Below are 54,528 nucleotides of genomic sequence, written 5' to 3' on the forward strand. Positions count from 1 at the left end.
ACGTACAGGGGATGATGGTGCATGTTTAAGTTATGCCGATCCAAATGGCGCAAATGGTTTGCAAGAACAGTTTAAAGCAGCTGTGATTGAATTCTTAAAAGATCCAACGCATATGGTTTCACAGTACGGAATTGATTTGAATAAAATCGATACCGATCCCGTTGTTCAGAAATTTTTAAATGATAATCAGCCAGCGACGAATGCAACTGCTGCCAAAGTAATTAAAGCCCCTGTTTATATTATTCAAGGTGAAGAAGATAAAGCTGTATTACCTCCTGTGACTCAAGCTTTATTTGAAAATATGAAATTGCAAGCGGTGAAATACTTCCCACAGGCAAAATATGAGGATGGATATTTATTGGATATTGTGCCAAAAGCAAGTCATACACAGGCGATTATCTGTAGAAATGCGCAAGCGGTCGAATTTATTCAAGCTAAAATGTCCGCAGGTACAGGTATTGATTTAACCAATGAGCAAAAAGATGCGAGCCAAAGTCCACATTGTACGGGTATAGTTGCTTCAAGCTAAGTTTTTAAATAATAAAAAAGGAGCATGTCTCCTTTTTTTATTGAATATTGGATTGTTAATCATTCAATCCGTGAAAATGAGGGGGTATAGTTGGTTAGAGTAAAGAATGATATGAAGGCTTGAGCGAATTTTGTTTTTTGCTATATTGGGCGTCGAATTATTTATGTAAATGAAAGAATCGTTATGTCTGAAGTTAAGCCAAAGCCCAATACCAAAAAGATGATCATTTTGATGGCACTTGGGCTATTGATTCCTATATTTTTGGTCAGTATGGCTTTTCTTGCAGTCAATAGTGATGCCAAAAACCAAGAAAAATATAAGCAACAACAAGCTGAAATGATTGAGCGCATTAAAGCTAAAGAAGCCCAAGATGAGGCTTTGGCTGCTGAGGCTGACCAAGCAGTATCAGAAGTGCTGGCTGCTCAAGAGTCAAATGCTCAATAAAATTCTGTTTACATTATCGATGTGAATGCAATGCGCATTCACTCAATGTTTGATTTTGATTTACGTATTTTACAACTATTTATTTATATCATGCCTGAGCGTGTGAACTGTTGGAATACTGGTGTAGCGGATTACACGGTAGCCCGCTTCTTCAAGCATTGCATCACGTTCAGCATCTTCTTGCTCTTTGCCTATATGACTAGGGTCATCCAGTTCGATAATCACAAGCACATTATAAGTTTGGTCAAGTATGACAAAATCAGTGACTTTTCGATTAAATCTATTCCTAATTTTATAATTTTGATTGGTGATCAGTGCGCTAAAAGCCACTTGGGCTAAAATGTGGTAGTTCGGAAATGCTTCATTTAAACGATGAAACATCTTACTTTCAAAGGCAGTGATTACACGACGTGGGAAAAACTTTTGTTTGCTTCTAAACAGTCTCGGAAAGACTAAGCAGACAAGTGCAAAAGTTGCCAAGCAACCAATAATAAAAAATATGAACTGACTGAGATCTGGCACGGAATAAACTACATATATGAAAAAAGCCCACGTCATGATGCGTGGGCTTTTTAGAATTTGGCTCTCCAACCTGGGCTCGAACCAGGGACCTGCGGATTAACAGTCCGTCGCTCTACCGACTGAGCTATTGGAGAATCTGCACGCATTCTATGGGGCAAATGCAGTGAGGTCAAGTCGGAATTGCAAAAAATAAGAAAATTTAGGCTGAATGTATTAAATATAAACACCTTTAATATAAAGTGTTTTTAAAACTTAAGCTTTGATAATTGCTTCTAATGTGGAAGGAGAGGTCGGTGAATAGCTTAGGTCATAGAGCAAGTGATTCTTATCTTAAAAATAAAAGCCTAGAGCATAAAAAAAGCCCACGACATAATGCGTGGGCTTTTAGAATTTGGCTCTCCAACCTGGGCTCGAACCAGGGACCTGCGGATTAACAGTCCGTCGCTCTACCGACTGAGCTATTGGAGAATCTGAAACGGATTCTAAAGATGTATGGCAGGGTGGTCAAGCCTGATTTAAATAAAATACAGAAAAATCAAATTAAGTGTTTTAAAAATAGCCGAATCAGACAAGTTAGTACTTATACGGATACTTTTAGGAAAGCATAAACAAAAAAGTAGGTATGCTTTGCTTAAACAACAGGCAATAAAAAACCCACTTCGTAATGAGTGGGTTTTTTAGAATCTGGCTCTTCCACCTGGGCTCGAACCAGGGACCTGCGGATTAACAGTCCGTCGCTCTACCGACTGAGCTATGGAAGAATAGATGGCTCTCCAACCTGGGCTCGAACCAGGGACCTGCGGATTAACAGTCCGTCGCTCTACCGACTGAGCTATTGGAGAATCTGATGCGCATTTTAGGGATGAATTTTAAAGTGGTCAAGCAGATTTGATGAAATGACTATTTGAATGTTTTTTTATTGTTCAAGTCTAGAAATTTTTTCTTAAATAGTGGTTATTTTTGAAGTTTTTTATATCATCTAGGTTGCTGATTTGCTTTATCGTCAAATTTTGTAGATTTAAATTTTTAAGCGTAGTTATGCGTTTCTCTTGATCTAAAGGAATTATAATTTGGAATAATAAATATATTTCTAAAATTTGATGGTTTGCGAAGGTATCTAAATGAAATTTAGAAAAAGACATAACAGGTTTAATGGTGTTTTGGTATAGATTAAAAAGATTTTGATTGTGTTTGAATACAATCCTTAATAAATATTCATTACCGACAGGTAATAGTTTGTAGTGACTTTTTGTGTTGTTAATGGATATGCTTTCTATTTGATCATAGTTAAACTGAATTTTCATTATATAAAGTTGAATTATACAATGACTTTCGAAAAATCTAATTTGTGGCAGTCCATTTTTGATGATAAGTAAAATTAAGACGAATTCCATAATTGATAATCCAGTCAGTATTAGTGCTGAATTAAAACTATATTTAATAGATTCTTGAACATAAGAGTAACTCACATACTGGATTATAGTGATAAAGATAAACATCACTAATATTTTGGTATATTTTGCTTTTATGATTAGTAATGGCTCTTGATTCATTCTTTTGTGTAATATTGTTTGTTGTGGCAGTATGATATTTAAAGCATAAAAAATCACCCTAAAAGGGTGATTTTTTTGACTTTTGAATAAGTTTTAAAACTTATTTTTCAACGCCAGCAGCTTGACCTGCATATTTAGCGTTTGCATAGTCCCAGTTCACTAGGCTTTCTAAGAAAGTAGAGATGTATTTAGGACGAGCGTTACGGAAGTCGATGTAGTAAGCGTGTTCCCAAACGTCGATAGTCAACACAGCAACTTTACCGTGAGCAAGTGGAGTGTCAGCATTTGAAGTTTTAAGGATAGAAAGGTTGCCGTTTACTTCGTCAGCAACTAACCAAGCCCAACCTGAACCGAATTGAGTTGCAGCAGCATTTGCAAATTCTTCAGCGAATTTTTCGTAAGAACCGAAAGCTTCGTCGATTTTAGCTGCTAAAGCGCCAGTAGCTTTACCGCCACCGTTTTTAGCCATACAGTTCCAGTAGAATGTGTGGTTCCATACTTGGGCTGCATTGTTGAAGATACCAGCTTTAGAAGCATCGCCTTTAACAGCAGTGATGATTTCTTCTAAAGTTTTGCCAGCAAGGTCAGTACCTTCAATTGCTTTGTTTAGATTAACCACATAAGTATTGTGGTGTTTGTCGTGATGGTATTCTAAAGTTTCTTTGCTGATGTGCGGAGCAAGATCTTCGTAACCGTAAGGTAACGCTGGTAAAGTAATCGTTGTCATGTTTTCAATTCCTTGCATTTTGCTGGGTTTTGACATTAAGTGCCGTTATTGTAATAGATTCTTGCAGTAAAATGCGCATTGCTTATAAATAACAATACAGAATAAAGCCTGAAAATATACGTATAAGGACTGAGCCAAAGACCAAGACGATTTAAATTAAATCGGGTTGTTTAATTCGAAATAACTATACTCAATATTGAACTGTTCTGAAATAGCTTTTGCGAGTCGTTGTACACCATAACGCTCGGTTGCATGATGTCCACATGCATAATAATGCACGTTTAATTCTTCAGCCTCATAAAAAGTGCGTTCACTCACTTCACCTGAAATGTACGCATCACAATCTAATGCAGCCGCCTTGCCAATAAAGTCCTGTGCGCCGCCCGTACAAAAACCAATTTTTTGAATAGAGGGTTTATCTGCTGGCAGGTGAATGGCATCAAATCCTAATCTTTCAGAAACGAACTCTTTAAACGCCGCTGGAGTCATGGCTTGTTTTAAATAACCAACATTGCCAATAGGATTGCGCTCAGTAGGATCTAAGGCTTCAATATTCTCTAATTCGAGCAAATCTGCTATCGCTGCATTATTACCTAAAGTAGGGTGACTATCTAAAGGTAAGTGATAGCCAACTAATGAAATATCTTTTTTGATCAGGCTTTTGATGCGTTTGCCGCGCATACCAGTGATTGGGTAAGCTTCACCTTTCCAAAAATAACCATGATGTACCAATAGCAAATCAGCTTTCGCTGCTATCGCGGCTTCAATCGCTGTTTGTGACGCGGTAACTGCACATAAAATTTTATGCACTTCTGCTGAGCCTTCAATTTGCAAGCCGTTGGGAGCATAGTCCTTAAATTCATGTGCTTTGAGTGTGCTGTCACACCATTGAATAATTTCACTTAACTGAGCCATATACTGTCCAAAATCTCAAAAAGATGCATCAAAATTTACGATTGTTTAAATTGTAACTAAAGAATCACAAATCTCTGTGTTTATTTTTAAGTTTGTTGAAAATATTACATTACAATACGATATAAATTATTTAGCCATCAATGAATTATAAAATTTAGAGGATATAGACGTGCGTCGGACCTTTACATGGTTACCTTGGGTATTATTAATACTTGTGATCATCGGTTTCTTTACATGGCAACAGGTTCAAAAACCTAAAGCACCCATTGCCCCAGATGGGGTTAAAATGCCTGCAGAAAAGGTTGAGCCTCTCATTGATACGTCGCGTACAGGCGGTGTAGTTTCGTATAGTGCTGCGGTAAAAGTTGCTGCTCCAGCGGTTGTCAATATTTTCACTACGCAAAAAGTGAAACAATTGGATCATCCTTTATTAAATGATCCTGTTTACCGTGAGTTTTTTGGTAATCAACTTCCAGATCAAACCAATCAAAACGAAAATAGTTTAGGTTCAGGTGTGATTGTTCGTCCAGATGGCTATATTTTGACGAATAACCACGTGATCGCACAGGCCGATCAGATCGTTGTGGCTTTACATGATGGTCGTCGTGCTGAAGCGAAAGTTGTGGGCACAGACCCAGATACAGACTTAGCTGTGATTAAGATTGAAATGAGTCAATTACCGGTTTTACCGTTTAAGCTAAGTGGCAATGAAGTCGGTGATGTCGTCCTAGCGATTGGTAACCCTTTTGGCGTGGGTCAGACGGTTACGCAAGGGATTATCTCAGCTACAGGTCGTTCAGATTTGGGAATCAACACTTACGAAGACTTTATTCAAACAGATGCGGCGATCAACCCCGGCAACTCTGGTGGTGCTTTAATTGATGTTGCAGGGAACTTAATTGGTGTAAATACCGCGATCTTCTCGCAGTCAGGTGGCTCTTTGGGGATTGGTTTTGCCATTCCTGCAAAAGTGTGCCAACAAGTGCTGAACGCTATTTTAAAAGATGGGCGAGTGGTACGTGGTTGGTTAGGTATTAGTTTACTTCCAATTAAACAAGAAAATATTTTAGATCCACGGGTGAATGGCGTGATTGTCGCAGATGTCATTCGCAATGGACCTGCAGCACAAGCAGGTTTAAAACGTGGTGATAAAATCATGAAAGTGAATAATGAGCTAATTACCTTGACTTCGCATTTAATCAACTACGTTGCACAACAAGCGCCATTGAGCACTATGCAAATTGACATTGAGCGAGACGGAAAGGTGATGACATTACCTGTACAAGTGGGAGAGCGTAAACCGCAAACTCAAAACAGTGACTCGCAATATATTCCATTACCCCGCTAGCATAGAAAATCCCTCGTCATGAGGGATTTCTTTTGAGTACCTTTTTTTGTATATCGCTTTGAAGAGCATCGTTTGCGCCAAACAATGCGCTTTGTAATTGAAATATCAATTACAAAAATGCATTGCACGCTTTGCTGAATTTGGCTTAATTTATAAGCAATAATAATCAGATAAGCGTATAAGAATATGAGCTTTTTACCCGCTGAACATGCCAAAGTTTTATCCAGTCAAGCCAATTTAGATATCGCCTTATATAAGACACGTTTGGCTTTGCTGATTGAGGAAAATGCCAAACAGGGGAATACCGCCGTATTTACGGTTTTACCCAAGCATTTAGCTTTAGAAGAGATTCGAAGTTTATCTGCTGAGCTTACAGAATTGGGATATCAAGTTCGATTTGAAGTGAATGAATTCTTCTATAATTTTAATGTCTACTGGATTTGATTCGGGATTCACTGCATTTAAGGTCGTAAGTTAAAAACAAGATGAAACCCTTTAGAAAACCACGCTAAGCGTAGTTTTCTAAAACTGTTTTATAACGCAGTATCTTATTCAGATTTTTGATAGTCGTTAATGACTTCAAGCGCCGCACGAAAGGCTTCTTGAGTCGCTGGTGCACCACAATATGGCAAACTATGAAGTAATACTTCCTGAATTTCTTCTACAGTCGCCCCGTTATTTAAAGCACCTCGGACATGACCTTTGAGTTCTGTCGGACTTTTTTGTGCTGTTAAAAATGCAATAGTAATCAGTGAGCGATATTTACGGGGTAAAACGCCTTCACGCTGCCAAGTTGAACCCCATGCATGCTCATTAATCCAATCTTGCAACACATTAATATAAATGCTAAATATGTTTTAATTATCAATATCTTATCTGTTTTATTATAAATTACAGTACTTTAATTAAATAAGCCGCTTGCCGATTAATAACGATTAATACAGATTAACAAGTATTAAAGCTTATCGAATTACGCCATAATTTACGCCATCTGAGAAAAACATAAAATGGCGTAAAAATGGGAACAATCACACAGCGCAAAAGCGTCAGCGGTGCTATCCGTTATCGTGCTGAAATACGCATTAAACGCACTGGTTTACCTGAATACAAGGAAAGCAAAACCTTTGGCACCATGCGCACTGCATCAAACTGGCTCAACAAGCGTGAGCAAGAAATAGCAGATAATCCTGATATTTTGCTTGGTATCAATAATAAGTCAATGACGATTGCTGCTGCTATTGTAAAATATAAAGAAGAAGTGGGCGATGAATTTGGTCGCACTAAAAACAGGTCGCTTGATCTAATTGCAAAACTACCTATTGCCAAGGTGTATTTAGAGCAAATTAATGCCACCCATGTTTCCGAGCATGTGGCTCTGCGGAAGAAAGGCTATAGCAAGTTAGGCCTTGACCCAGTCTTGCCATCAACCATCTTAAATGAACTCCAAAACATTAAATCCATCTTGACTCATGCTTCTGTGATGTGGCGCATCAATGTCAATTTGAATGAATTTAACAATGCCTGCCTACAACTCAGAAAGACCCGACAGATCAAGAAGTCAGATAGGCGAGATAGATTGCTATCCAATGCTGAATTAAAAAACCTATTGCTGCATTATCTCGATAAATGGAATCGTGGGCGGACTGCTTACCCAATGCACTTAATTGTTCTATTCGCTATTTTTTCATGCAGGCGACAAGCAGAGATAACCCGAATACGGTTAAGCGATTATGATAAAAAACATCAATCATGGATGGTTCGAGATTTAAAAAACCCTAACGGCTCAAAAGGGAATCACAAACACTTCAACGTGCTTTCAGACTGTCAAAAAATCATTGAGCTTCTAATGCAGGATGATACAAGATCAAGAATGCTAAAGATGGGTGGTGATAGTGACTTACTTATACCATTGTCTGCTGTTGCTATAGCATCCGAGTTTAACCAATCCTGCCACATTTTAGGTATGAGTGACTTTAGGTTTCACGATTTAAGGCATGAGGGAGCAACACGACTTGCTGAGAATGGATTAACTATTCCGCAAATACAGCAAGTCACATTGCATGACACGTGGAGCAGCCTTGAGCGATATGTGTCAGTAAAAAAGAGGGTGAACATTTTACAGCTAGATGACCTGCTACAGATCATTGGTGAAATGTAGCAAAGTCTTTTGATGCGCTTCGATGCTCTTTATCTAGCGCATCTGCCAAATCCCGCAAGTTTACGAAATATGGCGCTGTACGGCTTTTCTGATCCAGCTTAAACACTGGAAAGGGAAACTTGTTTTCGGTCGCCATCTGATGCACAGTCGCTTTTTTTAGGGACGGGTAGTATTCATCCGCAATATCGAGCAACTTCACCACAACAGAGCGATGCTTTAAAAACAAGTAGTCATAAGTTGAAAACTGTAATGCTCCCATCACTTCACCTCCAATCTTTTACCCGCTTTGATTTCTTCATCGTTGGCGTGCTGAATATCACTATACGGTTCAAATTCACTAAAGCACCTTGCACCTACTTCATCACAGCACTCGTGTAAAACAATTGATCCATCTAAAACCGCTTTGACATAAAACAATCTTTCGTGCGGTAAGTTGCGATAAACAACCTTATCCCCAACCTCAAAAATATTGTGCTGGCGGCGGTATTCAAGCATGTGTTCGCGCAATCCCTGAGCATTCATAATAAAATTAATGTTGGGTTGGCTTAAAATATCCTTGCACTTTTCATAACCACCAAAATCGCTGATCACTCTTTCATAGAATTTCACGACACTTCTCCCAAAGACTTTACCACGCCACTCGGCAACCCAAACACATCTTTAAAAGCCTTATCAAATTCACCGCTTGCAATAAACCGATCAATATCAGAACTTGGATGGTCGTGCTCCTTTATATAGCTGCTCAGCGCCTGATATAGAGCGTTTGAATTCACTTTAGTTACACCGACATGAATCTTGTCACCGATGTTCTTGACTGGAAATCCAATATTAAGATTTGAAGCGTCAATGATTTCCATAAATGGCACGAATTCGTCCTGATTAAAAATCAGATCAAATGGCATTTCTTTGTGTAGCTCGTCGCAAACATAGTTAGCCAGTTGAAGTTTTGTTAATTGAATTTCAGTCATTGGCTGGCTCCTGTGCTTTTGGTGATTGAGGCTGCATAGCCCAGTGAGTAATGAGTTCTTGCCTCAATGCATCGCCTTCGATGGGGTCGGCAAATCCAAATCGAGACACCCATTTAGCTGTAATTTGCTCGCCTTTGATAAAGATTTGATAATTCCCATCCATTTGAGGCGACTGTTTTGTGTAGTCAAACCACTCCGGCACCGCTTGGGCTTTGGCTGCTTTCCATGCTTCCCAAGCAAAGTTCATTGTTTCAGGGGCATCTGATGGGCAAAAACCCTCATTGGGCCAATATGAATTTGTTTCTTCGTTGTAATAAACATATTCACTTTTGATTGCCAATTCAGCTAAAGGCAATCTTTCAAACGCTTCTCTTTCTTTCTGAATATCCATCACACCACCTTTCCAATATTCTGACTTTGCACATAAAGCTTTGCTAAAAGCGCAACGGTTTCCTTTGTTTCAGGTCGCTGCAATTCTTTAAATTTACGGTTCATTGCAAGCAATTCCGCACGGCTTACCAACATTAAGTTATCCAAGCGACAATCGGTTTTAATGCCGTTTTTAAAGATTAATGCGTGACCATTAGGAATAGGACCATTAGCCTTCTCCCATAGGTACTTATGCTTGAGCTTCATTTGACGCTCACCCTCAAACTTGCGCTCGATGTAGCCATCTTTCGTGATGTACTCATAACCAACTGGTGCTGAAGTGTGGGGAATATTGCCTTTTTTCCACATGGTTTCAGGACTTGGTTTATAGCCTTTCATGCCTTTATTCCAAGTAACATGACCCTTTTCCAGGCGACCAGTACGGCCAGTTTTAGCACCAATCCTGAGGCAGTGAGCCTTAATCTGATCCACATTGACACTCACACTAAACTCAGCATTAAAAAGCTCGGTTAATTCCTTGCGAGGCAGGATTGTGTGCTTAATCAAAAAGGTATCCATTTCAGGTGTGTATTTAACTTTCATTTAAACCTCGACATTCATATCGCCAAGCGCAATGCGTGGTGCTTGCTGATCCTGATTTAAGCCTTTGTGTTGAGCGACCAACTTAACCGCATCCAACTGAGTAGCGTGTGCCTTGATAATCTCAGCACTAATGCCCTGAATTGTCTGAGCGCGTTTAACCTCAGTTTCAAGCTCATCTTTATCAGCCTTAGCTAAACGATCCAACTGATCAAACAGATGCTTGTTTAAATCTTTCAATGTGCTCATCACGCCACCTTCGCCAAATTATTCATCATCACAGCCTTGCGATACTTGCCAGCCATGGCCCATTTCAAGTCATCAACAAAGCTTTTCCCATTATTGAAATACTGCTTTAGAAAAAGCTCATAACGCTGGGATAGGTATTCGTCCAATTCGTAAAACTCTTTAATTTCGTGACGCTCGAAAGGAATCACGCTGCGTTTCACACCATCGCTAAATTGCTTTTTCACAATCATGGCGTTTTTCTTGAGTTCAATTTTGTGACCGCCACGATCTAGCCATTCGATAAAGGCGGGTGAAATGCTGTTTGGTAGTTTCATGCAGCCACCTCACTTAATCGCAAGCTTTTTAGTGCGCACAAACTCCACACCTTCAATTTTTGCACCTTCTTTAAAAGCTAATTTCAGCGCATTCTTATTCACAGTGATGGTGGTTTTCATGGCCTTGAATTGAGAAGGAATAGCATCCTCATCCTTAACAACAACCGAGATAGGGTTTTCACGAATTTTTACAGATAATAAAGAGTCTTTAATTTCTAGCTTCCCAAAATTCTCCATCTGCCACATCAATAAGCCAGATAGATTTGCATAGGCGTTGCTAATATTTTTCCGCTTATTGGTTAGGCGCAGAATTTCCGAGTCAATCATCACCTCATCTTTAGACAATTGATTGAGGTACTTGGCAACATTAACTGCCTTGTTCTCCCAATCTTCTTCTTGAGCAACCATTTGCTCAAGAAGCTCTTGCACACGCTCATCATCAGCACTAATACCCTCATCCAATAGATCTTGGATTTTTTCAACAGTGTCACCAAGAGCAGAGCCGAAGTCATATAAAGTAGTCATTATGCTGTTCCTTGTTGCTGAGTGAGATTTGTTTTACGAGAGCTGCAAGCACTTATAATTTCTGCTTCACACTCAGCACCCTTGAATTGGGAATATATAATTCCAAGTTCAGCAATATCGTTTGTTAAATTGATTCGTGATAAAGCTTCAGAAAAAGCCTCTTGCAGAGCCTCTTCTTGGCTCTTACCATCATTTAGCCAAGCAACAAGCTTTTCACCAGTCTCACGTGTGATGATTTCGCCATCAGTATTGAATAGCTTGGTGCGGTCTTTTGTTGGTGTAACAAAGTGATTGTCATGAACAACATCAAGAGCAACAGTTAATTCATACTCGTAACCATCACGCTGTTCAGCCTTCATCCCTAATTTCACAATCTTTTTGCCTTCACCTTGTACGGTTTCGGTTTTTGCACGGGTGGTTGTGATGATGTGCATATCGGTCTGTAGGATTGCATCAATAAAACGACGGTGGCGTGGGGTGGTATCAGACCAGGCAGACCATGTATTGCCTTTAAATTTAGTACGAGCAGTCATGTCATTAATTTCCAAGCATCCACCGGTACCAATCCATTCATGTGAGGCGCTATCTATAATCAAAACCTCATACCCCATGTTGTAAGCTGCCAAAATAGCACCTGCAAAACGCTCAGGAGTGTAAGGGGGGCGCAAAGGCAAGGTATCAAACTTAAAATCGTTTGCGTACAAACTTGCTGACTCATTTTCCGTGTCAATCAAAGCAATTCTAGAAGATATTCCGCTTGCCATTAGGAGTGCCGAGTAAGTTTTGCCTGAACCGCTTGGGCCGTTTAAGTTGAGCTTTAGTTTTGCTTTTTTACGTTCAGCTTTTTGAAAAGAGAACGACTCGTTAGTTTGATTATTCATCCGTAAATCTCCTCTGCTATATCCTCAGCAACATAAGTAGCTTGCTGTTCAGATTCCTTCAAAAACTGCTCTTCACACCAATCCACAATCAACACATTCAACGCACGCAACTGCTCAGGAAGTAAGACAAATTCATTGCCTTCTTTAGTTGCCACAGCATCAGTTTTCATTACAGTTACCAGTGTGTTTTCAATTGCTTTAAAAGCAGGGATATCAATTTCATGGCAGTTTTGTGGATCTGAATCACCAACTGCAAAACCTTGTGTGCATTCAAGTAATGGCATACTGCATTCAATAGACCCATCACTGATAAAGTCGAAGCGATACTGAAGTGTGAATTCAACCTTGCCGTCTTGAATAACAATGTCTTCAGCTACTTCAAAATCAGGGAAGACAGGGGCAAGGATTAAAGTGTTAGCTTTGGTGTTCATTAATCACCTCGCAAAATCGCAGCGTTAATATTTTGAATATCTACCTGATCGATATATGCATTTACTTCGATGCCATCTTTAGTGACGCTCATTGGTTCCATATAGCGAATTGACTCACCATCAAGCCCATATTCAACAAATACTTCGTAATCACCGATAGTGATTAGCGCAGGGCATTGTTCAGCACAAAATTTAAGTTTTTGCTTAAGCTTTACGTCACCTGTAACGACAACTTGATTGTCATCAATCGGTGCGGTAGTGGAGGCAGGTGATATTGAAAATGCACCGATAATGAATGCTGCAAGTGCAAGAGCACCACCAGCAAACTTGATTTGTTTCTTGTTACTATCCATAATAGACCTCGTAGTTCACGCCCCGCATCCGCCAAGATTGTTCGGGGCTTTTTTTGTGTTTACCAATTCGTGATAACTGCAATAACTTCACCAAGACGAACTACTTTTAATTCACCATCACAGAAGATTAGGCTTGTGTGGTTTGTTCCTGTAGCTAGAGTTTTGAACTGAGTCATGGGTTATCTCGTTTTGTGTTTACGAGGTCAATAATAACATTGTTATTATTTTAATTCAATAACAATGTTAGTAATTTTTTATTTGTTTACATTTTCAGGCAAAAAAAAGACCGCCGAAGCGGTCATATATTTAATAATGTTATTAATTATATTTTGATTGTCTTTTTAGTGTTCTGCGATGCTCCACTACTGTGCCAATAATCTCAATCTTTGATCGGTCGGATCGAATTGTTGGGAAATCAGGGTTAAGTGGAACAAGGTCAAAAACCTCAACGCCATTTTCATTTACACCTCTGGAGCGGTATTTTTTAAATGTTATTCCGTCAGCACTCTCAGCCATTACATAGTCTGTTGGCTGTGGCGGCACTTGAGTGTCAATAATAATTAAATCACCTTCCTTGAAATCAGGGAGCATACTATCACCAACAACATAAGCACCAAAAGATGACGGACTAGTATCCACAGTAACAAAGGTGTAATCATCGGCTGGCAGTTGAATGGCTTCTCTCCACTTCCCAGCTTGAACATAAGTCAGGATTGGTATGCGTTTTAAACCATTAAACTCAACCGCCTGCACATTATTATCCATCCTATCTGTTACACCAGAAGATATAGATTCAATATTAGATGCAAGTTCCGGACTAATCTCAAAAGGCGTAACATCAAAAAAGTTTGACAGCTTAATTAAGGCATCAAAATTAAGTGGTGTTCTGGCATTTAGGTATGCACTAAAAGCACCTTGCGTTGCCCAGCCGCACGCCTCGGAAACATCATCTTGAGTTACTTTTTTACCATTAGCGCGCGCATTATCTTTATAGGATGCCCAAATAGACTTTAAGCGTTCAGCATCTTGCTGGCGAGCTGATGACAGTGGTTTTCTAGCCATTATGCACATCATTATATAAACCCAACTTGCTCTCAATCCTAATAACAACATTATTAAACTACAAATAGCAATGTTATTGCAAGATGATAATAACAATGTTAGTATTATTGCGTGTTTAGCTAATATTGTTATTTTATGGAAATCGAAACATTGCTTTTGAGTGATCTAGTTAAGCAAGAAGGTCAAAAAGTTGCAGCCGGCAAGATTGGTTGCCACCAAACCGCAATTAGTGCGGCAGTTAAAAAAGGTCGTGAGATTTATTTAGAAGTTCGAAATGGTGCTGTTGTTTCGGGTTTTGAAGTAAAGCCAGCTCTCGGTCTGCCATTCCACAAAAACAAGAAAGCCTGACGGTCGAGGTCAGGCTTTCTCTTATGTTCAAAAGGAGATACCCAATATGAACATGCCAATTTTACCACAGTTCGGAAATTCTGAACAGAAAACTATGGGCACTCGCGTAATTGCAGAACTTTGCGAAAAAGAACATCGAAATGTTAAGCGTGACTGCGACGTAATGTTCACATCCTTAAATTTAGATGCGCTCAAATTTGAGCATATCTATTTTGACTCAATGAACCGCCAACAAACCGAATATTTGTTAGATGAAGAATTAACAATGACTTTGGTCACTGGTTACAGCATTGTTTTGCGTAATCGAGTTATCAAGCGCTGGAAGGAATTAGAGCTACAAGTAAGCAAACCGTCGTACATGATTGACGACCCAATCGAACGCGCCAAAAAGTGGATTGAAGAAGAAAAGCAAAAACAGGCTGCTATTCAACAGTTAGAAATCCAAGCCCCTAAAGTTGCATTCGTGGACAAATACGTTGCAGGCAATGGCAATAAAACATTCCGCCAAGTTGCAAAGTTATTGCGGATCAAGGAATACAAGTTCCGTGAATTCCTAGAGTCAAACCGAATTATGTACAAGCTCAATGGTGAGTGGACTGCATACCAAAACCATGTGGATGCAAAGCGCTTTCATGTCAAAACAGGCGTAAGTGATTCAGGCCACGCATTTAATCACGCCTTGTTTACACCAAAAGGTATCGAGTGGATTGCAGGCGAATTAGCCAAGTTTAATTTGCGGGGTGCGGCATGAACCAACTAACCCGCCAATTCATCGATCAATACGACAAAGAACATCCAGACTTTGCTTCCCACTATTGCCCGGTTGTCGATCTGTATGACGCTGATCTGGATATGTTTCACATTGAAGAAGTGCAGGATGAATACGAAGAATTCAAACAAGGGGGAGATTGTGAGTAATTTTATCCCTAACAGCTTCCAGATTCCGAACGCTTTCGTTGATGAAGCAATGAAGAAGCTTAGTCCTACAGCAAACCTATTGTATATCGTGATTGTTCGTAAAACTCGCGGCTGGCAGAAGAACAAGGACGCTATCTCATTAACTCAATTTGAGGAAATCACAGGCTTGTCACGCAAGACTGTAATCAAGGCGATTAATGAACTGATTGAATTTAGTTTTGTGAAAGAGTATGCGCAAAAGAATGCTAAAGCAGCTAAATCTTATGCTCTAAATGATGGTGTATTTTCTACACTAGTAGAATCTCCACTAGTGGAAAATTTACACCATACTAGTGGAGAAATTCCACCAGTTACTAGTGGAAAATTTCCACACACAAAAACAAATATAAAAACAACTAATCAAAAACAAGGGGTGTACTCAGAAGACTTTGAAAAATTTTGGGAAGCATATCCACGTTGTAAGCGTAAATCAGACAAGTCAGGAACATTTAAAACTTTTGAAAAATACAAATCAGTTGTGACTACTGAAACATTGATCAAAATTCTAAATGCTCAAAAACAAGATCAGTCTTGGATTAAACAAGATGGTGAATTTATTCCAGCACCAACTGCATGGTTAAACCAAAAGAATTGGGAGAATGATTACTGGACAACTCAAGCACCAGTATTTAATCAGTCAGCACCAATCCCTCAAAACCTTAAAACAGTAAAAGGAGCTTGGTGATGTCTGATATCCACAATATCGCAATCGAACAATGTGTACTTGCTGCATTAATGACAGTTCAAAACTCTTATGAAACTGTTGCAGGTGATTTAACGCAAGACTGTTTCTTCTCAACAAAGCACCAAGAGATTTTTAAAGCCATTTCAGAATTGGCTGATACTGGAAAACCTTATGACGCTGTACTAGTTGAACAGAAACTAAATCAAAGTAAATCGTTGGTTGATGCAACCGACTACCTAATGACGCTCATGTCTGAATCACCATCAAGTTTTTATAACTTGGGTAGCTATGTATCTGAACTCAACAAACTGAAATCACACCGTAAGGTTGAGGAAATCGGCAAGAAGATTGCCATGATTGCTCATGATCTAAATCTTGATGATGTGTTTGCAGAAGCAGAGGGCTTATTTAGCGGATCAGACAATCAGGATCAGAACAACTTGGGCGCAAGTTTTGAAGATTCAATTGATAGCGCTTTGAAAAAGATGATCGAAAAAGCCGAAGCAATGGCAGCAGGCAAACCATCAGGTGTGAGATTTAATCTGCCTACTTTGGATAAGTTGATCGGTACGGTTCAAAAAGGGCATTTGTGTGTTGTTGGTGGTAGACCAGGTTCGGGTAAATCAACTTTGGCTCAGATGCTGGCTTTAGACACAGCACTTAAAAACAAAGGTGTGCTGTTTGTGTCGGCTGAGATGGATAAAGAAACTCTAGCCAATCGCATGATTAGCGCACTGAGCTTCATTCCTTATGACGAATTGCACAACGCTCGTATGTCGTCAGGTGTGATGAAGTCATTCACGGATGCGCAAGCTGCCTATGCAAAGCTGCCAATTTGGATCGAGCCGAAGCAAAAGCCAACATTAAGCGAAGTTCGTACCTATGTACGCAAAGCAGAGCGTCGCTACAAGAAGATCGGACTTGGGTGCATCGTTATTGACTACTTGCAGTTACTTCGCAATCCAAGCCAAAGAGACCGCATTCAAGAGGTGGCATCAATCAGCCGTGAACTCAAATCAATGGCGAAAGAGTTTGAATGTCCAGTGATTGCATTGGTTCAGTTAAACCGTGATGCAGACAAAGGTTCACGTCCTAAGAGTTCAGACATTAAAGAATCGGGTCAGATTGAACAGGATGCAGACCAGATCGTCTTGCTACACCCAAAACTTCAATCAGAGGACTTAATGCCTACTGGTGTGACTGAGGTGCTGGTGACTAAAAACCGTCATGGCAAGAAAGGAATTGTGCTGGTTCAAGATCAATTGGATGTGTGTCGCTTCACATCGGTACAGGTTGAAGAAGCAGGAGGTAGGGTGTGAACAGACTCGAATACTTATCACAGTTCAGCAATGCGGTGCTTAGTCCTGAATTGAATTGCGATCCAAATAACATGCTTCGGGCAAAGTCTGCGGGTAGAGCGATGTTTGAAACTTTGGCTGTGACGCAAGTAAGTCAAGAAGAAAAAGAATTTCGAAAAATGTGGTGTAAGGAGCAGCTTGGGTTGATTGGTGAATTTGGCGCGGTGTTAGGAGGTGGGGTGTGAGTTCTCAATTCAGTCAAAAAATTGATGCAAAAATTCAGAAATTACATGAAACAACAATGAGAGCAGAGCAATTTGATAAGCGATTAATGGTTTTAAGTTTTGCTGTGCACTCCTCAACTCGTTTCTCAATCTCAGATCTACAAGAAAATGGAATCGATGCGTCAAACTCCTCAATTAGAACCTATTTATTGGATCTCATGAGTGTTGGCTATGTGGAGCGCGTAACTGTGTGGACCTATAGCGCTACTGAAAAAGCAAAGCAGTTATTTGGGGTGAAGGGATGAAAAAGCGCAATAAGAAATATAACCCGAATAAGTTGGTCAATCTGTATCGAAATGAATTGGCTAAAACTTATGAGCTTTGGTCATCTTTTGATGATGTTGAATTGACCGAAGCATCAAGCAGATTAAAAGCCGCTGGTGTGTCAAAAAAACAGGCTATCGAGGGTATGTATGAGTATTTCGATGGTGATCTTGTTGTGCCAATTTTGTGGGATTTAATGGTGGACGACACTGCGTTTTTTGTGGGTATGGACTCGTATTACTACCACAAGGACGACCCAGCAGACCTTCAAACGTCAGCAGTGCAGTTTGATGTTCCTGCCATGACATACGATCAATTCAAGCTTGGTGGCAGTGATGCAAAAGTGACGGATGAGCATGGTTTTAAACGCAGATGGAAAGGCTTGGAGAAAGAAACCGATGATGTGCATAAGTCATTTTTAGACAAGGGTTACAAGCTGTTTAAGTGCATGTGCTACATGAAAGCAGATGTGAAATTTAAAGACTTTCAGTCTTACAACAAGTTTAAAGCAGAGCGTGTGAATCGCGGAATGCGCAGGAAATATCGTTTACAGGAGTTAGCAGCATGAACCTAACAATCGAACAAATGCGGGAAATTGTGGCGGGTGCGCCTGAATGGCCGGTGATTGGATACTGTCTTAGTTGGAAAAATTATATTCACGAACAGTGTGAACATGCTCCATTCAGTTATAGCAATTTAGACAACTCATGGTCAGAAGAATATGCAATTCAATTTGTTCTGTTAAAAGACCTCCGTGCAGCCATCGCCGACCACGACCGAACCGACCATGTATCAGACATTCGCAATCATATTGCGCCGACGACGAAGGTGATTGAGGGATGAGTAAAAACCACGTTACAGAGCGTGATATTCGCCTGCCGCAGTTTAAAGACGCAAAACTTGAAGATCTTGAATTTGATGCTTCAGGTGAAGTGGTGCGTAAAGATCGCTTCGAAAAGTCAATGCGAAAAATCTCAGGCATGCTTCATGGGGTGAATGGATTGTCTCCAAGAGATGGTTGGACGTGCGAGCAAGTTGTTGAAGCTGTCAAGATTGTTTTAGAGCGAGGCAACAGTGACCAGCATCTCACTCGCTGAATACCGTAAACAATATGCGCCCAAGACTAAACCCAAGTCAGTGCGCAGCAAATTTAACTCACAGCGCATTGAAAAGGACGGAATGAAGTTCGATAGCGTCAAGGAGTACAAGCGCTATATCGAGCTTACAGCGCGAATGCAGAGGGGTGAAATTTCAGAGTTACGGTGTCAGGTCAAATTTGTCTTGGCACCTAAGGTCAAGCTGGAAGGCGAGAAAAGGGCAAAACCTGAATTGAGGTATTACGCGGATTTTACATACATCGAAAACGGGAAATTCATTGTTGAGGATGTGAAGTCGGCAGTAACACGGAAATTGCAAAGCTATCGCAATAAGAAACACTTGATGAAAACAGTACACGATATCGATATTAAAGAAGTTTGAGGGAATGGGATGAAAACTGTAGGTGCAGAGTGGATTCAAATAGAAGACAACCCGCCAGATGAAAGAGTTATGTGTTTGTGCAAGGACGGGAAGATACGTTTTGGTATTCCAATTTGTGGTGATGGGTATTTCTATGTTGATAGTCGCAGTGGTGGAAATAAGGTCGAATTTTGGCAAGCAATACCGAACTTAACAAGTATTCAAAAAGCGTATTGGGATAAAGATTAAGGGGTTGGGCATGAATGCAGTAGCAGAAAAATTTGAACCGTTTGAGTGGTTGACCAAAGGTATTACAGCTAAGTCACCAAACTTTGAGCCACAGGCACATGGCACTGGGGAGAAGCCTTTGAATTATGAAGATCGGCTGGGTGCGATTGCGAGTATGGAAACGCAGCTTGCAAAGTCAGTGACAGCACTTATTGTTTTTGATGGGAAGTGCGAAAGTGATTATGAGTATGTGCGTAATCACTTGGTTAAAATCATGTTGGTGAATGCTAAGGACGATAAGAAGCGTGAGCCTGAGCATATCACCATAAATCATTTGGCATACTTGGTTGCACGTATGGTAATTGACTTTGCTTTGAATCTTGAGCTTGAGGGGAATTTCACAGCGCAAGGTCGATTGTATTATGCGGGGATTAATTCGATGCAAATGACAACTAATGTGTACCGTTTAACTTGGAAACCGTATGAGGATTTAATGAGTTTAGCGCTTGAATCTGCAATTGATGAAGCGTCGAATGCAATTAAAAAATATAAAAAGGAAACTTACAAAGAAATGCGAGCATAGGGCTATCATTATTCTGATGACTAAGGTATAGTTTTACTATACTGGTCGTATTACGCAGTTTCTGACCATGACTAAATTAAGCTCACTAAAAGGTGGGCTTTTTGACATTTTTTCTTCACGAAAATAAGCGATAATGAATTTTTTGTTTTGAGCTTTAACTGAAATGGCAATTCTAACTATCAAGAAATTAGATGATACTCTTAGTGAATTAGTAGTTAACGGCAAAAAACCTGAAAAGATTTTGTTGGGTTATAAAGCGTATGGCGATCTAATGAATGATCGGGGCTTTTTTGAGGAAGTAGCAGGGTCGGCAATGGATCCAAACAAACGAAAATATAAAAATATTAAAATTAAGGTTACTCAAGATGAATACCAGTTTGAAGTAAAGTGTTCAAAAGAGTAGGTTTAAGCATCAAAGAAAGCTCGCCAATGGTGGGTTTTTGCGTTATGGCGGCTTCATTTAATTGTAGTGGTTTAAATCTTTATGCCGCCACCTAGATATTTACCAACTTCAAAGCTCGGTCTAATGACTGGGCTTTTTTATTGCCTGAAATTTCCTATAAACCTGAATCATTGGTGATCTTATGAAATAACGTCAGCCATTTGGCAACTTGGATTTGTGACGCTGTGCATTCATTTGTTCAGCTAAAAGCGCAAACGGTGGGATGCTGAAACCAGCCGTATAAATTGGTTTGAATCCAGTGCGATTTCGTCACGTACTGAGTGGGCCCAAGAGAAATACCAAATCTGGGATGACAACCCGACCAATACGAAACGAAAATTAAGAAATCAGATTGATAGCCCATTTCGAGATGATGGATTAATGAGTAGCGTCTGGCCCCGCGGAGAGGGCTTTTCTTAATGCGCCATTAGCTCAACTGGAAAGAGCATGGGTTTTCTATACCAATGGTTGTGGGTTCGAATCCTACATGGCGTGCCAATATTCAGGAGATTCACATGCTCCAATTTTTAAAATGCTTATTCGGCTTTCATGGCGTGATGGAGATTGACCACACCATTGATGATGATGAGATAAAGGTGTGTCGGAATTGTTTGAAAGAGATTAATTGACCCTCGTCACTTCGGTGGCATTTGCCGAACGTATTACGGCACATAAAGCCCTGCTCAATTCTGGAGATTTGAGTGGGGTTTTTCTTTTCTTATTGGTGGTGGGTATGGTTGATCGTGTCGAAGCATCTAAAAACTTAGAAATACTTAAAGCAAACCAAGCGCGGTTAATGAATTACAACCATCTCTTTTTCAAGCCATGCATTTAAACAAGACTGTGGTGCTGAATTAAAGAAGATTAGCAGACAGATTTACAACATAGAGAAGCAACTCAATGCGGAGTCCTAAGCGACTGGCAGAGATTCGTAAGCTTCCGTGTGTAAGGTGTGGTAATTCTCCACCAAGTGAAGCATGTCATGCGAATTGGGCTGAGTATGGGAAATCCTTAGGTAAAAAGGCACCGGATGAATTTACGATTAGCCTTTGTAGGGCTTGCCACCATGCGCTAGATACATATCAACTTGGTAGCCGAGAGGAAACCAAGAAGTTATTTGAACAATGGCTAGTCAAGACTGAGTTGATGATGAGTAAAAGGGATGAAGAATACTTTTAAACTCGAACCTGCAACATTCATTATTAAGTCGTTTGAGGAAGTTGGTCGTGCTATTGCCTACATGCATAGACATCATGCGAATGCGTTAAGTGATGGTAAGCCGTTGGTTGTTCGGATAGATCAAAAGCAAGAAGATCGAAGCAAGGCGCAGAATCGTTTATTGCATATGTGGTTTGGTCAATTGGCTAAGCATACTGGTGATGAGCCTGAAACCATTAAGTATGAGATGAAGAAGAAATTCTTAGCTCGTATGTGTGTAAGAGATAGCGAAGCAGCAGCGGAAGCTTACGAGGCTGTGATGGGTTATCGTGATGTGTTGCGATTGCTTGATGGACAAGAGAAGCTTACTCACACAGCTAAATACAATCGCGTGGTTAAGATGTTTATTCAAGATCACGTGAAGTCTAGCAAGCTTAATAAAAAACAATTCACTGAGTTTTGCGATAAGGTTCATGCGTTCGCTAGTGTGACGCTTGGCGTGTATTTGACTGTACCTGATGATTTGATGTATTTGAGGGAATAACTATGGCATGTGAAGGTTGTGAACGACGCAGACTAAAACTAAAGGCAATGTATGACAACTCAAAAGAATCAATCACAAAAGCAATTGCTCGACTTACTAACCGAGATCGTAAAGCAGAACAACCAAGTGTTGCAGCAGAACAGTCAGCTAATTCAGGTAGTAGTGACACAGAGCAGTCAGATTCAGGAGCTGTTGCTTCAGTTAAATCCCGACGAGGACGAGCCAAGCCAACATGAGTACCTTGATTCATGAAACTCCCAAGACTCCAAACCAAATTGCAGGCGATGACAACGAAGGCACCGAGGTCAATCAAGCAGGTCAGTGATTCATGGCGTGATAGCAAGACCACAGCAGAGCGTGGATATGGGTACAAGTGGCAGAAGTATCGCTTAAGGTTCTTACAAAACAATCCATTGTGTGTGTACTGCTTGGAGCAGGATAGAGTGACCGAGGCTAAGGTGGTCGATCATATTGAACCGCATCGTGGTGATCAGAATCTATTCTGGAATACAGACAACCACCAAAGCCTATGCATGTCCTGTCACTCATCTATCAAGCAGCGTGAAGAAGCAGGGTCGAAGAACAGTACAGCATACGTGTTCATGCCTGACTGGTTAGAGCCAATACCTCGATTAACAATCGTGTTTGGCTGTGCAGGTTCAGGCAAGTCTACCTGGGTGAAGGAACATGCCAAGCCTGATGATGTGGTACTCGACTTGGATGAGATGATTGCTGACATTAGTGGTAAGCCAATCTATAAAGGCAACAAGCAAGACTTCGCATTAGCTGTCAGGAAGCGCAATAGCTTGCTGCTACAGATGTCTAAGCACAATCAGAGTGGCTATCTCATTCTTACAGGCTCAACTCCAGCACAGCGACGCTGGTGGGTTTCTAGGCTGCAACCATCCTCAGTGCATATCATGGAGACACCCAAAGAAGAATGCATTGAAAGGATTATGAATGATGAAAGAAGAACCATGTCAGTTAAACAGAAACAGATTCAATCGGTTGGTAAGTGGCAGATTTGATTTCCCGATGGTGGGGGGAGCCAAATTGTTAAAAAACGATTGAAAAATCCTGACCACCAGCCGACCCACTTACAAAAAAAATTGCCCCACACAAATATGTTAAAGGAGGGCACATGGCTTTAACAGCAAAAAAGAAGGCATTTGCCCAATCTAAACATGATGGTGCAGATAACAAGCAAGCCGCTATTTTCGCGGGTTACAGTCCCGAATCAGCTTCACAAGCTGGATCGAGATTAGCCAAAGACCCTGATGTGATTGCACACATTGAAAGGCTTAAGGTTAACACCGGAGTTAAAGTTGATTCCAAGCCAGAACCACGACCAATCATCACTAAAAAAGACATTGAAACTGCTGGCAGTCGTGCTGACCCGCTCAAATTTTTAGAAGAGATTTGGACTGATCCGGTTGAAGATATGAAATTGCGAATGGATGCAGCAAAAGCAGCCCTTCCATATTTCCACGGCAAGGTTGCTGAAAAAGGCAAGAAAGAAACCAAAGCTGATGAAGCTAAAAAAGCCACTCAAGGCGGGAAATTTGGAACGCTTGGTTCGCAGTTGAGAAGTTGATTTTATGAATACGAAAACACCTGATTGGTCCACAGCGTGTCCCAATTGGGGGGGACGTATTGTCGCTAAAAAGTCACTCATGCCATGTGAACCGCTTTTCCCAGAAGTGGCGGACGTAGCAGAGCGGATTTTTAAAGAATTAATTTTGGTCGATGTGATGGGTAGCCCAAAAATGGGTGAAGTCACACTCGATTGGGTAATTGAATTTGTCCGGGCAATTTTTGGTGCTTACGATCCGGTGCAGAAGAAGCGTTTAATTCGCGAATTCTTCTTGCTGATCTCCAAGAAAAATACTAAGTCGACGATTGCGGCTGGAATCATGATGGTGGCCTTGATCTTAAATGATCGTATGTCGGCTGAGCTTATTCTGTTGGCGCCCACAAAAGAGGTCGCGGACAATAGTTTTAATCCAATTCGAGACTTCATTCGAGCTGATCCTGAGCTTCAGGAAATGTTCAATGTGTCCGAGCACACCAAAACAGTCACTCACTTGGGTACGAATGCGACCTTGAAAGTGATTGCTGCTGAAAGTAATGCTGCTGCAGGTAAAAAGGCTTCAATCATTCTAATTGACGAAGTTTGGTTGTTTGGGAAACGCTCAAACGCTGAATCGATGTTTCGTGAAGCAAAAGGTGGTCTGGCATCACGGCCCGAAGGTTGCGTGATTTATCTGTCTACTATGTCAGATGAAACACCATGCGGTGTATTTAAGCAGCTGCTGGACTATGCCCGGGATATTCGGGACGGTGTAAAAGTCAATCCTCAGTTCTTGCCGCTGATTTACGAGTTTCCTGAGTGGATGCTTGAAGTTGGTGAGCACTTAAAGCCTGAAAACTTCTACGTTACCAATCCAAATTTAGGCGCATCGGTTGATCTGGATTATCTGATTAATGAATTTGAGAAGGTTAAAGATGCTGGCGAAGAATCGCTGCGTGACTTTCTGGCTAAACACTTAAACGTGCCAATCGGCCTAAACCTACGTGCCAACCGTTGGGCAGGTGCTGAATATTGGCTGCAACAATCTAAACAATTCACATTGGATAAATTGATTGAGCAATCAGATGTCATCACCTGCGGTATCGATGGTGGTGGTCTGGATGACTTGCTAGGTTTCGCTGTACTTGGTCGGCATGCAAAAAGCCGTAAATGGTGGCTCTGGAACCATGCTTGGTGCAATAAAACCGCAGTCGAAAGACGTAAAGAGAATGCGCCAAAGTATGCCGATTACGAAAAAGAAGGCAGTCTGACCATTGTTGAGCGTATTGGAGATGACATTGATGAACTCGCAGCAATCGCAAAAAAATGTTTTGACTCCGGCAAGCTCGACAAAATTGGACTCGATCCTCTTGGCCTGGGTGGTCTACTGGATGGCTTACTTGATGCTGGTATTCCTGAAGACAAGCTCATTGCAGTAGCTCAAGGTTTTAAATTGATGGGCTATATCCTCACCACAGAACGAAAACTTGCTGAAGGAAATCTTTACCATGCCGGACAAGGCTTAATGACCTGGTGTGTTGGAAATGCGCGTGCTGTCGTAAAAGGAAACGGCATGATGATCAGCAAACAGGAGTCAGGTGTTGGGAAGATCGATCCATTGATTGCTACGTTCAACGCGGTGGCCTTGATGTCAATGAATCCGGAACAGGCCGAAAAAGATTACAACGTCTTCTTTATCTAACCAAATCTTTTAACCAAAGCTCGCATTAAGCGGGCTTTTTTATTGGGGAATCCAATGAAAAAAGCTTACAGCTTGCTACAGGTCAAGTCGTTTGATGCTGAGCAACGAATTATTAAGGGAATTGCTTCAACTCCAAGCCCGGATCGAGCCGACGATATTGTGGATCCACAAGGTGCCAAGTTTGCTTTACCTATTCCTTTCCTTTGGCAGCACATGCATTCACAGCCAATTGGTGAAGTCACTGAAGCAGTAGTGACAGACAAAGGCATTGAGGTGACTGTTCAGATCGCCAAGATCGAAGAAGAAGGCAAGTTGAAAGACCGCATTGATGAGGCTTGGCAGTCCATTAAGTCAGGGCTGGTTAAAGGTCTATCTATTGGCTTTCGCGGTCTCACAGTTGAAGACATCCCGCGTTCATGGGGTCTGCATTTTAAAGAGTGGGAGTGGTTTGAATTATCAGCTGTAACCATCCCAGCAAATGCAGAAGCATCCATCACAGAAGTTAAATCGATTTCTAAATCTTTCGAGCAGCAAGAAAAAACCGCGATTGGTGACGAGCCGCAAAACCCGAAAGTAGAAAACCCTCCTGTCAGCGATGTGACAGAAAAAAAACAAGGCATCCAGCCTATTCAATTAGTTAATCCAAATGAAGGAAGTATTCCGCTATGTTAAAAGCACAATTAGCGAAAGTTAAAGCCACCATCGCTGAGAAACAGAAGGCTATGGAAGCGCTACATAAAGCAGCTCATGAAAAGGGCTTAACGCTCAATGCTGAGCAGAACACCCAGTATGATTCACTGGAAAAAGAAGTAGGGCAGCTGGAAAAAGAAGCTCAGCGCATTGAAAAGCTAATCGCTGCTACCGAAAAAGCTGCAAAATCTGCTACAGCTGCAAAAGGTGAGTCTGAGCAGGAAGCAAAAGACACGGCTGAAAGTAAAAAAGAAGTGCCACGCATTCAGGTGGAATCAAACCTGCCTAAAGGTATTGGCTTCGCACAGTATGCACGTGCAAAGCTTTGCTCACAATTGGCAGCCAAAAACGGCAACTTCATTTCACCGGTAGACATGGCTAAGCAAATGGGCTTTGGTGGTGAAGTTCAGGACTTAGTGACAAAAGCCACACTTGGTACTACAACAGACGTTGGTTTTGCATCTGCATTAGTGCAAGAAAACCGCTTGGTTGGTGAATTTGTTGACATGCTCCGTGCTGCAACCGTATTTGACCAACTTACAGGCTTCCGTAATGTACCGTTCAACTCAAAAATCCCAAGCCAATTAACAGGCGGCACTGCTGCTTGGGTGGGTGAAGGTGCGGCTAAGCCATTAACCAACCCAACCTATGGCGAAGTGGAAATTAAAGAACACAAGCTTGCGGCGATTACTGTTTATACGCAGGAATTAATGCGACGTTCTGATCCGGCGGTAGATGTTTTGGTACGTGATGATCTTATTGAAGCATCAAAAACGCTTATTGATAATACTTTCCTTGATGCGGTGGCTGCATCAACTACGCGCCCAGCAGGTGTTTTAAATGGCGTTGTAGCAACCCCGAACACAGGCACAACTGCGGCAGCATATGAAGCTGACCTATTAGCTCTTATTAATAGCTTTGTGACAGCCAACCTTTCATTGGATGGCTCATATTTCTTAATGTCTGAAACGCGCGCCGCACAAATCAGTTTGTTGCGTGATGCGTTAGGCAATAGCTATTTCACAGGTATGGCGCTTCGCGGCACCCGTACATTAATGGGTATCCCAGTCATCACATCGCAGGCAGTAGGCGACAAGATCATTCTTGTGAAGACTTCTGAAATCCTGCTTGCTCAGGATGGTGGTGTGGATGTGTCTTACTCTGATCAAGCAACCTTGGTTGATGGTGGTACGACTCACCACTTATGGCAAGAAAACAAATTTGCGGTACGTGTTGAGAAGTTCATCACTTGGGCTAAACGTCGTCCGATTGCTGCAGCATTTCTTAACTATGCAACAGGTGGTTAATCGACCTAAAACAGCTCCTTTTTAGGGGCTGTTTTTATATCTAAACATCACAATTGTTTAGCTATAGGAACAGTCTATGAAGATTAAATATTTAAAGGTTATGCATAACGCCAATCTAGGTGATGTGCTTGAAGTTACCGAATTTGAAGCAAACATTTTGATTAAAACAGGTGTGGCGGAAGCTTACGAAGAACCTAAAAAGACGACTCGCAAGACCAAAACAGACACCACAGAGCAAAAATAAGGCGGTTTAGATGGGCATTTTTGACAGACTTTTCCGAAAAAAATCACTGCAAAGTGTCCATTCAAACCAAGGGTGGACTTCTTTATTTGTACACGAGCCTTATTCTGGTGCCTGGCAGAAGAATGATGAACTGACCCGGGAAGATTTGGCAGCACATCCTGCAGTTTTCTCATGTATTTCCCTGATCTCTCAAGACATTGGAAAAATGGGTGTTTTGCTTAAAAAGCAGAAAAGCGGAATTTTAGTTGATGCGCCCATTCCTGAGGATCTGGTGGTTCTTAAGCGGCCAAACCATTACCAGAACTGGCAGCAGTTTTTAGAGTTCTGGATGATCTGTCGAAAGCTCCGTGGTAATGCATACGGATTTAAGGTGCGTGATGTATTTGGGCAGGTAGCTAAAATTGTTATTTTAAATCCAGATCAAACAAAACCACTGATTAGTGATGATGGGCAAGTCTTTTACCAGCTTGGGATTGATCGGCTAAATGGTACAGAGTCTGTAGTTGTTCCAGCCTCCGAGATTATCCATGATCGTGAAAACTGCCTTTACCATCCATTGGTTGGTATTCCTGCCATTACTGCTTATGGAATTTCAGCAGGGCTCGGTTTAAACATTCTAAAAAACTCCAAAACTTCTTTTGGGAACATGAGCCGGCCAAGCGGTATTTTGGTTGCTCCTGGTGCTATTTCAGAAGATAAAGCACGTGCCATCGGTGCATCATGGAATGCGAACTATACCGGCCAAAACATCGGTAAAACTGCGGTGCTCGGTGATGATTTGAAATATCAACCAATCAGCATGACAGCTTCGGATACTCAAACGATTGAGCAGCTGAAAATGTCGAATGAAATTATTTGCTCAGTGTTACATGTGCCAGCGTTTAAAGTTGGGCATGGAACAATTCCGGCAGGGCAGAAGGTTGGTGATTTGAATGAAATCTATTTTTCTGACTGCCTGCAAAGCCCGGTAGAAGCTATTGAAAACCTGCTTGATGATGCATTTGACTTAAAAGTGCGTGGCCTTGAAATATTCCTTGATGTTGATTCTCTACTCCGCATGGATAAAGAAACAAAAATGGGCATTCAGGAACGCGGTGTTAAGGCTTCAATCTTTACACCAAATGAAGCGCGTCAGCAGTTCAATTTAGAGCCTTTGGTGGGCGGTGACACGGTTTACATGCAACAGCAGAACTATTCGCTTGAAGCATTGTCTAAACGCGACCAGATGGAGGATCATTTTGGTAAATCTGCACCAAATACGCCTCAAAATACCGAAAATTCAGACCAAAAAGGCCAATATCAAGGCGTTTTTAAGTCAGAAAATCAGTATAAAAAAGGCTGTTTTGTAACACATAAAGGCTCGTTATGGCACTGTGAAAAAGACCATTCGGGTGAATTTAGCCATGAAAACTTTAAATTAGCGCAAAAGAAATGGGGTGATGAATGAGCATTGTTGATTTAGGCACCCTTAAAGAGCATTTGCGCTATGACGATGATTCAAACGACACGATGTTACAGGGATATTTGGACGCAGCTGATAGTGCTGTTAAAAATTACATCACAGATGAATTTGAGTCTGAATATCCAAAAGCTATCCACCAAGCAATTTTAATGCTTTGTGGGTATTGGGATAAATATCGAAATGCTGAATCAGATGCACCTTTAAACGGTAATTATCTACCTATGCCGGTACAAGCCTTGCTATACCCATATCGCAAGCCAACTGCGGTTTAGGAGACATTATGAAATGGTTAAAAAAGTTAATTGGATGCCAGTGTTGGGCTTGTAAGAATGTTCGCTTAGGTGGAGGCTATCAACCCTGTCATAACATGAAAAAAACTGGTGAGCTAAAAACGCCACCACGAAAACGGTAGGAGATGCTATGACCCAAAACGCTGGAGAACTCCGCCATCGAATTACAGTTCAAAAACTCACATCGGGTCGTGATGAAGATGGCTATCCACTTCATGAGCAATGGACTGATTACGTCCAGTTATGGGCCAAAGTCACCAATCTTTCAGGAAAGGACTTAATCGCAGCACAAGCAAATCAATCCAAAGTGATTGCTCGACTGAAGATTCGCTATCGAGAAGATATCGACACGACCATGCGAGTGATTTACAAAGGCAAAACCTACGCTATTGATAGTCAAGCGCTTGAAGATACAAACACAGGTTACGAGTCGGTGACGTTCTTGCTTTCAACTATGTGAGGTGCTTATGTCACTTGATGTGCAAATACATGGCATTGATGAGCTAAATCGAAAGCTCAAGTTATTGACGAGTAGTAAGGCAGCCAAGCGCATAGCACGTAAAGCAGCACGCCAAGCAATGAATATTGTCCGTGATGCAGCGCGAACAAACGCCAAAGCGATCGATGATCCTGAAACATCGGAAAAGATCTGGAAAAATATCGCTGTTTCAGGCGGTAAAACTCGAAGCCAAAATGAAATTATGATGCGTGTTGGTGTGCGTGGCGGTGCTTCATTTAGTAATAAGAACCCTCCGTCACTGAGCGGTGGTGATACAAGGCACTGGCGTTGGGTGGAGTTTGGTTCAGCGCACAATGCTGCGGTTCCATTCATGCGCCCCGCAATGAGCAGCAATATTCAAAAAGTGACTGATAAATTCTCACAGGTTTTCAGTGCTGAATTAGATAAGGAACTCGCAAAATGACAGCTCCAATTGCTCGAACGATTAAAGCCGATACTTATTTAGCATCAAAATTCGGAGATCGAGTCTTTTTAGGCCAAGCAGACATTGGCACAGCAGTTCCATATTTGGTTTTTCAAGGCATAGGCTCAGAACCTGAAAATACAATTGATTGTGGTGCGATCGATGAAAACGACACATATCAAATGGTGATTTGGCATTCCAATCCTAAGGAAGCGGAAGATTTGCGTTTAAAAGCCCGAATAGCTTTAGAGCAAGCAGGGTTTTACTACAATGGAAAGCATCCTGACAGCATTGATGCTGAAACCAAATTGCATGGCCGAGGTTGGGATATGAATTGGTGGTCTGAAACATAATTTAATTTAATTTTTTATACAGCGTTCGAAAGGGCGCTTTTTTTATGCCTGAAATTTACAAAGCAATTCACCACATTGATTGATGCTCGGGTGGATTGCTTTTATCAATTGAGCATCAGGAGCAAGACATGACAAACATAATGACTACAGATGAAATTGTAATTGTTGAGGGTGACAAGGCCTTAACAACATCACTTCACATAGCAGACGGCTCCAAAGCCAACCATAAAGCCGTGATGCAGTTAATCAAAACACACATACATCACTTCAACAAATTTGGAAGGGTCGCATTTCAAATGCGACCCTTTGAAACTGATGGTGGTGTTCAGACCAGACGTATAGCCTTGCTGAATGAACAGCAGGCGACCTTCCTGATGACATTAATGCGAAACACTGAGCGAGTTGTCGATTTTAAATGTGCTTTGGTGCAAGCGTTCTTTAGAACCAAAGAGTATTTAAGTAATCAACATCAAGCACACACTACTATTCACAATAAATTGAATCTGCAACTTGGCTTAGAGAAAGCAGATGCAAGTCTAGCAGGTCATATTCTCGGAAGTTATCGCAAAAAGAGAGACACATTAATTAGCGCAATCAAGGAGGTTGAGAAGCTAATGCAACCGTGTTTGCCGCTTTTTGATGATTAAGCTCAGCCTTGAGCTGGGTTAATTATTTCCAAACCAATGCCACCGAAAGGTGGTTTTTTATGCCAAAAATTTGAGGAGTAGCTACTCATGGCGCGTATTAAAGTTCAAAAATCACAGTTGTATTACCACGAAGAAGGTGCGACCGCAGTTGAATCGGTTCAGTGTGCAAAAGAATTGGAATTAGGCACAGACACTGAAGAAGATATTGATGTGACTTGTCTTGACGATGAAGAAGATAACTTCGATCCGGGTAAGAAAACACCGGGTGAAGGGTCGCTATCAATTGATCTTGATGATGAAAACTCATCTCACTTAAAACTGATTGCACTTTCAAAAACCACACCACGTAAAAAAGTCACTTGGTATTTAGGCTCAAGCAATTCGGATGCTCCCCCAGAGGTCGCAGGCGGTGCGGTTACATTGCCACCTTCTCGCACTTGGTGGGTTTGGGAGGGTTATCTTAAGTTAGCTGAGAAGACTTTCGTGAAAGGGCAATTTGTTGGCTACAAATTCCCAATGAAGAAAACTTCTATTGTGAATGAAACAATTCGCACAATCCCACCTGTAGGACCTTAAAACATGGCTAAAAAAAATAAATTAACACTTGCCTCTGTCCGCAAAGCGGCGGGCGTAGGGGTGTTTATTGAAAAAACAATTAGTTTTGTCGGCATGAATGGTGAAGCTTTTGAGGGTGAAATCCTGATTAAACGCCTTTCCCATCAGGAGCGTGTTGAAGCAATTAACGCTTGGGGCTTGAAGGACAAAAATGAAGCTACAGTTGATCAATACTCAAAAGCAATCTTATTTGCTGCTGTTTACGTATCTGAAGATGAAAAGTTCTTCCCGACCATTGAGGATACAGGCCTGGTGAACTCTGAAATTATTGCTGCAATGAGTGAAGTAGTTGAGGCGGTAAATGATTTCATGGGAAAGAAGTGGATCTTGAATCAGAAGAGTTCTGGTGTGAGCTCGTCATCAACGGCATTGGTGGAAGAACGATCGAAGAAGCCAAAGCTCGAATAAGTGCGGAGGAATTTGCGATCTGGTGGGCTTATCGTATGCGGAGGGGTTCTTTATTTATCGGTCGAAGGGTTGAGCAAGGCTTTGGAAATTTGTCAGCAACATACTTGGCATCTAAAGGTGCCAAAGATATTAAAGCAGTTTCTTTTATGCCGCACGAAGACCAGCCCGAAGATGAAATTTTGACGGTAGATGAGATGATGCAAAAAGGGATTTAAGCACCTTGGGGTGCTTTTTTAAACCTTATATTTGAGGAGTGATCTGCTCGGTCAACTTGACCTAGAGGGGGTCTGCAAATTTACAGAGGCGATATGAGGATTTGCATATCGAGACACTCAAATTGAGGGTTTCGAAGCAAAGACCAAATTTGGCACTTGGGACTCAAATTAAGGGTTGTTATTGCTATAATGAAAAACATAGACCTCCTTCGGGAGGTTTTCTTTTACCTATATAGACTTTTTTTAAATAATTGAGTAATTTATCACCTTACTTTTAGGGGGTAGTATGAAAAAATTATTAGCAATCGGTACTTTATCTTTAATTTCATCTTTGGCCACAGCTGAAAATGCAATCGTTCTTCAATCAGGTGAGCCATTACCTTTAGGTGCTTCCGCAAATACAGTACAAAATAGATCATCTACAAATAATGGCTATTTACCGTCTGGTGGTTATGTTTCTGCAGGTTATGCGGGATCAAAAATTGGCTCAAGCGAATTTGGTGGGGATGAGCGTTTTAATGGATTCTTTTTGAATGCTGGAACATATATTGCGCCTAAAACATCATTGTATATGGAGTACGCATTCCAAGATGCTTCAGAAATGGATTTTAGTGAAGTAGTCCTAGGTTTAAATTATAAATTTCTTGAGAATGATAAAAATTATGCATCGGCGGGAGGTGGTATTGGGTATGCTTGGCTAGATGAAAAAGCATACGACCCATATTACGATATGCATGTTTCTCTTGAGCTTAATTACATAACACTTCCGTTATACTTAGAAGTTGGGCACCAACTTAACTCTAACTTTGAGATATTTGGGAACCTTGGTTATAAATGGTTTTTCAATCGCGACTCTGAGGCGTGTATAGATGGGTTGTGTGTTTCTGGAAATAGCTCAGACTTAGATATTGACGGCATGACCTACAAAGCTGGTATTCGATACAACTTCTAAAGTAAGCCGCCTTCGGGCGGTTTCTTTTTGACTGTAAAATTAGTATCTTGTCCTAAATTAATAATTTTTTGGGGTGGGTTATGAAATCCAAACTACTTGTTTTTATAACTTTGTTTTCTTGCTCAATTACTAAAGCTGATTTAATAGATAAATACACTAAAGTGCTCGAGGATGGAGCGTACTCACCAAGCTTAATAACAACCAAAACAGATGTGGAAATCGATCCAGAAATAAAAAATAATAATTGTTCTGCGCTTTCTAAATTTGCAGAAAGCTCTTTTAAAGCAAGACAAAGTGGTGTTAGTGCAGAGAAGATGTTTTCTGTAATTAGTGATGATGAGCCTTCAGCTAAAAAAGTTATGCAATTAATAATTGTCGATAGTTTCAAACATCCAATTATGTATAGCGGAAAAGAGTTAAGTACTGTTGCATCCGAGTATGCAAACCATTTCTACATAGACTGTATGGTCTAACTTTAAACGATACAAAACAACCGCCCATCAAGGCGGTTTTTTATTGCCTGAGGTTTTATATGAGCACCAAACTTGGAACATTAACATTAGATCTAGTTGCCAAGGTGGGTAGCTTTGTTGGGCCAATAAAAGATGCGGAGAAGCAGACGAAAACCAGCTTCGATAACATGCGAAAGAATGTGAACCTGTATGGTGCTGCAGTTTTAGGTCTTGCAGCCAGTGGAGTTACGGCATTGGCGGGAATGGCGTACTCAACAGCTCAACAGGCTACGGAGTTAGAGAAATTTGCATTTAGGGCAAATACAACAACCCAAGAATTCCAAAAAATGGCAGCTGGAGCTGGAGCGTTTGGTATTGAGCAAGAAAAGCTCTCCGATATGATGAAAGACTTCAATGAGAAACTTGGAGAGCTTACAACCATAGGTGCAGGCGGTGGTGTAGATTTCTTTGAACAAATTGCAATGAAAACCGAGGGCGGTGCTGAAGGAGCAAAGAAACTAATCCTTGAAATGCAAAAACTCAGTGGGCCAGATGCACTGCAACTGTATGTGAAAAAGTTAGAAGAAGCAGGCGTATCCCACCAACAAATGTCATTTTATTTGGAAAGTATGGCATCCGACTTGACAGATCTATATCCATTGTTAGCAAACGGTGGTGAAGGCCTGAAGTTATATGGGGATATGGCGGAACGTGCAGGCATCATTATGACCGACCAAACGGTTGAGTCTGCAAAATTGCTAAAAGATCAAGTTTATATGCTTGATTTACAGATGCAAGGCGCTAAAAACCAATTGATGCAAGCAGTCATTCCGGCGTTCGTAGATATTGCAGAGGCATTTTTTGGAGGTTCTGAGCAAGGACTGCAATTTGAAAAAGTTGCTGAAGGTATTGCTAAAACCCTAAAAGCTTTAGCTGCTGTAGCTATTGGCGCGGTAACGGCAATCCAATTGGTTGGTAAAGCACTTGGGGGTATGGCAGCGATTGGTGGCGCAATTTGGAACGAAATGGATTGGTATGAAATGAATCCATTAGGTGTTGCCAAGGCTGCATACGAAGCAAGAGGTGAGATTGCTGCTCTAACCAAAGAAATTAAAGGTGATATGCATGAAACTGTAATGGGTGCTGCAGATCGCTTGGATAAAATGTGGAGTAGTGGAAGTTCGAAAAAGGCAGAACAGCTTCGCGGTATCCGAGAGTTAAGTCAAACCATAGGCGGGAATAAAGGCGTTAATGATGGCCTGGGTGAACTTGCAGGAAAGCAAGATAAGGCGGCTAAATCCACAAAAGAAAACAATAAGGCGCTTCAAGCACAAAATCGAATTTTGGAAGAGCGCAAGCGAATTATTCATGATTACGCTGCCGAGCCAATTCAGAAAGAAATTGAGCTTGAAGAAGAGATTGTGCGGCTTCGTGAAAACGGCATGGATAAATACATTTCCATGGCCCAAGCGCGATACGAGCAAACTAAAAAACTCTCTGAAATGCAATTCGGATTTGAAATATCAGAACATCGATTAACTGAAGCTAAAAAGCTCGAGTATTCATTCAACATTAAGCATCAAGAAGTTATGGCTGATGAAAAGCTCACAAAAGAACAGCGTGAGGCAAAGATTCAATCGCTGAACGAGATGTATAAGATTGAAACTGATAAATTGCGGATAGCCCAATCAAAACAACTCCTCGAAGCCAAACGCCACTGGATATCTGCTGCCGACTACGCCAAAGAATATTACGCATTGGTACGAGAAGAAATTCTCAATACTGCTGAATATTCACCTGAAATGAAACAGAGCCTGGTAAAAGAGGCTAACTTCAATCAAGGTTTAGAATCAAACGCTGAGCGTGAACAGGTATGGGGAGACTACAAGTCCATGATGGGCTTGGATAAATCGCCATACCAAGAAGATATGGATCTGCTTGCTGAAGCGCGTAAGCAGATGCTACTGACAGAAGAGGAGTATCAACAACAGCGTTTGGCCATGCAGATGTCATACGGTGCCCAGTACGGTGCTGATTTTGCAGGCATGATGATGGGCTTGGTTGACTCTTCTAGTGCCGCATACGCAATACTCGGCGGAGTTCAAAAAGGCTTTGCATTATTCTCTACAGCGTTAAATAGTTATCAAGCAATTTCAGCTGCGTGGGCGTCAGCACCGTTTCCATATAACTTGCCTGCTGTTGCAATGGCAACGATGGAAACTGGTTTGCTTCAGGCTGCGGTTTCAGCGTTGAGTCCGGTTGGTATGGCCCACAACGGTATAGATAACATTCCGAAAGAGGGTACTTGGCTGCTCGATGGCGGTGAACGTGTGTTGAACCCTCAACAAAATAAGGATTTGACTAACTATCTTTCCCAAGCCCAAAACTCAAGTGGTCAATCTCAAGTAAACCTAAACCCGAACTTCGTTATTGTGGATGAGCGTGAAAGTCTGAGTGATTACTTATTCAGTCCTGACGGCACAAAAGCATTTGTGAAGTTCTTTAAACGAAATCGTTCAGCCTTGGGCGTTTAACTCAGGGTTATTTTTGAGGACAAAATGAAAATACAAACCAAATATGGCGAAGTACACGTATTAACAAATTGCCCTCTGCTTGATTCGACCGAGCGCTTAGAGTTTAAAACCGAGGTGCATGAATCGTTTGATGGTAGTGAAATTCGATACATTCAGCGTGATGCACCTCGTCAAGTCTTGAGCTTCAACTATGTGAATATGCGTAAAGCCATGGGTGACATGTTCCACATGCTCTATGCAAATTTGCGTAAACAGTGGGGTATTCCACTGCCGCAGTTTAGACAGATTATTCCAAATCTTGAAGATAGTGACTTCATTGTTATGAACACGACAGCACACCAAGCCGACCTTAGAGTCGGTTTTATTTTGCTTGAAAGTTCTGAAGGTGCTCAAGTTGCTGAGACTGTGAGCATAGGTCGCTACGTCATTGTGCAAGAAGAAATTCGAGATCCTGAAACGGATGAAATTATTCAAGAATTGATTACTGAGTATCAGGATGGCTTCCGACTTGCAGCCAATGTGACAGCAACCAATGCAGCAATCATGCCGCTGCGGATTTGCATTATTGATGGCGATGCATCAATCAATACTGGTGGATTTTGGTCCAACTCAAGTGTGGTTTTTCGCGTGATTGCAGAGGATTCGCCTGAATTTGAAGCTGATGTGCCTGAGCAATTCCTTGGTGATGATATTTACTTCAAGCCTTTGCTATTAGATGGCAACTCGTTAGAAATGACACTGACCCAACATCAAAACATTGTCGATGGCGATGTTGGTGGCTTTCAGGATTTTACCCATTGGGCCAAGCCACGATATTTAAAACCATTTAAGTCGTTACTACGTGACTGGAACCAATACACGGAGTATCGAAAGTTTTTGTTTCGTCGAATGGGGCGTTTTCAGGCATTTTGGATGCCGTTATATGAGAAGCATTTGAATATTCTCAATACTGGAAACATTACAACTTCACTCAGCACAAACACAAAGTATTTGCTTGAAGCAGACCGTAAGCACATTGCTGTGAAGCGTAAAGACGGCACTTGGACAGCACACACGATTACTGCAAAAACAGGCGGTTCACTCACTGTATCGCCAGCAATCAATGCTCAACGTAGCAACATCCAAACCATTTGCTATTTAGGTTTGCATCGGCTTGATGCAGATCAGATCGAATTTCAATTTTTAGGCGCACATAAAACGCAAGTCACAGTGCCAATCGTGGAGCTTTCATCATGAAAACGAGAGCGGAACTTTATCAATTTAAGCACGGTACTCGCACTTGGTATTTCACCAATCAGCGCAAAGTAATCACACACGCAGGTATTGAATATCTGCCAATTCGTGGACTTTCACGTACTGCGATTGAAGATGAAAGCATTGATAAGTGTGATACCGAAGTAACACTTCCGCAAATGAGCTTATTAAATGCGGAAGGTGAAAACCTTGCTGCAGTATTTGCGGGGAAAATCTTTTATGGGGGCGTAACTGTCACAATCCTTGAGTTGTATCAAAACGAAACCTTGGTATTACATAAAGGCCGTGTGACGCAGCCGAAATTTGATGAAGATGCAGACACGCTGACGTTGGTGTGTGAGACGGGCGAATCGTACTTAAACCGCAATATTTTGACGCGCAAATTTCAGCCTTCATGTCCGAATTCCATCTACGACCGTTGGTGTGGTTTGGATTTTGAGAAGCTGTCATTTGAAGTAGTGGTCACAGCGGTATCAGGTTTGGTTGTAAGTTTTAGTGTGGTGCCAACACAGGTGCTCGATGAGCAGGGTAATCCGGTCTTTGAACAAATCCCTGTTTTAGATGAACTAGGTCAACCTGTTTTAGACGGTCAAGGCAATCTTACTTATGAAAACGGCGCACCGATCATGGAAACTAAAGCATATCCTGCTGGATGGCTGAATTTAGGTCTGTTAGTGAAAGATGGTGTTTACACCACAATTACGTCGGGCGGTGGAAGTTCTCTAAACCTTTATCGTCAGCACGTCGGTTTAAAAGTTGGTGATGTGGTGCGTGTGGCACCGGGCTGTGATCAATCGTTAAAAACCTGCCATGAAAAACTTAATAACAGTCTAAATTTTGCAGGGCATCCATTTATTCCGAGTCAAAACCCATTGGAAACACAGTTAATTAAGTGAGGTCCCAATGTTTATTTTAATTGCGGCATTAGTGAGTATCGCTGTAGGTGTCTACAACTACATGCAGATGCGCAAGATGCAAAAAAAAAACCAACAAAAGCCAAATCAACTGGATGGAACAATTGCGGATGAAGGCACCTCATTTAGTGATATCGCAGGCAGTCCACATATGTATGGAAATATCACGCATATTTGGGGGCAGACTACTACTCCGATTAAGGCAAAGGGTGGTAAAAAATGAAAATTTATATCTCGGATTTACGGAAAGCCAAAATGTGTGCTCGCGGATCGCGGGCATTTTTTTTGGCTCAAGGTTGGGATTGGCAGGATTTTCTGAAGAATGGGCGTGATGCTCAGGACTTTATTAATACGAATGATGCAATGGCAATGCAGGTTGTAGAGGTGGCAAATGGGCGGAAGCAGTAGTCAGGTCGTTGGATATCGCTATTTTGCCAATTTTTTATTATTCATCGGCAATCCAATTGAAGCGTTACATGCGATTAATTTTGATAAACGGATGTGGATAACTGGAAGAATTGTGCCTACAGGGGACGGGCAGTTGAGGTATGTGCATTCTCCTAATTTATATGGTGAGAATGAAGGGGGGATTAGCGGGGTAATTTGCGTTAAATATGGAAAAAATGGCCAGTATGAAGATTCAGCATATGCCAAATACATGGCAGATATAGGAATGCCTGTGTCTGCATATCCTTATCAATCCTACATTTCATTTAGCGGGAATGTTTTAGCAAGTCAATTTCAAGGCATGAGTGATGAAGATCTTCAAGATCTCGCAGATGAGTATGAAGATGGAATTGTGCCGGGAAAAGGGTTTTACCTCGGCAACTCTGGCTACATGAAAGAGATGTTGCTTTGGGTGAAGCGCACGAGAATCCGAAATGATGGTCGTAGGCAGTGGTATGAAATGCGGGGTGACGGTGCTGTTGTTTGTGAGATTGGCTCTTACAAGATGATTCAGTATCAAGGTAATGTTTCGGTTGGTGAAAAAACAATAAACATAAAAAGATCATATCAAACTCAAGTTGTTGTGAATACTCAACCCGATATTGATACTTTGGCTACAGTTTTTTTTACTGGAAAATCCAACAACATTCTATATGTTGAGAAGAATGACAATAATACTGTAATTGACGGGATATGGGTACCTGAAGATATAGGGAAAACAATAAGAGCTACATATAAAAGAGAGCTTATAGTTTCCCACATTTACGGATTTTTGAAAATTGCAGCAGAAGTTGTTGTATATGGTGCTGATTTTTCAATTGTTCCAATTGGTGATGTTATTTCATCAAAACAAGAGTTTATTGGATATCATGAGCCAGATCATTTTACAGATGCTCGCGTTTATCGTGTTGAGTATGTTTTTAGATTGCCGCAAGCTATTATCGGTTTCAAATCAATAGTGAGTCGACCATCTGCTAATTTTCAGAAATCTGTATATACCGGTGACTTAAGTCTTGAAATATACGATACTGGCCCAGGGTTTGAACAATATGAAATGGAATCGCCAGACATCAACCCAATTCACAAAATTCGTGAAATTCTCACTGATGACACAGCGATAAATAAGCCAGAATCTGATGTGAATGATATTAATTTCATGAAAGCAGCAGATCGAATTTGGGATGAAGGTCTTGGAATCTCATGGTCAGTTACTGAAAAATCATGCTTGGAAGCAATTGAAGAATTATGCGGACACATCGAAGCTGGTGTGCGTGTAAATCGCCAAACAGGCCTTTATGAAATGGTTTTGTTTCGTGATGACTGGTTTGAAGAAAGTGAAATTCACACCATTGCTGTCAATAAAATTAAGAATATGCAGCTTGATCCGCCAGTGTTTACTGATGAGTTAATTAACAAGTTGAATGTCAGTTTTTATAATCGGGATGCAATTAAAGACTCATCCTTTTCTATTTCTGAAAATGCCGCAATACGCAATTTAGGAGGTGTTGAAGTGTCAGGCGATGCTGATTTTCCATATTTCATGAATCAGCGTAATGCTGCGGTTGTTGCGCAATGGAAATTGAAGCAGATGTCAACGCCAGTATGGAAAGGCTCTTTCACAACAGCTGAGTACAACGCACGCAAATGGAATCGCTATGACCTTTTGAAATTAGCTTGGCCGCGGAAGTGGCAAGGTGAAATTACAGTTCGGATCATGAAAATTAATCTTGGTACGGGTGCTGATGTATCGATTGATTTTGTTGAGGTTGTGCCGTATTCAGGCACTTTATCTTCAAATATCGTGATTGATGAGCCTATTGATGTTGGTGTTAAACCACCTTTGGCTTGTCAGTACGAGCCCTTTGAAATGCCTTATTACTTGGCAGTAATGGCACTTGGTCAGCGTCAAGTTGATGAAGAATTTGGTTATGAAAATAACTTTGGCTTAGTTGGTGTGGTAGCAGAAAAACCGCAGTCAAATTCTCTTTACGCAGTAATGATGACGCATGATGGCGCTGAGGGGGGGGAATGGCTTCGTGCTGCGACAATTAACTACGAGCCTGTCGCTGAACTCGATCAGATCATTTCAAAAACATCAACAAGCTTCACAGTTAAAGATAGTCTAGCAATCGCAGGCTTGCAAGTTGGTACTTTGGTTAAATGTGGTAGTGACTGGATTGGAACACCGGGTGAGTGGATGGTCTTTCAAAGTGTTGATGCATATACCGGTGTTGTGAGTGTGAAACGTGGTGCGCTTGATTCATTACCGCAAGAATGGGGAGTAGGCACAAAACTTTATTTCTGTGGAAATGATGTTGCTTTTGATTCGACCGAATATGTTGCTGGTGAGGAAGTTCTTGTGTCGGCTCTCACAACCACTCCGTCTGGCATGCTTGAAAATAATGGCTCAATTGCTATTGAAATGAATGCACGTGCATTCAGACCTTACCCACCAGCCAATGTCAAAATTAATGGCTCTTATTGGCCGGAAACTCTACTGGTAACAAATGACATTGTTTTGGTATGGGTACATCGAAACCGAGTGCAGCAAACGGGTGGCGGGATTCTCGGTTGGTACGATGGCGATGTAACTGTAGAAAGTGGTGTCACATATGCTTATGAGTTGATTTCTGAAAATGTGGTTTTAGATTCTCAGTCAAATATTGCTGCAAATACTGTGACAGTTCTTGCATCTGTATTAAAACCAAATAAACCGCATACATTAAAACTTTGGTCTGTGCGGGATGGTTATGAGTCATATCAAAAATTTGAGCACTCATTCTTTATTGAAGCTGCAAGTTTAATTTTAACTGCAACAACAAATGGATCTAGCGTTGTTGGGAATACTGTTCCAACCGCAAATATCAATGTTGTTGTAGATGAATCATTAAGTGCAAATATGAAATTTGACGGCACAAGCATCAGTGGTAAAGCCCCTGCGGGCTCAACAATTACAATTGAGATTCAGGAGTAAGAATGGCTATTTATACAGGAATTGCGGATGCAAACGGGGACTTTACAGTCCCTTTTTTATCTAATTACACGGGTGGTCAAAAGGTTACTGTCACAGCAGAAAAAGATGCCGCAATAAAAACAATTGAGCTTTTTGCTCCAAGCGATACAACTGGCGGTGGTGTTATTCAGTTCAGTGGTAATATCAATAATTTCCCGCTAAACATTGGTGAAATCACAATAAGCGGACTGAGCGGAATAATCCAAGATTCAAGCTTTGATGCAACAACTTCTTTTGGTAATACTAATATGTTTAGTAAAGCCAAAGGTTTGGAATTAATTGGGGGCATATCATCTGTATCATCAAATGCATTCAGAAATTGGATAGAGTCATTATTTTTAATATTACCAGACTCTATTGAGTCGATCGGAGTTAGATCATTTCTAGGATGGTCAAAAGCAACAACACTAAAACTTCCCAGCTCACTTAAAACTGTTAATCAGCTTGGTTTTTCTGGATGGGAGGAATTACTTGTCTTGGATCTCCCGGAAACACTACTAACATGTGGGCCTAGCGCGTTTTATGGTTTGACTGCTTGCCATACTCTAATATGTAGAGCTACAACACCACCAGAAATACAAAGCACTACTTTTGAAGGACTGGATGCTTCATGCATTATTAAAGTACCTGCTGGGTCTGTAGCTGCATATCAAGCTGCAGCGAAATGGTCTGTTTTTGCAGCAAGAATTCAAGCAATTTAGAACTTTAATATTTTTATGCACCCAACCGGGTGCTTTTTTATTGCCAAAAATTAGGTGGCGCAATGCCAAATGACTACACAACTGATCCACCAGTAGCAACAGCAGGGCAGCTTCTTGCCATCTCAGACAAGATTAACGACATATCAAAAAATATGGATAAGCTTGCTGAAATGCCACAGAAGCTTGACCGTATGAATATGCAGTTAGAGCAACTCAACAAAGAGCATCAACAGACTCGCAATGACTTAACACAAACTCGTGACAATCTGCAAGAAGATTTAGACCAAGCAAAGTCAAACTTCAAAAGTGAGATTAAGCAGCTCAGAAATGAAGTTGAGCCAAGATTTAAGGAGGTGGACTCACAGATCAGAGTGCTACATGAAAGTAAAACCAAGATTGACAGTATTACCAACCTTGTGCGCTTTGGTGGCATTTTCTTAGCGGGTCTATTCGTCGTTGCTTGGAATACTCAGACGAGCAAGACAGACACAGTAAATACTCAAGCCACGACCAACGCTCAAAGCATTCAGGTTCTTGAAAAACAATCTGATCAACTGTTAAGAACGGTTGAAGAAATCCGAAACAAACTTTATGAGCGAAATATGAGAGAGGAAAAATGAAATTAATCCAAGAAAGTGCGCTTCAGTACTTATCTGTAAAGCTCCCGCTACTGGGGGCTTTTTTAATGCTTGCAGTTTTAGTTATTCAATGGGCGTTAGACTTTAATTTTATCCCTGAACAATATGCGCCTTTCATTATTGGCACAGTATTGCCAGCACTAAGTTGGTTAGGCCGTAAAATTGCACAGCCAAATTTGCATCAGCCTTTGGGTTTTGTGGCTGTGACAGCAGGGCATAGCAACTCTGATCCGGGTGCAGTCAACGGCAAATATAAAGAAGCTGAGTTGGTCGTCAACTTCCGCAACGCAGTGACTCATTATTTGCGTGAAGCTGGATTGCAGGTCAAAACCGATGGTACTGGCACCAAGAATGACCAACTGTCTGCTGCGGTAAAATTAATTAAAGGCTCAAGTGTAGCAGTCGAATTTCACATGAATGCAGCAACTTCAAAACAGGCGAATGGCATTGAAACGATTGCATTGCCAAAAGATAAGGTCTTGGCTCAAAAGTTATCCAAAGCTGTAGCAGATGCATTAGGCAGTCGCTTACGTGGAGATAATGGTTGGATTGATCAATCTAAATCTGCGCGTGGTCGACTGGCATACGTGAATGCTGGCGGTTTAATTGTTGAGCTTGGCTTTATTTCAAATGAAGATGAACTTTCCAGATTCAATGCGCACTACTGGCTGGCTGCAAAAGCTGTGGCTGAAGTGCTGATCGACTATGAAAAGCGTAATTAAAGTTATATTACCGTGCATCCTGCTATCAGGTTGCACAGCTCACTCAATCACAACGAATGTGAATGTGGGGATATGTGTGAAGGCTCTTTGATGGGCCTTTATTTACTCCAAATTTACGCCTTAAAATCGATATACGGTTTTATAATGTTGATTTTACATTGTTTTTAAAATTAATTAATCCAATCTTGCAAAGGTTGAGTAAATGGCACGGTATTGTCTTGAGCACGTTTAACGAAACTTTCACCCATAACTTCAGTACGAACTTTTAAGCCATTTTCATAATCTTGTTGTGACATGTAGCAAACCCTCTGTGATGTAATTTTGCAGTACAGCCTATACCTTTGACTCTGCGATACCATTGGCTGATGGTCGTATAAAAAAGCCATCCCATTGTTTAACAGTGGAATGGCTTTTATTTTGAGAAAAATAAAGCTCAAAATCGATGAAGAAGTTGATTAATAACGCAGGAAGGCTTCTGGTTCATCATCAGTGTGTTGTTGCTTTTTCACTTCTGGTGAAATGGTTAAATGTGGATTGGATAGCTCAAGTTCGTGGATGAGCTGCATGTCAAATACATCTGTGAGCATACTGTCATAGCGTTGAATGTTGTAAGTGCTGAGCTGTTCAGCTTCAGAGGCTGTAATGACTTTTTGTGCAATCGCATCTTCTATATGTGCTTCAAAAGTTAAACCTTTGAATTGGCCTTTAGATTCAGCTTTTTTAAATTGGTTCCACAGCGGTTCAATTTTCAACAATTGTAAAAAGGCATTTTCCATACGACCAGAAACTTCATCTGCTGCAGTGCTGTAATACACGTGCTTTTTCAGTTCTTGGCGGAAAGTATTGTCTAGCATCATTTGAGTGGCAACTTCACGTTTTAAACGGTCTGTCGGTTTAGCAACAACTCGTCCAAACGGAAAGCAGATGATTTTTACTACGCTTGCTGCTAGTCGCATTGGGAAGTTATCAAATAAGCCATGGAAAGCTTCTTCAACATTGTACAAAGCTTTATCTAATGCAAGTTGCGCATGTAATTGTTCAGCTTCACTTCTTTGACCTTGTTCATAATATTTAAGAATAGCTGTCGCGATAAATAAATAAGAGTGAATGTCTGCAAGTCGTCCAGAGAGCATTTCTTTACGTTTAATATCGCCGGCTAATAGGCCAAGACACATATCTGCAGTCAGCGCGAAATCGGCACTAAAGCGGTTAATTTTTTTATAGTAGGGGCGACTAAATTCATCTGCTGAAGCAGGTGAGTCTGATGGGCCACCAGTGAACGCATAAGCAAAGGCACGTGCAGTTCGGTTAAAAGTATAGCCCAAGTGCTTAAAGAGCATTTCGTTGAATGTATTGAGTGCAGTGTCCTTATCTTTGGCTTGAATTAATTGTAGCTCTTCAAATAAATATGGATGGCACCGCATTGAGCCTTGTCCAAAAATCATTAGAGAGCGACTTAGAATATTGGCGCCTTCGACGGTAATTGACACAGGAATGGCTTGATAATTCAAAGCTAAAAAATTACGAGGTCCCATTTGCACGGCACGTCCACCGACGATGTCCATGCCATGATTCACCACTTTCCGCATGGTTTCAGTGGCATAGTATTTGGCCATTGCAGTCATTACAGCAGGTTTGCCGCCTTGGTTTAAACCACAAGTCACCAAATAGCGGAATGCTTCAAGCATATAAGCATCTGATGCGATATCACTCGAAGCTTCTTGTACACCTTCAAAATTACCCACGGAAATTTTAAACTGCTGACGAACTTTGGCAAATGCACCGACATTTAGATATGCCATTTCACCGGCTGCCGTTGACAATGCAGGGAGTGAAATACCACGACCAACCGCTAAGCATTCCATCAGCATACGCCAGCCTTTGCCTGCATTTTCAATCCCACCAATGATCCAGTCTAAGGGAATAAAGACATCTTTACCTTCAACTGTCCCATTCATAAATGGTGAGCCTGGATTATGACGAGGGCCTGTAATGACACCGTCATGACTCGCCGGTAGCAGCGCGCAGGTGATACCATATTCCGTTTTATTTTTATCTCCCAATAAGCCATCTGGATCGTATAACTTAAATGCAAGACCAATGACGGTGGCAATTGGTGCAAGAGTAATCCAGCGTTTGGAGAAGTTCATATTTAAGCCGAGCACTTGTTGTCCCTCAAAGGTGCCATAACAGACGACACCTGTATCTGGAATAGCGCCTGCATCCGAACCGGCTTCAGGACTGGTGAGTCCAAAACATGGAATTTCTTCACCTTTTGCAAGGCCTGGGAGATATCTATCTTTTTGTGCTTCAGTACCATAGTGTAGTAGCAATTCCCCGGGTCCAAGCGAGTTGGGCACCATACAACTGACTGCGGCAGTCAGTGAGCGGGATGCAATCTTGCTCATGACACGGCTTTGTGCAAATGAACTAAATTTACGTCCTCCATACGATTTTGGAATCACCAGTCCTAAGAAACCATTATCCTTAATGAATTGCCAAGCTTCTGGTGGGAGGTCTTTATGTTTATGGTGAATATCCCATTCGTTGAGCATGGCACAAAGTTGCTCGACTTCATTATCAATGAAGGATTGTTCTTCTGCACTAAGCTGTGGATAGGGATAAGCCTCAAATTTTTTCCAATCAGGCGCACCCATAAATAGCTCTTTTTCCCACCAACTTGTTCCTGCATCCAACGCTTCACGTTCCGTAGTACTCATACTCGGCATCGCATTTGCTAAGGTTTTATAGGCAGGTTTGGTGAGTAGATTGAGCCTCAGTGGATCAATCAACACAATTAAACTTAAAGCAATAAGCGGGATGCCAAGTATTAATGACCATGGGCTTAAAAAGGCGAGTGCAATTGAAACGAATATCAGTGTTATCGCGCCTACAGCTCGTGAAAGTTCAAAGAAAAAAACGGCCCAAAGAGCAAAAATAAAGAGTACGGCACTGAGTATAAATAGCATTTGTTATGGCTCCAGTGACAAGGGCCAGAGCGTTATGCGTTTAAAACAGCCTACATGCGTTTAAAAATGATCTCATCTTTTGTCTTTCTGATTTTAAAGTGCATGAGACTGTCAAAATGGCATCACTCGGCTGGTGAGTATGATTGGACAATTGCGCGAATATCATGAAAGCGCAAATAAAGTGTTATCAATAGATTGATTAATAAATAATCACAACACAATCCCTATCGGGCAAAGAAATGTCACATTACGTAAACTTTGATGATTCGATATATTGGATAACGTTTAAGGAACGCACTATTTTCGAAAGATCTTATATTGGGAAACGAATTCGGCTGAGTGTGTGAAAGCCACAAAAAAAGCCCTCAATCAATGAGGGCTTTAATTTGAGATGTTTTAAATCTTTGCGTGATTAGGCTTCAATCGTTTGCACTGCAATTTTCTTTGCAGGATCAGTTTTACGACGTACCGCAGGTACTGGCTCACCATAGTATTGACGGTCAGCAAAGTAGCTTGACCGGACCATTGGTGCAGCCCAAATGTTTTTGAAACCAAGCTTTTGACCATGTGCTGTGTAACGATCAAACTCTTCAGGTGTAACGAAACGATCGATCGGTGCATGTTCTTTAGAGGGCTGTAAGTACTGACCAATGGTGACATAGTCAACATCGTGTGCTTTTAAGTCGTCTAATAACGCGATCACTTCTTCTTCAGTTTCACCAATACCGACCATCAAACCACATTTGGTTGGAACATCTGGGCAGTATTCTTTAAACATTTTTAATAAGTTTAGAGAGTGTTGGTAGTCAGAGCCCGGACGCATTGCTTTATACAAACGTGGCACGGTTTCAATGTTGTGGTTAAACACATCAGGTGGACACTCCGTCATAATACGAAGGGCAACATCCATACGACCACGGAAGTCAGGAACTAGAATTTCCAAAAGTGTTTTTGGACTCAAGTCACGAGCTTCTTTAATACAGTCAACAAAGTGCTGTGCGCCGCCATCAACTAGGTCATCACGGTCGACCGACGTAATTACGGCATATTTCAAACCAAGATTGGCAATGGTTTCTGCCATGTGACGTGGTTCATCTGGGTCAAGAGCATTGGGACGACCATGCGCAACGTCGCAGAATGGGCAACGACGAGTACAGATATCGCCCATAATCATAAAGGTTGCAGTACCGCCACCGAAACATTCAGGTAAGTTCGGGCAAGCCGCTTCTTCACACACGGTATGTAATTTTTGTGCGCGCAAAGTTGTTTTAATACGTTGAACTTCATCAGGGGCAGCCATTTTGACCCGAATCCAGTCAGGCTTACGAGGCGTTTCAACCGTTGGCACGACCTTCACAGGTATGCGAGCGACTTTTTCTGCGCCACGAAGTTTTACACCCTGTACAGGTTTACGGTTCTCAGACATATTCAACTTTTCCACTGTTTTTGACGAGGAGATATTCAAAAAATTAGCTCAATCATTATAGCGGACTTGAGCTTAAATAGGGGGAAAACGATATTCATATAATAAATGTGGTTATCACATAATATATGTGAGCTAAATATCCAAAAAAGTTAGGATATACGTCATAATACAGCCTAGATTAAAGAATATTTGTAAAGGAGCGTTGAATGCCACGTAAGAAAGAGGTCGTTAGTGGAACTTTCGTGAAATACGATGCGGTAGTTCTGGGTTCTGGCCCTGCGGGTGAAGGCGCTGCAATGAAACTTGCTAAATCAGGTAAGCGAGTTGCAATTGTAGATATGCGTGAACAGCTTGGTGGTAACTGTACCCATGTAGGAACAATTCCAAGTAAAGCATTGCGTCAGACCGTTTCAAGCATTTTACGTTACCAACGTGACCCTATGTTCCAAAAAGTCGGTGAATGGAAACAGTTCACGATGAAACAGGTGTTACGTAATGCGCATAAAGTGATTCAACAACAAGTTGAAACTCATTCACGTTTTTATGACCGTAATAAAATTGATATTTTCCACGGCCGTGCGTATATCCAAGATCAAAACACTGTTTTGATTTTTAGCAATGAAGGTATGACGGAAACTTTAGTATTCCAGCAATTAGTGATTGCTACAGGTTCACGTCCTTACCGTCCAGCTGCTTTAGACTTTAATCATCCTCGCGTATTTGATTCAGACAAAATTTTGGATCTGGATTATTCAATCCAAAAAATCATCATTTATGGTGCAGGTGTGATTGGTTGTGAATATGCGTCTATCTTTATTGGTCTAGACCACAAAGTTGACTTGATCAATACACAACACAAATTACTCAGCTACTTAGACGATGAAATTTCAGATGCATTGTCATATCGTTTACGTGAGCAGGGTGTATTGATTCGCCACAACGAACAGATTGATCATCTTGAAACACATGATGATCATGTGGTTCTGCACTTGCAAAGTGGTAAGAAAATTAAAGCCGACGCGATTTTGTGGTGTAACGGCCGTTCTGGTAATACAGATGGTTTAGGCCTAGAAAATGTAGGCATCAAACCAAACAGCCGTGGTCAATTAACCGTGAATGATCAATATCAAACTGAAGTAGAGAATATCTTTGCTGCGGGTGATGTAATCGGTTGGCCTTCACTTGCATCTGCTGCATATGACCAAGGTCGCTGTGCCGGTTCTAACATGAGCGGTGAAGAAGGAATTGCACCTGTAACGGATATTCCTACAGGTATTTATACAATTCCTGAAATTTCTTCGATTGGTAAAACTGAACAACAGTTAACTGAAGAAAAAATTCCGTATGAAGTGGGTCAGGCATCTTTCCGTCATTTGGCACGTGCACAAATTACCGGTGATACCGTGGGCGAGCTTAAAATCTTGTTCCATCGTGATACTTTAGAAATTTTAGGCGTTCATTGCTTCGGTAATAATGCTGCGGAAATTATTCACATTGGTCAGGCCGTGATGAACAGCCCGAACAATACGATTAAATATTTCGTAGAAACCACATTTAACTATCCGACTATGGCGGAAGCGTACCGTGTGGCAACATTGAATGGTATGAACCGTTTATTCTAAGGCTAAATTGAACTTAGAATGTACAATGAAAGACCCGTAAGTTTCGGCTTGCGGGTTTTTTATGGTAAGAATAAAGTGTATGCAAAATATACATTCAATCCACTTATAATCATCAGCATTTCCAACTCATTTTAGGTAGCTTATGACGATCCGTTCAGTGACCATTCAAGGTTTTCGATCTATTCATCATATGAATCTGACCTTATCGCGTCTGAATATCGTCAGTGGTCCGAATGGTTGTGGTAAATCCAATCTATATAAAGCTGTACGTCTCCTGCATGAAGCTGCAAATGGCCAATTATCCCAAGCTATTGCAAATGAGGGCGGGATTCAAAAAATCATGTGGGCAGGTGGTCACCGTGCGGGTGATCGATCGAAAGACCCTAAGCGCATGAAGCTTGCAGTGGAGATGGAGCATTATGAATATCAACTTGAAATAGGTTTTCCTGAACCGCTCATCACCTTGTTTGCACTCGATCCTTTGGTCAAAGTAGAAGGAATTTGGTTAAGCGGCTATCAACGTCGAAAAATGAGCGAGTTGTTAGAGAGAACCAACCAAGCGGCATTTCTTAAAAATGTTGATGAAGAACGGATTGCTTATCCGATGTCTTTAACACCAGAAGAGTCGGTATTTGGACAATTGTCCGATCCACACTTATATCCCGAAGTTTCACAAGTGCGTGAGACCATGAAAAACTGGCGCTTTTATCATGAGTTTTCTGTCAGTGGAAATTCACCGATCCGTGTCCCACAGGTAGGCATTCGTTCGCCAGTTTTAGCGCATGATGGTACAAATTTAGCTGCGGCTTTTGAAACCTTGCGTGAGCGTGGTAACAGTGAAACCTTGTTTGAAGTACTAGAAAAAGCCTTTCCGCAGACCCAATTTTATGTGCAGGAAATGGGTGGGCGCTTTCAAATGATGATGCAAAAGCAAGGGATCTTAAGACCTTTAGAAAGTGCAGAATTTTCAGATGGGACGTTACGGTTTTTGTGTTTAGCCGTAGCTTTACTGAGTCCTAGACCCCCAAATTTCATGGCACTGAATGAGCCTGAAAATAGCTTACATCCCGATTTATTACCTGCCTTGGCGATGCTGATTGCCGAAGCAAGTCGCTATACGCAGCTTTGGTTGACCACACATTCCAATGAGCTGGTTGAAATGATCAAACAGTATAGTGATGTGCAGCATTATCAACTGGATCAGGTCGAGGGGAAAACTGTGGTCAAGGGCGCAAGCTTAATCGATGAGGATTAGATTATTCCTTTCGCTATAGTTTTTTTGCTTAAGTTTAAAAAGGTAGAAAAGTTAAAAAAGCATAATAGCCGATAAAACTGCTTATTAAGCTAAACCAGACTGGCAGCTTGCTGCGAAGTAAAGCAATAACGACGGCAACAAATATAAAGTCCGTCCATTGAATGATGTATTTCTGGCTCATTTGAAATAGTAGACACAGTAATAGACCGACGACAGCAGCATTGATTATTTTTAAGGTGCCGAAAAGCATCGGGTATTTCATCAACTTATTCCAAAACGGTAATAAGCCAAACAATAATAAAAATGATGGTAAAAATATCGCCACAGTCGCGAGTACAGCATTTAAGAGTAGCACATCAGTCATGGGGAAAAGTGTGCCGAGATAGGCGGCGAAACTAAACAAAGGCCCCGGCATGAGTTGTGCAAGGGCATAGCCTAAGTCAAAATTTTCATTACTGATCAGTCCTGTAGAGACAAAGTCCTGATGTAAAAATGGCAAAATAATATGTCCACCACCAAAGACGAGGGACGCTGTGCGGTAGAAGCTTTCTAAGCTGAAAGCCAATATATTGCTATGTTGTATATCGAAGAATGGCAGAACGAAAAAAGGGCTGATAAAGGCGAGAAGCCATAGCCAAGAGGTGCGAGTATTTTCATGTGCATTCTGGCTAAAATTGTCATGTTTGGGTGGAACTGTTTCGGCGATATTTGGCTTTTGGCTGTGTAATTGATTTGACGATAAAACTAAACCGATAATTGCAGCAGTTAAAATCACCAAAACTTGATTTAGAGAAAATTGAAAGAAATAAATAAAAAATGCAGCTAAAAGCATGACTAGATACTGAAATTTTGTTTTACAGAAGCTTCGCATCATTTGCCAAAATGCCCATGCAACAACAGCTAGTACAATTAACTGAATAACATGAAAGAATAAAGTTGAGAGTTGATTACTGAGTTTTATACTTAAAGTGGCCGCGGCACACATCAGCAGGGCTGAAGGTAAAGTAAAGCCTAACCACGCCAAACAAGCACCTTGATAGCGGTTGAGTTGAAATCCAATCGCCATGCCGAGCTGGCTACTGGTTGGGCCTGGAAGGACTTGAGCCAAGGCAAGCAAATGCGCATATTCATGTTCCGTTATCCATTTTTCTTGTTTCACAAAGTATTGAAAAAACAACACTAAATGCGCAGCAGGTCCACCAAATGCAATACAGCCTAATCTTAAAAAGGTGAGAAAGATGACGAGATTATTTTGTGGTGTGGACTGGCTCATGGGTTCCCAATATTAAAAAACGAAAGGACGGTTATGAATTTCTAAAGGATAAAAAACTTGAATGTTGAAAGATATTAAAGGCCGATTATTGCAGGAGCATGTAAGTCCTGCTTCAAAATTATTTTGAAGTGCTTAGCAGGGAAAAAGATAATTGGACGAAGTGACATAGTGCTGTCCCACATGCACATGGCATCAGTTTTCGCCGCTGATTAGCATCAGCACATACACATAAAAAATTTGTCTAAAAATGACTACTCCAAAATCAGACACATTAGCAGAAATTTTGAGCGCTTTATTAAAGTGGTTGATGAGTGGCATTGCATCGTTACTTTCAATCATGGCATTTGCAGATGATCAGCTACTTGCTTCACAAGCATTAGCAAGTTATACAGATCAAAACAGTTGGCAGGGCATTCAGCACTATCTACCCAAAGAATACCATTTAACAGAAACGCAGCGACCCAAAGAAGAGTGGTGGAGTTGGCAGGGTCATACTGTTCACTTAGATACTTATCGGAATCCACAGGCAAAAGTGAAGGTGATTCTGTTTCATGGTGTGGGAACAAATGGTCGACAAATGTCGATGATTTTGGGTCATCCTTTGGCACAACGTGGCTATGAAACTATCGCTATTGATATGCCCGGTTATGGCCTCACCCAAGTCAAAAAGGGCTCAAAAATTCGTTATGATGATTGGGTTCAAGCAGGCAATGACCTCATTGAAGCTGAGCTACAAAAAGATCATCGTCCTATCGTTTTGTATGGGCTCAGTGCTGGTGGTATGTTGACCTATCACGTGGCGGCAAAAAATAAACAGGTGAAAGGTATCGTCGGTATGACCTTTCTAGATACTTCAAATAAAACCGTGCGTGATCAAGTCTCTTTGAATAAATTTATGAGCCGCGTGGGCAGCCCACTGGCTCATGTGACAGCACATACACCATTTTCAGCATTGCCAATGCCGATGCGGTGGGTAAGTAAAATGCATCGCTTGGTGAATAATGACGCAGCATTGCAGGTCTTTTTAAAAGATAAAACGTCAGCTGGGAATAGTGTATCGGTTAAATTTCTAGATTCGTATTTATATTATAAAAATGACACGCCACCGGAGCAGTTTGATGTCTGCCCAATTTTACTAACGCAGCCTGAACAAGACCGCTGGACGCCTTTGGCTTTAAGTCAGCCATTTTTAGCACGGATTCACCAAGTTCCAGTCGATGTCGTGCTGTTGAAAAATGCAGGACATTATCCTTTGGAACAGCCGGGACTTAAGCAAATGGTCAATGCAATAGATGCGTTTTATCAAAAAGTCACGCAATAATCTGTTGAAAGCGTGATGCGTAATTCATACCAACATAGATATAAAAAAACCGCCAGAAGGCGGTTTTTTTTATTGGGACTTTATCGTGGAAATATTTAAGCAAAATGACCATGTTGAAAATCATAAAATGCCTGACGTATTTCATCTTCAGTATTCATGACGAATGGTCCATGTGCCGCAATCGGTTCATTTAAAGCTTCGCCACTTAAAATAAGCAGTTTGGTTGCTTCAAAAGATTTAAGTTTCAAGGACGATACTTGGTCACTCACATATAAAGTCTGTTTCGCATCAAAGCGTTGACCTTCAATTTCGATCGCCCCACTTAATACAAAAATCATGTTATTCCACTGTGGGTTGAATGAAAATTCCTGTTCAGCATTTGCATTCAAGCGCACATCCAATACATTCATCG

The 54,528-nt window shown here is 41.2% G+C and carries 71 protein-coding genes, 5 tRNA genes and 2 pseudogenes (2 of these 78 running past the window's edge); 52 read left to right on the forward strand and 26 right to left on the reverse strand.

All coding sequences use genetic code 11. The features are described 5' to 3' along the window. Positions 1-529, forward strand: the 3' end of a protein-coding gene (locus FTV11_RS07590) for a S9 family peptidase (RefSeq protein WP_180007668.1). The gene continues 926 nt to the left of window position 1, outside the view; the window shows 529 of its 1,455 coding nt (coding positions 927-1,455); the start codon falls outside the window, past its left edge; its stop codon occupies positions 527-529. A gap of 183 nt (positions 530-712) precedes the next feature. Continuing rightward, a complete protein-coding gene (locus tag FTV11_RS07595) occupies positions 713-973 on the forward strand; it encodes a hypothetical protein (RefSeq protein ID WP_168379169.1) in 261 nt (86 codons plus the stop codon). A gap of 75 nt (positions 974-1,048) precedes the next feature. Here the strand turns inward: FTV11_RS07595 and FTV11_RS07600 are convergent, their stop codons facing one another. The 7 genes from FTV11_RS07600 to FTV11_RS07630 all read right to left on the reverse strand — a co-directional run bounded on the left by FTV11_RS07600 (position 1,049) and on the right by FTV11_RS07630 (position 4,690). Next, positions 1,049-1,531, reverse strand: coding sequence for a DUF2726 domain-containing protein (locus FTV11_RS07600; protein ID WP_218945491.1), 483 nt, complete (start codon positions 1,529-1,531; stop codon positions 1,049-1,051). A gap of 22 nt (positions 1,532-1,553) precedes the next feature. After that, positions 1,554-1,629, reverse strand: a tRNA-Asn gene (locus FTV11_RS07605). A gap of 258 nt (positions 1,630-1,887) precedes the next feature. Next, positions 1,888-1,963, reverse strand: a tRNA-Asn gene (locus FTV11_RS07610). Positions 1,964-2,180: 217 nt separating this feature from the next. After that, positions 2,181-2,256, reverse strand: a tRNA-Asn gene (locus FTV11_RS07615). Between the two features lie 5 nt (positions 2,257-2,261). Further along, positions 2,262-2,337 (reverse strand) — tRNA-Asn (locus FTV11_RS07620). Positions 2,338-3,148: 811 nt separating this feature from the next. Beyond that, positions 3,149-3,775 carry a superoxide dismutase gene (locus tag FTV11_RS07625; RefSeq protein ID WP_078192384.1) on the reverse strand — a complete coding sequence of 209 codons (627 nt, stop codon included), beginning with the start codon at positions 3,773-3,775 and terminating at the stop codon, positions 3,149-3,151. Positions 3,776-3,931: 156 nt separating this feature from the next. Next, a complete protein-coding gene (locus FTV11_RS07630) occupies positions 3,932-4,690 on the reverse strand; it encodes a Nif3-like dinuclear metal center hexameric protein (RefSeq protein WP_180007670.1) in 759 nt (252 codons plus the stop codon). A gap of 169 nt (positions 4,691-4,859) precedes the next feature. Here FTV11_RS07630 and FTV11_RS07635 point away from each other — a divergent pair, with 169 nt between their 5' ends. Both FTV11_RS07635 and FTV11_RS07640 read left to right on the forward strand, forming a co-directional pair. Beyond that, on the forward strand, positions 4,860-6,038 hold the full coding sequence (locus FTV11_RS07635) for a trypsin-like peptidase domain-containing protein (RefSeq protein ID WP_180073712.1): 1,179 nt from the start codon (positions 4,860-4,862) through the stop codon (positions 6,036-6,038). 186 nt (positions 6,039-6,224) lie between these two features. Then, positions 6,225-6,482, forward strand: a complete 258-nt coding sequence (locus tag FTV11_RS07640) for a hypothetical protein (RefSeq protein WP_078191893.1) — start codon at positions 6,225-6,227, stop codon at positions 6,480-6,482. A gap of 104 nt (positions 6,483-6,586) precedes the next feature. Here FTV11_RS07640 and FTV11_RS07645 read toward each other — a convergent pair. Continuing rightward, a pseudogene (locus tag FTV11_RS07645) lies at positions 6,587-6,868 on the reverse strand (carboxymuconolactone decarboxylase family protein); the annotation flags it as partial. 188 nt (positions 6,869-7,056) lie between these two features. On the opposite strand from FTV11_RS07645, the gene FTV11_RS07650 reads away from it, so the two are divergent. Next, the gene (locus FTV11_RS07650; RefSeq protein WP_180073713.1) at positions 7,057-8,196 is read left to right on the forward strand and encodes a tyrosine-type recombinase/integrase; all 1,140 of its coding nucleotides are present in this window, start codon (positions 7,057-7,059) and stop codon (positions 8,194-8,196) included. Here FTV11_RS07650 and FTV11_RS07655 read toward each other — a convergent pair. From FTV11_RS07655 to FTV11_RS16970, 12 genes are all read right to left on the reverse strand, one after another. Beyond that, positions 8,180-8,455: a pyocin activator PrtN family protein gene (locus tag FTV11_RS07655; protein ID WP_180073714.1), complete on the reverse strand. Its 276-nt coding sequence runs from the start codon at positions 8,453-8,455 to the stop codon at positions 8,180-8,182. The genes FTV11_RS07650 and FTV11_RS07655 overlap by 17 nt on opposite strands. Then, positions 8,455-8,805, reverse strand: a complete 351-nt coding sequence (locus tag FTV11_RS07660; protein WP_180073715.1) for a hypothetical protein — start codon at positions 8,803-8,805, stop codon at positions 8,455-8,457. The genes FTV11_RS07655 and FTV11_RS07660 overlap by 1 nt, the downstream gene beginning before the upstream one ends. Beyond that, complete coding sequence (locus FTV11_RS07665; RefSeq protein WP_180073716.1) at positions 8,802-9,164, reverse strand: hypothetical protein; 363 nt, start codon at positions 9,162-9,164, stop codon at positions 8,802-8,804. The genes FTV11_RS07660 and FTV11_RS07665 overlap by 4 nt, the downstream gene beginning before the upstream one ends. After that, complete coding sequence (locus tag FTV11_RS07670; RefSeq protein ID WP_180073717.1) at positions 9,157-9,555, reverse strand: hypothetical protein; 399 nt, start codon at positions 9,553-9,555, stop codon at positions 9,157-9,159. Before FTV11_RS07670 ends, FTV11_RS07665 begins: the two co-directional genes overlap by 8 nt. Beyond that, complete coding sequence (locus FTV11_RS07675; RefSeq protein WP_180073718.1) at positions 9,555-10,136, reverse strand: HNH endonuclease signature motif containing protein; 582 nt, start codon at positions 10,134-10,136, stop codon at positions 9,555-9,557. The genes FTV11_RS07670 and FTV11_RS07675 overlap by 1 nt, the downstream gene beginning before the upstream one ends. Beyond that, the gene (locus FTV11_RS07680) at positions 10,137-10,382 is read right to left on the reverse strand and encodes a hypothetical protein (RefSeq protein ID WP_180073719.1); all 246 of its coding nucleotides are present in this window, start codon (positions 10,380-10,382) and stop codon (positions 10,137-10,139) included. It abuts the gene before it with no gap. Continuing rightward, positions 10,382-10,696 (reverse strand): hypothetical protein, encoded by a 315-nt coding sequence (locus FTV11_RS07685; protein WP_168416508.1) that lies wholly within the window; start codon positions 10,694-10,696, stop codon positions 10,382-10,384. The genes FTV11_RS07680 and FTV11_RS07685 overlap by 1 nt, the downstream gene beginning before the upstream one ends. Positions 10,697-10,705: 9 nt before the next feature. Beyond that, on the reverse strand, positions 10,706-11,221 hold the full coding sequence (locus FTV11_RS07690) for a siphovirus Gp157 family protein (RefSeq protein WP_180073720.1): 516 nt from the start codon (positions 11,219-11,221) through the stop codon (positions 10,706-10,708). After that, positions 11,221-12,102 carry an ATP-binding protein gene (locus FTV11_RS07695; protein ID WP_180073721.1) on the reverse strand — a complete coding sequence of 294 codons (882 nt, stop codon included), beginning with the start codon at positions 12,100-12,102 and terminating at the stop codon, positions 11,221-11,223. The genes FTV11_RS07690 and FTV11_RS07695 overlap by 1 nt, the downstream gene beginning before the upstream one ends. Then, positions 12,099-12,533 (reverse strand): hypothetical protein, encoded by a 435-nt coding sequence (locus FTV11_RS07700; protein ID WP_180073722.1) that lies wholly within the window; start codon positions 12,531-12,533, stop codon positions 12,099-12,101. Before FTV11_RS07700 ends, FTV11_RS07695 begins: the two co-directional genes overlap by 4 nt. After that, the gene (locus tag FTV11_RS07705) at positions 12,533-12,886 is read right to left on the reverse strand and encodes a hypothetical protein (protein ID WP_180073723.1); all 354 of its coding nucleotides are present in this window, start codon (positions 12,884-12,886) and stop codon (positions 12,533-12,535) included. Before FTV11_RS07705 ends, FTV11_RS07700 begins: the two co-directional genes overlap by 1 nt. A gap of 318 nt (positions 12,887-13,204) precedes the next feature. Continuing rightward, positions 13,205-13,948, reverse strand: coding sequence for a LexA family transcriptional regulator (locus FTV11_RS16970; RefSeq protein ID WP_218950488.1), 744 nt, complete (start codon positions 13,946-13,948; stop codon positions 13,205-13,207). Positions 13,949-14,083: 135 nt separating this feature from the next. On the opposite strand from FTV11_RS16970, the gene FTV11_RS07715 reads away from it, so the two are divergent. From FTV11_RS07715 to FTV11_RS07800, 18 genes are all read left to right on the forward strand, one after another. After that, positions 14,084-14,296 (forward strand): Cro/CI family transcriptional regulator, encoded by a 213-nt coding sequence (locus tag FTV11_RS07715; protein ID WP_180073724.1) that lies wholly within the window; start codon positions 14,084-14,086, stop codon positions 14,294-14,296. Between the two features lie 46 nt (positions 14,297-14,342). Beyond that, entirely contained in the window at positions 14,343-15,047 is a 705-nt protein-coding gene (locus tag FTV11_RS07720) for a phage antirepressor KilAC domain-containing protein (RefSeq protein WP_180073725.1), read from the forward strand. After that, positions 15,044-15,214 (forward strand): hypothetical protein, encoded by a 171-nt coding sequence (locus FTV11_RS07725; protein WP_180073726.1) that lies wholly within the window; start codon positions 15,044-15,046, stop codon positions 15,212-15,214. Before FTV11_RS07720 ends, FTV11_RS07725 begins: the two co-directional genes overlap by 4 nt. After that, a complete protein-coding gene (locus tag FTV11_RS07730; protein ID WP_180073727.1) occupies positions 15,207-15,938 on the forward strand; it encodes a replication protein in 732 nt (243 codons plus the stop codon). Before FTV11_RS07725 ends, FTV11_RS07730 begins: the two co-directional genes overlap by 8 nt. Continuing rightward, positions 15,938-17,257 carry a DnaB-like helicase C-terminal domain-containing protein gene (locus FTV11_RS07735; protein ID WP_180073728.1) on the forward strand — a complete coding sequence of 440 codons (1,320 nt, stop codon included), beginning with the start codon at positions 15,938-15,940 and terminating at the stop codon, positions 17,255-17,257. Before FTV11_RS07730 ends, FTV11_RS07735 begins: the two co-directional genes overlap by 1 nt. After that, positions 17,254-17,481, forward strand: coding sequence for a hypothetical protein (locus tag FTV11_RS07740; protein ID WP_180073729.1), 228 nt, complete (start codon positions 17,254-17,256; stop codon positions 17,479-17,481). Before FTV11_RS07735 ends, FTV11_RS07740 begins: the two co-directional genes overlap by 4 nt. After that, on the forward strand, positions 17,478-17,765 hold the full coding sequence (locus tag FTV11_RS07745; protein ID WP_180073730.1) for a hypothetical protein: 288 nt from the start codon (positions 17,478-17,480) through the stop codon (positions 17,763-17,765). The genes FTV11_RS07740 and FTV11_RS07745 overlap by 4 nt, the downstream gene beginning before the upstream one ends. Beyond that, the gene (locus tag FTV11_RS07750) at positions 17,762-18,352 is read left to right on the forward strand and encodes a hypothetical protein (RefSeq protein WP_180073731.1); all 591 of its coding nucleotides are present in this window, start codon (positions 17,762-17,764) and stop codon (positions 18,350-18,352) included. Before FTV11_RS07745 ends, FTV11_RS07750 begins: the two co-directional genes overlap by 4 nt. Then, on the forward strand, positions 18,349-18,627 hold the full coding sequence (locus tag FTV11_RS07755; RefSeq protein WP_180073732.1) for a hypothetical protein: 279 nt from the start codon (positions 18,349-18,351) through the stop codon (positions 18,625-18,627). The genes FTV11_RS07750 and FTV11_RS07755 overlap by 4 nt, the downstream gene beginning before the upstream one ends. Beyond that, on the forward strand, positions 18,624-18,881 hold the full coding sequence (locus tag FTV11_RS07760; RefSeq protein WP_180004861.1) for a hypothetical protein: 258 nt from the start codon (positions 18,624-18,626) through the stop codon (positions 18,879-18,881). The genes FTV11_RS07755 and FTV11_RS07760 overlap by 4 nt, the downstream gene beginning before the upstream one ends. Next, positions 18,859-19,263 (forward strand): DUF1064 domain-containing protein, encoded by a 405-nt coding sequence (locus FTV11_RS07765; RefSeq protein ID WP_180073733.1) that lies wholly within the window; start codon positions 18,859-18,861, stop codon positions 19,261-19,263. The genes FTV11_RS07760 and FTV11_RS07765 overlap by 23 nt, the downstream gene beginning before the upstream one ends. 9 nt (positions 19,264-19,272) lie before the next feature. After that, complete coding sequence (locus FTV11_RS07770; RefSeq protein WP_180073734.1) at positions 19,273-19,491, forward strand: hypothetical protein; 219 nt, start codon at positions 19,273-19,275, stop codon at positions 19,489-19,491. Between the two features lie 10 nt (positions 19,492-19,501). After that, complete coding sequence (locus FTV11_RS07775; protein WP_180073735.1) at positions 19,502-20,053, forward strand: hypothetical protein; 552 nt, start codon at positions 19,502-19,504, stop codon at positions 20,051-20,053. Positions 20,054-20,216: 163 nt separating this feature from the next. Next, positions 20,217-20,456, forward strand: a complete 240-nt coding sequence (locus FTV11_RS07780; RefSeq protein ID WP_121532598.1) for a hypothetical protein — start codon at positions 20,217-20,219, stop codon at positions 20,454-20,456. 460 nt (positions 20,457-20,916) lie between these two features. Continuing rightward, positions 20,917-20,993 (forward strand) — tRNA-Arg (locus FTV11_RS07785). A gap of 127 nt (positions 20,994-21,120) precedes the next feature. After that, complete coding sequence (locus FTV11_RS17270; RefSeq protein ID WP_306669383.1) at positions 21,121-21,330, forward strand: hypothetical protein; 210 nt, start codon at positions 21,121-21,123, stop codon at positions 21,328-21,330. Positions 21,331-21,395: 65 nt separating this feature from the next. Then, positions 21,396-21,674, forward strand: a complete 279-nt coding sequence (locus FTV11_RS07795; RefSeq protein WP_180073736.1) for a hypothetical protein — start codon at positions 21,396-21,398, stop codon at positions 21,672-21,674. Next, complete coding sequence (locus FTV11_RS07800) at positions 21,658-22,197, forward strand: hypothetical protein (protein ID WP_180073737.1); 540 nt, start codon at positions 21,658-21,660, stop codon at positions 22,195-22,197. The genes FTV11_RS07795 and FTV11_RS07800 overlap by 17 nt, the downstream gene beginning before the upstream one ends. On the opposite strand, the gene FTV11_RS07805 is transcribed toward FTV11_RS07800, so the two are convergent. Further along, positions 22,136-22,447 (reverse strand): hypothetical protein, encoded by a 312-nt coding sequence (locus FTV11_RS07805; RefSeq protein WP_180073738.1) that lies wholly within the window; start codon positions 22,445-22,447, stop codon positions 22,136-22,138. The two genes, FTV11_RS07800 and FTV11_RS07805, sit on opposite strands and share 62 nt — an antisense overlap. Positions 22,448-22,481: 34 nt before the next feature. Here FTV11_RS07805 and FTV11_RS07810 point away from each other — a divergent pair, with 34 nt between their 5' ends. The 26 genes from FTV11_RS07810 (at position 22,482) to FTV11_RS07935 (ending at position 44,250) form a co-directional block, all read left to right on the forward strand. Beyond that, positions 22,482-23,225 (forward strand): AAA family ATPase, encoded by a 744-nt coding sequence (locus tag FTV11_RS07810; protein WP_257223207.1) that lies wholly within the window; start codon positions 22,482-22,484, stop codon positions 23,223-23,225. A gap of 113 nt (positions 23,226-23,338) precedes the next feature. Continuing rightward, complete coding sequence (locus FTV11_RS07815; protein WP_180073740.1) at positions 23,339-23,791, forward strand: terminase small subunit; 453 nt, start codon at positions 23,339-23,341, stop codon at positions 23,789-23,791. A gap of 4 nt (positions 23,792-23,795) precedes the next feature. After that, positions 23,796-25,469 carry a terminase large subunit gene (locus FTV11_RS07820; RefSeq protein ID WP_180073741.1) on the forward strand — a complete coding sequence of 558 codons (1,674 nt, stop codon included), beginning with the start codon at positions 23,796-23,798 and terminating at the stop codon, positions 25,467-25,469. Positions 25,470-25,523: 54 nt separating this feature from the next. Further along, the gene (locus FTV11_RS07825) at positions 25,524-26,141 is read left to right on the forward strand and encodes an HK97 family phage prohead protease (protein ID WP_180004048.1); all 618 of its coding nucleotides are present in this window, start codon (positions 25,524-25,526) and stop codon (positions 26,139-26,141) included. Then, entirely contained in the window at positions 26,135-27,466 is a 1,332-nt protein-coding gene (locus FTV11_RS07830; protein ID WP_180073742.1) for a phage major capsid protein, read from the forward strand. The genes FTV11_RS07825 and FTV11_RS07830 overlap by 7 nt, the downstream gene beginning before the upstream one ends. Before the next feature lie 76 nt (positions 27,467-27,542). Beyond that, on the forward strand, positions 27,543-27,710 hold the full coding sequence (locus tag FTV11_RS07835) for a hypothetical protein (RefSeq protein ID WP_180073743.1): 168 nt from the start codon (positions 27,543-27,545) through the stop codon (positions 27,708-27,710). 10 nt (positions 27,711-27,720) lie between these two features. Then, positions 27,721-29,157, forward strand: coding sequence for a phage portal protein (locus FTV11_RS07840; protein ID WP_180073744.1), 1,437 nt, complete (start codon positions 27,721-27,723; stop codon positions 29,155-29,157). Further along, entirely contained in the window at positions 29,154-29,444 is a 291-nt protein-coding gene (locus FTV11_RS07845; protein ID WP_180073745.1) for a head-tail connector protein, read from the forward strand. Before FTV11_RS07840 ends, FTV11_RS07845 begins: the two co-directional genes overlap by 4 nt. 148 nt (positions 29,445-29,592) lie before the next feature. Next, positions 29,593-29,922 carry a phage head closure protein gene (locus tag FTV11_RS07850; RefSeq protein ID WP_180073746.1) on the forward strand — a complete coding sequence of 110 codons (330 nt, stop codon included), beginning with the start codon at positions 29,593-29,595 and terminating at the stop codon, positions 29,920-29,922. 7 nt (positions 29,923-29,929) lie between these two features. Then, a complete protein-coding gene (locus tag FTV11_RS07855) occupies positions 29,930-30,385 on the forward strand; it encodes an HK97-gp10 family putative phage morphogenesis protein (RefSeq protein WP_180073747.1) in 456 nt (151 codons plus the stop codon). Further along, positions 30,382-30,738, forward strand: a complete 357-nt coding sequence (locus FTV11_RS07860; RefSeq protein ID WP_180073748.1) for a DUF3168 domain-containing protein — start codon at positions 30,382-30,384, stop codon at positions 30,736-30,738. The genes FTV11_RS07855 and FTV11_RS07860 overlap by 4 nt, the downstream gene beginning before the upstream one ends. 128 nt (positions 30,739-30,866) lie before the next feature. Further along, positions 30,867-31,385 (forward strand): Rha family transcriptional regulator, encoded by a 519-nt coding sequence (locus FTV11_RS07865; protein ID WP_180073749.1) that lies wholly within the window; start codon positions 30,867-30,869, stop codon positions 31,383-31,385. Between the two features lie 87 nt (positions 31,386-31,472). Continuing rightward, entirely contained in the window at positions 31,473-31,961 is a 489-nt protein-coding gene (locus FTV11_RS07870; RefSeq protein WP_180073750.1) for a phage tail tube protein, read from the forward strand. A 3-nt stretch (positions 31,962-31,964) separates the two neighbouring features. Then, positions 31,965-32,408: a hypothetical protein gene (locus tag FTV11_RS07875; protein ID WP_180073751.1), complete on the forward strand. Its 444-nt coding sequence runs from the start codon at positions 31,965-31,967 to the stop codon at positions 32,406-32,408. 89 nt (positions 32,409-32,497) lie between these two features. Next, positions 32,498-32,623 carry a hypothetical protein gene (locus FTV11_RS07880; protein WP_257223208.1) on the forward strand — a complete coding sequence of 42 codons (126 nt, stop codon included), beginning with the start codon at positions 32,498-32,500 and terminating at the stop codon, positions 32,621-32,623. Positions 32,624-32,909: 286 nt separating this feature from the next. Then, positions 32,910-33,575 carry a hypothetical protein gene (locus tag FTV11_RS07885; protein ID WP_180073753.1) on the forward strand — a complete coding sequence of 222 codons (666 nt, stop codon included), beginning with the start codon at positions 32,910-32,912 and terminating at the stop codon, positions 33,573-33,575. Positions 33,576-33,655: 80 nt separating this feature from the next. Then, positions 33,656-34,048 carry a hypothetical protein gene (locus FTV11_RS07890; protein ID WP_180073754.1) on the forward strand — a complete coding sequence of 131 codons (393 nt, stop codon included), beginning with the start codon at positions 33,656-33,658 and terminating at the stop codon, positions 34,046-34,048. Positions 34,049-34,107: 59 nt separating this feature from the next. After that, a complete protein-coding gene (locus tag FTV11_RS07895) occupies positions 34,108-36,561 on the forward strand; it encodes a hypothetical protein (RefSeq protein ID WP_180073755.1) in 2,454 nt (817 codons plus the stop codon). A 24-nt stretch (positions 36,562-36,585) separates the two neighbouring features. Continuing rightward, positions 36,586-37,797 carry a hypothetical protein gene (locus FTV11_RS07900; protein ID WP_180073756.1) on the forward strand — a complete coding sequence of 404 codons (1,212 nt, stop codon included), beginning with the start codon at positions 36,586-36,588 and terminating at the stop codon, positions 37,795-37,797. Further along, complete coding sequence (locus tag FTV11_RS07905; protein WP_180073757.1) at positions 37,794-38,711, forward strand: phage BR0599 family protein; 918 nt, start codon at positions 37,794-37,796, stop codon at positions 38,709-38,711. Before FTV11_RS07900 ends, FTV11_RS07905 begins: the two co-directional genes overlap by 4 nt. A 7-nt stretch (positions 38,712-38,718) precedes the next feature. Then, entirely contained in the window at positions 38,719-38,952 is a 234-nt protein-coding gene (locus FTV11_RS07910) for a hypothetical protein (RefSeq protein WP_180073758.1), read from the forward strand. Continuing rightward, the gene (locus tag FTV11_RS07915) at positions 38,949-39,137 is read left to right on the forward strand and encodes a hypothetical protein (protein ID WP_061519387.1); all 189 of its coding nucleotides are present in this window, start codon (positions 38,949-38,951) and stop codon (positions 39,135-39,137) included. The genes FTV11_RS07910 and FTV11_RS07915 overlap by 4 nt, the downstream gene beginning before the upstream one ends. Further along, positions 39,121-42,150, forward strand: a complete 3,030-nt coding sequence (locus tag FTV11_RS07920) for a hypothetical protein (protein WP_180073759.1) — start codon at positions 39,121-39,123, stop codon at positions 42,148-42,150. The genes FTV11_RS07915 and FTV11_RS07920 overlap by 17 nt, the downstream gene beginning before the upstream one ends. A 2-nt stretch (positions 42,151-42,152) precedes the next feature. Further along, a complete protein-coding gene (locus tag FTV11_RS07925; protein WP_180073760.1) occupies positions 42,153-42,890 on the forward strand; it encodes a leucine-rich repeat protein in 738 nt (245 codons plus the stop codon). Positions 42,891-42,952: 62 nt separating this feature from the next. Then, complete coding sequence (locus FTV11_RS07930; RefSeq protein ID WP_180073761.1) at positions 42,953-43,510, forward strand: hypothetical protein; 558 nt, start codon at positions 42,953-42,955, stop codon at positions 43,508-43,510. Continuing rightward, on the forward strand, positions 43,507-44,250 hold the full coding sequence (locus FTV11_RS07935; protein ID WP_180073762.1) for an N-acetylmuramoyl-L-alanine amidase: 744 nt from the start codon (positions 43,507-43,509) through the stop codon (positions 44,248-44,250). Before FTV11_RS07930 ends, FTV11_RS07935 begins: the two co-directional genes overlap by 4 nt. Positions 44,251-44,423: 173 nt before the next feature. On the opposite strand, the pseudogene FTV11_RS07940 reads toward FTV11_RS07935, so the two are convergent. From FTV11_RS07940 to lipA, 3 genes and pseudogenes are all read right to left on the reverse strand, one after another. Continuing rightward, positions 44,424-44,546, reverse strand: a pseudogene (locus FTV11_RS07940) (4-carboxymuconolactone decarboxylase); the annotation flags it as partial. A 159-nt stretch (positions 44,547-44,705) separates the two neighbouring features. Next, entirely contained in the window at positions 44,706-47,219 is a 2,514-nt protein-coding gene (locus FTV11_RS07945; protein ID WP_180073763.1) for an acyl-CoA dehydrogenase, read from the reverse strand. Between the two features lie 412 nt (positions 47,220-47,631). Beyond that, positions 47,632-48,645 (reverse strand): lipoyl synthase, encoded by a 1,014-nt coding sequence (gene lipA / locus FTV11_RS07950; RefSeq protein ID WP_180004941.1) that lies wholly within the window; start codon positions 48,643-48,645, stop codon positions 47,632-47,634. A gap of 206 nt (positions 48,646-48,851) precedes the next feature. On the opposite strand from lipA, the gene sthA reads away from it, so the two are divergent. Both sthA and FTV11_RS07960 read left to right on the forward strand, forming a co-directional pair. Next, positions 48,852-50,267, forward strand: coding sequence for a Si-specific NAD(P)(+) transhydrogenase (gene sthA / locus FTV11_RS07955; RefSeq protein WP_078190237.1), 1,416 nt, complete (start codon positions 48,852-48,854; stop codon positions 50,265-50,267). A gap of 142 nt (positions 50,268-50,409) precedes the next feature. Then, positions 50,410-51,522, forward strand: a complete 1,113-nt coding sequence (locus tag FTV11_RS07960) for an AAA family ATPase (RefSeq protein WP_111885530.1) — start codon at positions 50,410-50,412, stop codon at positions 51,520-51,522. Positions 51,523-51,556: 34 nt separating this feature from the next. On the opposite strand, the gene chrA is transcribed toward FTV11_RS07960, so the two are convergent. Then, positions 51,557-52,795, reverse strand: coding sequence for a chromate efflux transporter (chrA, locus tag FTV11_RS07965; protein ID WP_180073764.1), 1,239 nt, complete (start codon positions 52,793-52,795; stop codon positions 51,557-51,559). 337 nt (positions 52,796-53,132) lie between these two features. Between chrA and FTV11_RS07970 the strand changes: the two genes are divergently transcribed. Beyond that, complete coding sequence (locus FTV11_RS07970) at positions 53,133-54,116, forward strand: alpha/beta hydrolase (RefSeq protein ID WP_257223210.1); 984 nt, start codon at positions 53,133-53,135, stop codon at positions 54,114-54,116. Positions 54,117-54,211: 95 nt separating this feature from the next. Here the strand turns inward: FTV11_RS07970 and FTV11_RS07975 are convergent, their stop codons facing one another. Next, positions 54,212-54,528, reverse strand: the 3' end of a protein-coding gene (locus FTV11_RS07975; RefSeq protein ID WP_180007676.1) for a pirin family protein. It continues 535 nt past the right edge of the window; the window shows 317 of its 852 coding nt (coding positions 536-852); the start codon falls outside the window, past its right edge; the stop codon is at positions 54,212-54,214.

Source organism: Acinetobacter sp. YH12231, assembly GCF_013417755.1.
GTDB classification, from domain to species: domain Bacteria; phylum Pseudomonadota; class Gammaproteobacteria; order Pseudomonadales; family Moraxellaceae; genus Acinetobacter; species Acinetobacter amyesii.

Bases quoted from the DNA above. Each gene is read 5' to 3' on its own strand.
- FTV11_RS07775 (WP_180073735.1), top strand. From the start codon at position 19,502: ATGAATGCAGTAGCAGAAAAATTTGAACCGTTTGAGTGGTTGACCAAA.
- FTV11_RS07680 (WP_180073719.1), bottom strand. From the start codon at position 10,382: ATGAGCACATTGAAAGATTTAAACAAGCATCTGTTTGATCAGTTGGAT.
- FTV11_RS07830 (WP_180073742.1), top strand. From the start codon at position 26,135: ATGTTAAAAGCACAATTAGCGAAAGTTAAAGCCACCATCGCTGAGAAA.
- sthA (WP_078190237.1), top strand. From the start codon at position 48,852: ATGCCACGTAAGAAAGAGGTCGTTAGTGGAACTTTCGTGAAATACGAT.
- FTV11_RS07845 (WP_180073745.1), top strand. From the start codon at position 29,154: ATGAGCATTGTTGATTTAGGCACCCTTAAAGAGCATTTGCGCTATGAC.
- FTV11_RS07875 (WP_180073751.1), top strand. From the start codon at position 31,965: ATGGCTAAAAAAAATAAATTAACACTTGCCTCTGTCCGCAAAGCGGCG.
- FTV11_RS07685 (WP_168416508.1), bottom strand. From the start codon at position 10,696: ATGAAACTACCAAACAGCATTTCACCCGCCTTTATCGAATGGCTAGAT.
- FTV11_RS07665 (WP_180073716.1), bottom strand. From the start codon at position 9,164: ATGACTGAAATTCAATTAACAAAACTTCAACTGGCTAACTATGTTTGC.
- lipA (WP_180004941.1), bottom strand. From the start codon at position 48,645: ATGTCTGAGAACCGTAAACCTGTACAGGGTGTAAAACTTCGTGGCGCA.
- FTV11_RS07820 (WP_180073741.1), top strand. From the start codon at position 23,796: ATGAATACGAAAACACCTGATTGGTCCACAGCGTGTCCCAATTGGGGG.
- FTV11_RS07670 (WP_180073717.1), bottom strand. From the start codon at position 9,555: ATGGATATTCAGAAAGAAAGAGAAGCGTTTGAAAGATTGCCTTTAGCT.
- FTV11_RS07655 (WP_180073714.1), bottom strand. From the start codon at position 8,455: ATGGGAGCATTACAGTTTTCAACTTATGACTACTTGTTTTTAAAGCAT.
- FTV11_RS07640 (WP_078191893.1), top strand. From the start codon at position 6,225: ATGAGCTTTTTACCCGCTGAACATGCCAAAGTTTTATCCAGTCAAGCC.
- FTV11_RS07625 (WP_078192384.1), bottom strand. From the start codon at position 3,775: ATGACAACGATTACTTTACCAGCGTTACCTTACGGTTACGAAGATCTT.
- FTV11_RS07900 (WP_180073756.1), top strand. From the start codon at position 36,586: ATGAAAATACAAACCAAATATGGCGAAGTACACGTATTAACAAATTGC.
- FTV11_RS07700 (WP_180073722.1), bottom strand. From the start codon at position 12,533: ATGAACACCAAAGCTAACACTTTAATCCTTGCCCCTGTCTTCCCTGAT.
- FTV11_RS07675 (WP_180073718.1), bottom strand. From the start codon at position 10,136: ATGAAAGTTAAATACACACCTGAAATGGATACCTTTTTGATTAAGCAC.
- FTV11_RS07825 (WP_180004048.1), top strand. From the start codon at position 25,524: ATGAAAAAAGCTTACAGCTTGCTACAGGTCAAGTCGTTTGATGCTGAG.
- FTV11_RS07715 (WP_180073724.1), top strand. From the start codon at position 14,084: ATGGAAATCGAAACATTGCTTTTGAGTGATCTAGTTAAGCAAGAAGGT.
- FTV11_RS07725 (WP_180073726.1), top strand. From the start codon at position 15,044: ATGAACCAACTAACCCGCCAATTCATCGATCAATACGACAAAGAACAT.
- FTV11_RS07935 (WP_180073762.1), top strand. From the start codon at position 43,507: ATGAAATTAATCCAAGAAAGTGCGCTTCAGTACTTATCTGTAAAGCTC.
- FTV11_RS07735 (WP_180073728.1), top strand. From the start codon at position 15,938: ATGTCTGATATCCACAATATCGCAATCGAACAATGTGTACTTGCTGCA.
- chrA (WP_180073764.1), bottom strand. From the start codon at position 52,795: ATGAGCCAGTCCACACCACAAAATAATCTCGTCATCTTTCTCACCTTT.
- FTV11_RS07630 (WP_180007670.1), bottom strand. From the start codon at position 4,690: ATGGCTCAGTTAAGTGAAATTATTCAATGGTGTGACAGCACACTCAAA.
- FTV11_RS07755 (WP_180073732.1), top strand. From the start codon at position 18,349: ATGAACCTAACAATCGAACAAATGCGGGAAATTGTGGCGGGTGCGCCT.
- FTV11_RS07650 (WP_180073713.1), top strand. From the start codon at position 7,057: ATGGGAACAATCACACAGCGCAAAAGCGTCAGCGGTGCTATCCGTTAT.
- FTV11_RS07960 (WP_111885530.1), top strand. From the start codon at position 50,410: ATGACGATCCGTTCAGTGACCATTCAAGGTTTTCGATCTATTCATCAT.
- FTV11_RS07850 (WP_180073746.1), top strand. From the start codon at position 29,593: ATGACCCAAAACGCTGGAGAACTCCGCCATCGAATTACAGTTCAAAAA.
- FTV11_RS07810 (WP_257223207.1), top strand. From the start codon at position 22,482: ATGACAACGAAGGCACCGAGGTCAATCAAGCAGGTCAGTGATTCATGG.
- FTV11_RS07945 (WP_180073763.1), bottom strand. From the start codon at position 47,219: ATGCTATTTATACTCAGTGCCGTACTCTTTATTTTTGCTCTTTGGGCC.
- FTV11_RS07840 (WP_180073744.1), top strand. From the start codon at position 27,721: ATGGGCATTTTTGACAGACTTTTCCGAAAAAAATCACTGCAAAGTGTC.
- FTV11_RS07970 (WP_257223210.1), top strand. From the start codon at position 53,133: ATGGCATTTGCAGATGATCAGCTACTTGCTTCACAAGCATTAGCAAGT.
- FTV11_RS07885 (WP_180073753.1), top strand. From the start codon at position 32,910: ATGAAAAAATTATTAGCAATCGGTACTTTATCTTTAATTTCATCTTTG.
- FTV11_RS07890 (WP_180073754.1), top strand. From the start codon at position 33,656: ATGAAATCCAAACTACTTGTTTTTATAACTTTGTTTTCTTGCTCAATT.
- FTV11_RS07750 (WP_180073731.1), top strand. From the start codon at position 17,762: ATGAAAAAGCGCAATAAGAAATATAACCCGAATAAGTTGGTCAATCTG.
- FTV11_RS07690 (WP_180073720.1), bottom strand. From the start codon at position 11,221: ATGACTACTTTATATGACTTCGGCTCTGCTCTTGGTGACACTGTTGAA.
- FTV11_RS07815 (WP_180073740.1), top strand. From the start codon at position 23,339: ATGGCTTTAACAGCAAAAAAGAAGGCATTTGCCCAATCTAAACATGAT.
- FTV11_RS07595 (WP_168379169.1), top strand. From the start codon at position 713: ATGTCTGAAGTTAAGCCAAAGCCCAATACCAAAAAGATGATCATTTTG.
- FTV11_RS07760 (WP_180004861.1), top strand. From the start codon at position 18,624: ATGAGTAAAAACCACGTTACAGAGCGTGATATTCGCCTGCCGCAGTTT.
- FTV11_RS07600 (WP_218945491.1), bottom strand. From the start codon at position 1,531: ATGACGTGGGCTTTTTTCATATATGTAGTTTATTCCGTGCCAGATCTC.
- FTV11_RS07770 (WP_180073734.1), top strand. From the start codon at position 19,273: ATGAAAACTGTAGGTGCAGAGTGGATTCAAATAGAAGACAACCCGCCA.
- FTV11_RS07695 (WP_180073721.1), bottom strand. From the start codon at position 12,102: ATGAATAATCAAACTAACGAGTCGTTCTCTTTTCAAAAAGCTGAACGT.
- FTV11_RS07920 (WP_180073759.1), top strand. From the start codon at position 39,121: ATGGGCGGAAGCAGTAGTCAGGTCGTTGGATATCGCTATTTTGCCAAT.
- FTV11_RS16970 (WP_218950488.1), bottom strand. From the start codon at position 13,948: ATGGCTAGAAAACCACTGTCATCAGCTCGCCAGCAAGATGCTGAACGC.
- FTV11_RS07925 (WP_180073760.1), top strand. From the start codon at position 42,153: ATGGCTATTTATACAGGAATTGCGGATGCAAACGGGGACTTTACAGTC.
- FTV11_RS07930 (WP_180073761.1), top strand. From the start codon at position 42,953: ATGCCAAATGACTACACAACTGATCCACCAGTAGCAACAGCAGGGCAG.
- FTV11_RS07835 (WP_180073743.1), top strand. From the start codon at position 27,543: ATGAAGATTAAATATTTAAAGGTTATGCATAACGCCAATCTAGGTGAT.
- FTV11_RS07800 (WP_180073737.1), top strand. From the start codon at position 21,658: ATGAAGAATACTTTTAAACTCGAACCTGCAACATTCATTATTAAGTCG.
- FTV11_RS07860 (WP_180073748.1), top strand. From the start codon at position 30,382: ATGACAGCTCCAATTGCTCGAACGATTAAAGCCGATACTTATTTAGCA.
- FTV11_RS07870 (WP_180073750.1), top strand. From the start codon at position 31,473: ATGGCGCGTATTAAAGTTCAAAAATCACAGTTGTATTACCACGAAGAA.
- FTV11_RS07855 (WP_180073747.1), top strand. From the start codon at position 29,930: ATGTCACTTGATGTGCAAATACATGGCATTGATGAGCTAAATCGAAAG.
- FTV11_RS07805 (WP_180073738.1), bottom strand. From the start codon at position 22,447: ATGAATCAAGGTACTCATGTTGGCTTGGCTCGTCCTCGTCGGGATTTA.
- FTV11_RS07895 (WP_180073755.1), top strand. From the start codon at position 34,108: ATGAGCACCAAACTTGGAACATTAACATTAGATCTAGTTGCCAAGGTG.
- FTV11_RS07910 (WP_180073758.1), top strand. From the start codon at position 38,719: ATGTTTATTTTAATTGCGGCATTAGTGAGTATCGCTGTAGGTGTCTAC.
- FTV11_RS07905 (WP_180073757.1), top strand. From the start codon at position 37,794: ATGAAAACGAGAGCGGAACTTTATCAATTTAAGCACGGTACTCGCACT.
- FTV11_RS07780 (WP_121532598.1), top strand. From the start codon at position 20,217: ATGGCAATTCTAACTATCAAGAAATTAGATGATACTCTTAGTGAATTA.
- FTV11_RS07915 (WP_061519387.1), top strand. From the start codon at position 38,949: ATGAAAATTTATATCTCGGATTTACGGAAAGCCAAAATGTGTGCTCGC.
- FTV11_RS07720 (WP_180073725.1), top strand. From the start codon at position 14,343: ATGAACATGCCAATTTTACCACAGTTCGGAAATTCTGAACAGAAAACT.
- FTV11_RS07865 (WP_180073749.1), top strand. From the start codon at position 30,867: ATGACAAACATAATGACTACAGATGAAATTGTAATTGTTGAGGGTGAC.
- FTV11_RS07795 (WP_180073736.1), top strand. From the start codon at position 21,396: ATGCGGAGTCCTAAGCGACTGGCAGAGATTCGTAAGCTTCCGTGTGTA.
- FTV11_RS07705 (WP_180073723.1), bottom strand. From the start codon at position 12,886: ATGGATAGTAACAAGAAACAAATCAAGTTTGCTGGTGGTGCTCTTGCA.